The organism is Deltaproteobacteria bacterium HGW-Deltaproteobacteria-4 (genome assembly GCA_002841765.1).
Taxonomy (GTDB): Bacteria; Desulfobacterota; Desulfuromonadia; order Desulfuromonadales; family UBA2197; genus UBA2197.
Genome location: PHAV01000015.1, coordinates 1 through 57,671, shown reverse-complemented (window position 1 = coordinate 57,671; position 57,671 = coordinate 1). Strand labels below are relative to the sequence as shown.

General features: G+C 55.9%; 52 protein-coding genes, 1 tRNA gene and 1 riboswitch. Of the genes, 20 read left to right on the top strand and 33 right to left on the bottom strand.

The window, feature by feature from the left end; translation table 11 throughout:
* Positions 1-246 precede the first annotated feature (246 nt).
* The 5 genes from CVU69_10735 to mce all read left to right on the top strand — a co-directional run bounded on the left by CVU69_10735 (position 247) and on the right by mce (position 7,910).
* Positions 247-1,971, top strand: coding sequence for an acetyl-CoA carboxylase carboxyltransferase subunit (locus tag CVU69_10735; GenBank protein PKN11809.1), 1,725 nt, complete (start codon positions 247-249; stop codon positions 1,969-1,971).
* A gap of 32 nt (positions 1,972-2,003) precedes the next feature.
* Positions 2,004-4,907 (top strand): biotin carboxylase, encoded by a 2,904-nt coding sequence (locus tag CVU69_10730; GenBank protein PKN11808.1) that lies wholly within the window; start codon positions 2,004-2,006, stop codon positions 4,905-4,907.
* 176 nt (positions 4,908-5,083) lie between these two features.
* Positions 5,084-5,644, top strand: a complete 561-nt coding sequence (locus CVU69_10725; GenBank protein PKN11829.1) for a Cro/Cl family transcriptional regulator — start codon at positions 5,084-5,086, stop codon at positions 5,642-5,644.
* A 201-nt stretch (positions 5,645-5,845) separates the two neighbouring features.
* Complete coding sequence (locus CVU69_10720; protein ID PKN11807.1) at positions 5,846-7,501, top strand: methylmalonyl-CoA mutase; 1,656 nt, start codon at positions 5,846-5,848, stop codon at positions 7,499-7,501.
* 1 nt (position 7,502) lies between these two features.
* Positions 7,503-7,910 (top strand): methylmalonyl-CoA epimerase, encoded by a 408-nt coding sequence (mce, locus tag CVU69_10715; protein ID PKN11806.1) that lies wholly within the window; start codon positions 7,503-7,505, stop codon positions 7,908-7,910.
* 150 nt (positions 7,911-8,060) lie between these two features.
* Here the strand turns inward: mce and CVU69_10710 are convergent, their stop codons facing one another.
* From CVU69_10710 to CVU69_10680, 7 genes are all read right to left on the bottom strand, one after another.
* Positions 8,061-10,124 carry a glycine--tRNA ligase subunit beta gene (locus CVU69_10710; GenBank protein PKN11805.1) on the bottom strand — a complete coding sequence of 688 codons (2,064 nt, stop codon included), beginning with the start codon at positions 10,122-10,124 and terminating at the stop codon, positions 8,061-8,063.
* Between the two features lie 3 nt (positions 10,125-10,127).
* Entirely contained in the window at positions 10,128-11,003 is an 876-nt protein-coding gene (gene glyQ, locus CVU69_10705; protein ID PKN11804.1) for a glycine--tRNA ligase subunit alpha, read from the bottom strand.
* A 154-nt stretch (positions 11,004-11,157) separates the two neighbouring features.
* Entirely contained in the window at positions 11,158-13,965 is a 2,808-nt protein-coding gene (locus tag CVU69_10700; GenBank protein PKN11803.1) for a hypothetical protein, read from the bottom strand.
* Between the two features lie 82 nt (positions 13,966-14,047).
* Positions 14,048-15,490 carry a diguanylate phosphodiesterase gene (locus CVU69_10695; protein PKN11802.1) on the bottom strand — a complete coding sequence of 481 codons (1,443 nt, stop codon included), beginning with the start codon at positions 15,488-15,490 and terminating at the stop codon, positions 14,048-14,050.
* Complete coding sequence (locus CVU69_10690) at positions 15,491-17,203, bottom strand: hypothetical protein (protein PKN11801.1); 1,713 nt, start codon at positions 17,201-17,203, stop codon at positions 15,491-15,493.
* A gap of 132 nt (positions 17,204-17,335) precedes the next feature.
* Positions 17,336-18,949, bottom strand: a complete 1,614-nt coding sequence (locus CVU69_10685; protein ID PKN11800.1) for a hypothetical protein — start codon at positions 18,947-18,949, stop codon at positions 17,336-17,338.
* 48 nt (positions 18,950-18,997) lie between these two features.
* Positions 18,998-19,189: a hypothetical protein gene (locus tag CVU69_10680; protein ID PKN11799.1), complete on the bottom strand. Its 192-nt coding sequence runs from the start codon at positions 19,187-19,189 to the stop codon at positions 18,998-19,000.
* Positions 19,190-19,951: 762 nt separating this feature from the next.
* On the opposite strand from CVU69_10680, the gene CVU69_10675 reads away from it, so the two are divergent.
* Positions 19,952-21,166: an ammonium transporter gene (locus tag CVU69_10675; GenBank protein ID PKN11828.1), complete on the top strand. Its 1,215-nt coding sequence runs from the start codon at positions 19,952-19,954 to the stop codon at positions 21,164-21,166.
* A gap of 82 nt (positions 21,167-21,248) precedes the next feature.
* Here the strand turns inward: CVU69_10675 and CVU69_10670 are convergent, their stop codons facing one another.
* The 3 genes from CVU69_10670 to CVU69_10660 form a co-directional block, all read right to left on the bottom strand.
* Positions 21,249-21,653, bottom strand: a complete 405-nt coding sequence (locus CVU69_10670; GenBank protein ID PKN11798.1) for a hypothetical protein — start codon at positions 21,651-21,653, stop codon at positions 21,249-21,251.
* A gap of 164 nt (positions 21,654-21,817) precedes the next feature.
* The gene (locus CVU69_10665; GenBank protein PKN11797.1) at positions 21,818-22,990 is read right to left on the bottom strand and encodes a hypothetical protein; all 1,173 of its coding nucleotides are present in this window, start codon (positions 22,988-22,990) and stop codon (positions 21,818-21,820) included.
* 10 nt (positions 22,991-23,000) lie between these two features.
* Complete coding sequence (locus CVU69_10660) at positions 23,001-24,059, bottom strand: hypothetical protein (protein ID PKN11796.1); 1,059 nt, start codon at positions 24,057-24,059, stop codon at positions 23,001-23,003.
* A gap of 478 nt (positions 24,060-24,537) precedes the next feature.
* Here CVU69_10660 and CVU69_10655 point away from each other — a divergent pair, with 478 nt between their 5' ends.
* Complete coding sequence (locus CVU69_10655) at positions 24,538-25,086, top strand: glycosyl transferase (protein PKN11827.1); 549 nt, start codon at positions 24,538-24,540, stop codon at positions 25,084-25,086.
* An 82-nt stretch (positions 25,087-25,168) separates the two neighbouring features.
* Positions 25,169-26,068, top strand: coding sequence for a spermidine synthase (locus CVU69_10650; GenBank protein PKN11795.1), 900 nt, complete (start codon positions 25,169-25,171; stop codon positions 26,066-26,068).
* A 128-nt stretch (positions 26,069-26,196) separates the two neighbouring features.
* Here the strand turns inward: CVU69_10650 and CVU69_10645 are convergent, their stop codons facing one another.
* The 5 genes from CVU69_10645 to CVU69_10625 form a co-directional block, all read right to left on the bottom strand.
* On the bottom strand, positions 26,197-26,373 hold the full coding sequence (locus CVU69_10645; GenBank protein PKN11794.1) for a hypothetical protein: 177 nt from the start codon (positions 26,371-26,373) through the stop codon (positions 26,197-26,199).
* A gap of 53 nt (positions 26,374-26,426) precedes the next feature.
* Entirely contained in the window at positions 26,427-26,630 is a 204-nt protein-coding gene (locus tag CVU69_10640) for a tautomerase (protein ID PKN11793.1), read from the bottom strand.
* 32 nt (positions 26,631-26,662) lie between these two features.
* The gene (gene rsgA, locus CVU69_10635) at positions 26,663-27,730 is read right to left on the bottom strand and encodes a ribosome small subunit-dependent GTPase A (GenBank protein ID PKN11792.1); all 1,068 of its coding nucleotides are present in this window, start codon (positions 27,728-27,730) and stop codon (positions 26,663-26,665) included.
* 207 nt (positions 27,731-27,937) lie between these two features.
* On the bottom strand, positions 27,938-28,384 hold the full coding sequence (locus tag CVU69_10630; protein PKN11791.1) for an SRPBCC domain-containing protein: 447 nt from the start codon (positions 28,382-28,384) through the stop codon (positions 27,938-27,940).
* A 282-nt stretch (positions 28,385-28,666) separates the two neighbouring features.
* On the bottom strand, positions 28,667-29,053 hold the full coding sequence (locus CVU69_10625; protein ID PKN11790.1) for a hypothetical protein: 387 nt from the start codon (positions 29,051-29,053) through the stop codon (positions 28,667-28,669).
* 210 nt (positions 29,054-29,263) lie between these two features.
* Between CVU69_10625 and CVU69_10620 the strand changes: the two genes are divergently transcribed.
* Positions 29,264-29,488, top strand: a complete 225-nt coding sequence (locus CVU69_10620) for a hypothetical protein (protein ID PKN11789.1) — start codon at positions 29,264-29,266, stop codon at positions 29,486-29,488.
* Here CVU69_10620 and CVU69_10615 read toward each other — a convergent pair.
* Complete coding sequence (locus tag CVU69_10615; GenBank protein PKN11788.1) at positions 29,485-30,471, bottom strand: transposase; 987 nt, start codon at positions 30,469-30,471, stop codon at positions 29,485-29,487. The genes CVU69_10620 and CVU69_10615 overlap by 4 nt on opposite strands.
* A gap of 212 nt (positions 30,472-30,683) precedes the next feature.
* Here CVU69_10615 and CVU69_10610 point away from each other — a divergent pair, with 212 nt between their 5' ends.
* Together CVU69_10610 and CVU69_10605 are read left to right on the top strand one after the other, a co-directional pair.
* Complete coding sequence (locus CVU69_10610) at positions 30,684-30,872, top strand: hypothetical protein (GenBank protein ID PKN11787.1); 189 nt, start codon at positions 30,684-30,686, stop codon at positions 30,870-30,872.
* Positions 30,860-31,171, top strand: a complete 312-nt coding sequence (locus CVU69_10605) for a type II toxin-antitoxin system RelE/ParE family toxin (GenBank protein ID PKN11786.1) — start codon at positions 30,860-30,862, stop codon at positions 31,169-31,171. The genes CVU69_10610 and CVU69_10605 overlap by 13 nt, the downstream gene beginning before the upstream one ends.
* Positions 31,172-31,201: 30 nt before the next feature.
* Here CVU69_10605 and CVU69_10600 read toward each other — a convergent pair whose 3' ends face one another.
* The 6 genes from CVU69_10600 to CVU69_10575 form a co-directional block, all read right to left on the bottom strand.
* Positions 31,202-31,672, bottom strand: coding sequence for a hypothetical protein (locus CVU69_10600; protein ID PKN11785.1), 471 nt, complete (start codon positions 31,670-31,672; stop codon positions 31,202-31,204).
* 32 nt (positions 31,673-31,704) lie between these two features.
* Positions 31,705-32,172 carry an MFS transporter gene (locus tag CVU69_10595; protein ID PKN11784.1) on the bottom strand — a complete coding sequence of 156 codons (468 nt, stop codon included), beginning with the start codon at positions 32,170-32,172 and terminating at the stop codon, positions 31,705-31,707.
* 56 nt (positions 32,173-32,228) lie between these two features.
* Positions 32,229-32,639 carry a VapC toxin family PIN domain ribonuclease gene (locus tag CVU69_10590; GenBank protein ID PKN11783.1) on the bottom strand — a complete coding sequence of 137 codons (411 nt, stop codon included), beginning with the start codon at positions 32,637-32,639 and terminating at the stop codon, positions 32,229-32,231.
* Positions 32,630-32,911 (bottom strand): hypothetical protein, encoded by a 282-nt coding sequence (locus CVU69_10585; protein ID PKN11782.1) that lies wholly within the window; start codon positions 32,909-32,911, stop codon positions 32,630-32,632. Before CVU69_10585 ends, CVU69_10590 begins: the two co-directional genes overlap by 10 nt.
* Positions 32,912-32,983: 72 nt before the next feature.
* The gene (gene recO, locus CVU69_10580; GenBank protein PKN11781.1) at positions 32,984-33,796 is read right to left on the bottom strand and encodes a DNA repair protein RecO; all 813 of its coding nucleotides are present in this window, start codon (positions 33,794-33,796) and stop codon (positions 32,984-32,986) included.
* Positions 33,721-34,638 carry a TIGR01212 family radical SAM protein gene (locus CVU69_10575; GenBank protein PKN11780.1) on the bottom strand — a complete coding sequence of 306 codons (918 nt, stop codon included), beginning with the start codon at positions 34,636-34,638 and terminating at the stop codon, positions 33,721-33,723. The genes recO and CVU69_10575 overlap by 76 nt, the downstream gene beginning before the upstream one ends.
* 148 nt (positions 34,639-34,786) lie before the next feature.
* Here CVU69_10575 and CVU69_10570 point away from each other — a divergent pair, with 148 nt between their 5' ends.
* The 6 genes from CVU69_10570 (at position 34,787) to CVU69_10545 (ending at position 44,168) form a co-directional block, all read left to right on the top strand.
* Positions 34,787-36,367, top strand: a complete 1,581-nt coding sequence (locus CVU69_10570) for a hypothetical protein (GenBank protein ID PKN11779.1) — start codon at positions 34,787-34,789, stop codon at positions 36,365-36,367.
* Positions 36,360-36,722 carry a two-component system response regulator gene (locus CVU69_10565; GenBank protein ID PKN11778.1) on the top strand — a complete coding sequence of 121 codons (363 nt, stop codon included), beginning with the start codon at positions 36,360-36,362 and terminating at the stop codon, positions 36,720-36,722. Before CVU69_10570 ends, CVU69_10565 begins: the two co-directional genes overlap by 8 nt.
* Before the next feature lie 49 nt (positions 36,723-36,771).
* The gene (locus CVU69_10560) at positions 36,772-39,276 is read left to right on the top strand and encodes a phosphoglucomutase (GenBank protein PKN11777.1); all 2,505 of its coding nucleotides are present in this window, start codon (positions 36,772-36,774) and stop codon (positions 39,274-39,276) included.
* 78 nt (positions 39,277-39,354) lie between these two features.
* Positions 39,355-42,522, top strand: coding sequence for an alpha-amylase (locus CVU69_10555; GenBank protein PKN11776.1), 3,168 nt, complete (start codon positions 39,355-39,357; stop codon positions 42,520-42,522).
* A gap of 10 nt (positions 42,523-42,532) precedes the next feature.
* Entirely contained in the window at positions 42,533-43,987 is a 1,455-nt protein-coding gene (locus CVU69_10550; GenBank protein PKN11775.1) for a glycogen synthase GlgA, read from the top strand.
* Positions 43,971-44,168: a hypothetical protein gene (locus CVU69_10545; GenBank protein ID PKN11774.1), complete on the top strand. Its 198-nt coding sequence runs from the start codon at positions 43,971-43,973 to the stop codon at positions 44,166-44,168. The genes CVU69_10550 and CVU69_10545 overlap by 17 nt, the downstream gene beginning before the upstream one ends.
* A gap of 196 nt (positions 44,169-44,364) precedes the next feature.
* Here CVU69_10545 and CVU69_10540 read toward each other — a convergent pair whose 3' ends face one another.
* Positions 44,365-46,506 (bottom strand): alpha-2-macroglobulin, encoded by a 2,142-nt coding sequence (locus CVU69_10540; GenBank protein PKN11773.1) that lies wholly within the window; start codon positions 46,504-46,506, stop codon positions 44,365-44,367.
* A gap of 69 nt (positions 46,507-46,575) precedes the next feature.
* Positions 46,576-46,651, bottom strand: a riboswitch (cyclic di-GMP riboswitch).
* A gap of 214 nt (positions 46,652-46,865) precedes the next feature.
* On the opposite strand from CVU69_10540, the gene fumC reads away from it, so the two are divergent.
* Entirely contained in the window at positions 46,866-48,251 is a 1,386-nt protein-coding gene (fumC, locus tag CVU69_10535; protein PKN11772.1) for a class II fumarate hydratase, read from the top strand.
* 21 nt (positions 48,252-48,272) lie between these two features.
* Here the strand turns inward: fumC and CVU69_10530 are convergent, their stop codons facing one another.
* A complete protein-coding gene (locus tag CVU69_10530) occupies positions 48,273-48,533 on the bottom strand; it encodes a hypothetical protein (protein PKN11771.1) in 261 nt (86 codons plus the stop codon).
* A 249-nt stretch (positions 48,534-48,782) separates the two neighbouring features.
* Between CVU69_10530 and CVU69_10525 the strand changes: the two genes are divergently transcribed.
* A complete protein-coding gene (locus tag CVU69_10525) occupies positions 48,783-50,195 on the top strand; it encodes a GntR family transcriptional regulator (protein PKN11826.1) in 1,413 nt (470 codons plus the stop codon).
* Between the two features lie 192 nt (positions 50,196-50,387).
* Here CVU69_10525 and CVU69_10520 read toward each other — a convergent pair whose 3' ends face one another.
* The 4 genes from CVU69_10520 to CVU69_10505 form a co-directional block, all read right to left on the bottom strand.
* Positions 50,388-51,698 (bottom strand): hypothetical protein, encoded by a 1,311-nt coding sequence (locus CVU69_10520; protein PKN11825.1) that lies wholly within the window; start codon positions 51,696-51,698, stop codon positions 50,388-50,390.
* Positions 51,699-51,709: 11 nt separating this feature from the next.
* Positions 51,710-52,336, bottom strand: a complete 627-nt coding sequence (locus CVU69_10515) for an HAD family hydrolase (protein PKN11770.1) — start codon at positions 52,334-52,336, stop codon at positions 51,710-51,712.
* The gene (locus CVU69_10510; protein ID PKN11769.1) at positions 52,336-53,031 is read right to left on the bottom strand and encodes a YggS family pyridoxal phosphate-dependent enzyme; all 696 of its coding nucleotides are present in this window, start codon (positions 53,029-53,031) and stop codon (positions 52,336-52,338) included. The genes CVU69_10515 and CVU69_10510 overlap by 1 nt, the downstream gene beginning before the upstream one ends.
* A 131-nt stretch (positions 53,032-53,162) precedes the next feature.
* Positions 53,163-53,768 (bottom strand): septum formation inhibitor Maf, encoded by a 606-nt coding sequence (locus CVU69_10505; GenBank protein PKN11768.1) that lies wholly within the window; start codon positions 53,766-53,768, stop codon positions 53,163-53,165.
* Positions 53,769-53,946: 178 nt separating this feature from the next.
* On the opposite strand from CVU69_10505, the gene CVU69_10500 reads away from it, so the two are divergent.
* A tRNA-Ser gene (locus CVU69_10500) sits at positions 53,947-54,040 on the top strand.
* A 469-nt stretch (positions 54,041-54,509) separates the two neighbouring features.
* Here CVU69_10500 and CVU69_10495 read toward each other — a convergent pair.
* From CVU69_10495 to CVU69_10475, 5 genes are all read right to left on the bottom strand, one after another.
* On the bottom strand, positions 54,510-54,881 hold the full coding sequence (locus tag CVU69_10495) for a hypothetical protein (protein PKN11767.1): 372 nt from the start codon (positions 54,879-54,881) through the stop codon (positions 54,510-54,512).
* Positions 54,882-54,893: 12 nt separating this feature from the next.
* Positions 54,894-55,952 (bottom strand): hypothetical protein, encoded by a 1,059-nt coding sequence (locus tag CVU69_10490; GenBank protein ID PKN11766.1) that lies wholly within the window; start codon positions 55,950-55,952, stop codon positions 54,894-54,896.
* A 65-nt stretch (positions 55,953-56,017) separates the two neighbouring features.
* Positions 56,018-56,323, bottom strand: a complete 306-nt coding sequence (locus CVU69_10485) for a hypothetical protein (protein PKN11765.1) — start codon at positions 56,321-56,323, stop codon at positions 56,018-56,020.
* A 102-nt stretch (positions 56,324-56,425) separates the two neighbouring features.
* Entirely contained in the window at positions 56,426-56,779 is a 354-nt protein-coding gene (locus CVU69_10480) for a hypothetical protein (GenBank protein PKN11764.1), read from the bottom strand.
* Between the two features lie 522 nt (positions 56,780-57,301).
* Entirely contained in the window at positions 57,302-57,607 is a 306-nt protein-coding gene (locus tag CVU69_10475; GenBank protein ID PKN11763.1) for a hypothetical protein, read from the bottom strand.
* Between the last annotated feature and the right edge of the window lie 64 nt (positions 57,608-57,671).

Genomic DNA, 57,671 nt, shown 5'->3' with positions numbered 1-57,671 from the left:
ACGAGAGGAGGGAAGAGAGGAAACAGGTTTTGATTTTTCATCAAATGCTTTTTGAAATATTTTTACTTGAAATAAACCTATTTTACTGAGGTGAAATAATTTACCGTGAATAAAATCTTGTTGTTGACATTTCCCACCATTTTCGGTATATCCGCTTCGTAAAACTACTTTATATTTTTCACTGTCGGTACCCCCCCCGTTGTTGGGTCTAACCCCTATTCTTGTCCAGCCAAAGGAATGAACCCCATGTCGAAACAAGCGATTAAACCGTCCCTGAAGAACCCGTTTGATCCGCCCGAGAAGGTTGAATTTAATATCCCCGGTGAAATATCCCGGGCAGCCGGCGGCTATGAAGAGGCGATGAAGCAAGGTTACGACCTGATTCAGCGTCCGATCAAATCAGTGAGTATCGAGCAGATTGAAAAGCAGCACTTTAAAAAGCGCATGACCGTTTGGGAGCGGATCAGCGTCCTCACCGAGAAGGAGCCGAATATTCTTTTCCAGAACTGGGGAAAGAATCTCGACGGCGCCTCACTGGTCACCGGCATCCTCAATATTCGCGGTCGCGATGTGGCTCTTTATGGCCATGACTTCACCGTGCGCGCCGGCTCCATCGACGCTACCAACGGTCGCAAGCTTGCCCTTCTCTTCCAGATGGCCGGGGAGAAGGGGATTCCGGTCATCGGTATGAACGATTCCGCCGGCGCCTTTGTCCCGGCCGGGGTCGGCGGTCTTGACGGTTATGCCGAGGCCTTCACTGCCCTGCGCAAGATCAGTGGCGTCGTCCCCTCGATCATGTGCATGTTCGGCTTCAATGCCGGTGGGGGCTCTTATCTGCCGCGTCAGGGGTCATTCGTCATCCAGCCGAATGACACCTTTTTCGGTCTGACCGGGCCGGGCGTGGTCAAGTCGGTCCTCGGCGAAGATGTCACCCCGGAAGAGCTCGGTGGCCCCAACGTCCATGGCCAGTCCGGCGTTGCCGACCTGACCGTTGAGGATGAAGTCGATGCCCTGCGCACTGCCATTCAGCTCCTCTCTTATCTCCCCGACAACAACCGGGTCATGGCCCCCTTCCAGGCAACCAGTGATCCCCTTGATCGTAAAACCTGGGAGATCAACACCCTGCTCAAGAAAGCCTTCAATTCACCGACCGGCTTCAATACCCCCTTTGATGTCTCGATCCTCATTCAGCAGATCTGCGACCATGGCGATTACTTCGAAATGCAGCGCGACCGCGCCCGCAACGTCGTCACCGCCTTTGGTCGCCTTGGCGGCAACGTCGTCGGCTTCGTCGCCAACAACAGCGCCGTTGCTTCCGGTCAGATCGACATCGATGCTGCCTACAAGATTGCCCGTTTCAACCGGTTCTGCAATATCTACAATATTCCGATGATCTTCATGGAGGACACCACCGGCTTCCTTCCCGGCAAAGATCAGGAGACCCGCGGCATCATTCAGGCCGGTCGAGCCATGCTCGACTCCATCGTCGACATCCGCACCCCGCGTATCCTGCTGATTCTCCGTAACGCTTACGGCGGCGCATATGCTTCCTACAACAACTACCCGACCGGCGCCGATCTCGTCCTCGCCCTGCCGACCACCCGCCTCGCGGTCATGGGTCCGGCCGGCAAGGAGTTCGTCTACAAGGATGAAGTCCGCAAGATGCGCAGCTCCGGTGCCGAACGTCTCAAGCAGGGGATTGCCGAGCGCGTTGCTGCCGGCATGGACGCCGGCGCAGCCCGCAACGAAGCTGAGAAAGAGACGGCGGAGTGGCTTAAGGTCCGTGATATCGAACTCAATCAGCGCTATGAAAAAGAGTTGATGAATCCCAAGGAGGCTCTCAGTCTCGGCTCGATCTCTTCCCTCGTCATGCCCACCGATCTGCGTAAGGTGCTGGGAGAAAATCTCAACTTCTTCCTCCGCCACTATCAGCCCTCGGCGATGCAAGCGGTTCAGCGCGAGTTCCATTGATCTTAAAACTATCAGACTGGAGATAGAGACCTATGTTTCACGCTTCTGAAAATTATACCAATAATCCTCTGATCCATCGCGATCGCCGACTCGGGAAGTCGACCTCCGAGTGGGTTCGTTCCTTTGCATGTGAAGATCTCAAGCCGCTCATCGTCTGCCGCGGCCCAATCCGCAAAGAGGCGATGGATGTCTACACCGAGATGGGGATCAGCCACTTCGGCATCCTCCTCTCCGAAAAGGATTCCATCGTTTATCCAAATGCTCTGGCCCCGGAACTGCGCCAGCTTACCGATTCGAGCCGCGTCCACCGTGTTCCCGATTATTCCGGAGCGAGCAAGGAAGAGCGTGTCGAGCGTATCAACCAGATCATCAGCATCGCCCATGATAACAACTACGATTCGATCTTTGCCGGCTACGGCTTCATGGCCGAAGATGAGGAGTTCGTGGCGGCGATCGAAGCGGCCGGACTGAAGTTTATCGGCCCCTGCGCCCGAACCCAGGCCCGCGCCGGCAAGAAGGACGAAGCGAAACGCACCGCTCTCTCCGTCAATGTCAGCGTCACCCCGGGCATCAACAATGTCACGGCCCGGACTCTGATCAAGAAGTATCCGACCCGCGAAAATCTGGTCGATCTCGTCAAGGCCAACGGTCTCACCTGCGACAAAGCCCTCCTCGCCGACAGCAATCTCCCGCTGGAAACTCTGGCGGATCATATCCTTATGGCCTCCTACGCCAAAGGGATTGATCTCTACAGCATCGATGAACTCTGTGCTCAGGTACAGCAAGAGGTGGCCGAGCTGTTCCGTAAACATCCGCGCAGCCGCTTCCGCATCAAGGCAATCGGCGGTGGTGGTGGTAAGGGTCAGCGTATCCTTGGCGGCTCGCTCCTCGCGGCCAAGAATGCCGACGAAAAGATGATCCTCAAGGCGGCGGCGGAAGCGCCGACGCTGGTGCGCGAAGTCCTCAACGAAGTCAAGGCGAACGGGGTCGGCGACAACAAGAACGTCCTCGTCGAGCTCAATATCGAACAGACTCGCCACAACGAAATTCAGCTGCTCGGCAACGGCGAATGGTGTGTCTCCCTCGGCGGACGCGACTGCTCGCTGCAGATGCATGAACAGAAACTCCTTGAAGTCTCGGTGACGCAGGAAGGTCTGCTGGCCGCGATTGCCAAGGCCAAGGCTGCCGGCAAGAAAGCGGAAGTCGCAGCGCTGGAGAGTGATCTCAACGTCCTCAAGAAGATGGAGGAGGAATCGGCCCGTTTCGGTCTGGCGGTTGGCCTCGATTCGGCTTCGACTTTTGAATGTATCGTTGACCGCGACCGTCACTACTTCATGGAAGTCAATACCCGTATCCAGGTTGAACATCGCGTCACCGAGCTTTGCTACAGCCTGAAATTTACCAATCCAAAAGACAAAAATGACTTCTTTGTCGTCGAGTCCCTGGTTGAGGCGATGGCACTGTTGGCCCGCCACAAAGAGCGCCTCCCCAAGCCGGAGCGTTTTGTCCGCTATAATGCTTCGGTCGAAGCCCGTCTCAATGCGACCGACGATTCTTTGTCGCCGCACGCCGGCGGGATGATCCGTTACTGGTCGAAGCCGATCAACGGCGAGGTCCGTGATGACCAGGGGATCTGTCTGGTCAACCCGGATACCGGCATCTTCGTGAAATATAAAGTCGCCGGCGCTTACGATTCGAACATCGCCCTGTTGCTGACCAAGGGAGAAGATCGTCTGGAGAGTTATCAGGCTCTCTCGGATGTCCTTTGCAGCACGACGCTGCGTGGCAGCGCCCTGGCGACCAATCTTAACTTCCACTACGGTCTGGTCAGCTGGTTCCTCGGCCGTAACGTCATGGCCAAGCCGACGACGCGTTTTGTCGTCCCTTACCTGACTCTGGTCGGTACCCTCAAAGAGGAAGCGAATAAACTCGATCCGATCTACGCCTTCCTGCAGATGAAGAAGCATTACGACAAGCTGATTGCAGAGCGTTTTGCCGATCAACCTGAGGTTGCCGCCAAAGAGCGCAAGAATATGTCGGCTCTTCTCGATCGTAAGGGGACGCTGATCACCCGCCCGATCGAGCGCCTTCTCGCTGACCCGCATCTCCTTTCCGGTTGGCTGAGTGTTAACACCAAGAACTTCCGCTTTGAAAACGGCAAAGTCATCTGGTTACGTAATCCACTCGGGGTGCTAAGCGAGACTTATGAGTTCCTGCACATGGCGCAGCGCCCTCATAAACCGGCGGCCGAGATCATCTGGGGGCATGATAATGACCTCCTCCAGCAATCGATCCGTTTTTACCGGACGCTGCGCGAGAATCTTGGGCTCGGCCGCGATGAATACTTTAAACTCAGCGAGTTGCTGGCCAGTGATACGCCGCACGGCGAATTCGATGCAACGACCTGGGAGCAGATCCGTTCGGCCCACTTCGGCTACGAAGCCGGTATGGAACTCCTCGGCATGCTCTTTATGATCGGCGAGAAGACCAAGTTCTGGGAGATGCGCGTCGAAGAAGATCTCGAAGTGACTATCCCTGACTACCTCTTCGATCTTGATCTTCAGGCGCGGATGAAGAAGATTCTTGTTCCGCCGCCGGCGACCAAGGCCGACGAAATTGTTGCGGTCTGTGGCGGCATGTACTATGGACAGGAAGCGCCGGGAATGCCCCCCTTTGTCACCGAAGGGATGCACTTCGAGCAGGGCGATCCCCTTTATATTATCGAAGTCATGAAGATGTTCAATAAGGTCTATGCCCCCTTCTCCGGGACTATCGACAAGATTGTCATGCAGGGGAGCGATGGCACGATAGTCAGTAAGGGGCAGCCGCTCTTCAAGATTACCCCGGACGAGAAGTTCGTTGAAATCGATCAGAAAGAGGTCGATCGCGAACGGCGCAGCCGCACCGGTGAATATTTGACGGCGATTCTCGACTGATTCTGCAAAGATGAGTGGCAAAAAATCCCCCGTCCCGGAACGGACGGGGGATTTTTTGCCAAAGAGCAAGGAAACAAGGACAGAACGTTAGCCGCAATAAATTTATTGACACCCCTTTTTATTTAATTTAAACCAAGGCAACAACGAATTTCTGACGGACAGAGGGCGTAATGGCTATGCAGTTCAATATCGGTGCGAAGATCAAGAAGTTACGCAAGGCCCGGAAACTGACGTTGCAGGATGTCGCCCGCGAAACCGGCTTCTCTCCCGCCTTGATCTCGCAGATCGAGAACAACAATGTTTCCCCCCCCATTGCCACCCTCTCGAAGATTGCCCGTTTCTTCGATGTGAAGATCGGTACCTTTTTTGACGATGAAGAAGAAGATCGCAAGTTCGAAGTGGTGCGCAAAGCGGAACGGCGGGTCGTCAGTCGGGTCATCTCCAAATCGGGGAGTGGACACGGCTATACCTATGAAGCTCTTTCTTTTCGCAAGCGCAACAAAAAGATGGAACCGTTCATGCTCACCGTCAATGAGCGTCCGGAAGAAGAGACCCTGTATAATCATGACGGCGAAGAATTCCTTCTGATTCTGCAGGGGAAAGCGGAAATCCTTCTCGAAAATGAGCGCTTGATCCTTGAAGAGGGGGATGCGATCTATTTTGATTCCTCCCTGCGCCACCGCATGCTCTGCGTCGAAGGTGAAGAATTAAAAGTCCTGGCCGTCGTCACCCGTTAAATCCCCCTAAGCCGGACAAGCCGGACCAAACAGAAAAAAAGACAGTTTCACACGGGTCAAATCTGATAACTTCGGATAAAAGCGGATGAGACCCTTTAACCGTTTGATCAGATTTTTATCAGATTCTATCCGAAGTTATCCGTGTGAAACGATTTTGGTTTGTTCAAGTTTGCTCACAAAAGAATTCAAGGAGTTTCGCATATGAAGATCCAGGAAGAGAAAAAGCGTTGGGAAGCCTCTACCCTCAAGAAGGTCATTGACAAACGGGCCGAGCGCAAAAAGACTTTTCTGACCAGTTCCAATCTCGAAATGGAGCGGGTCTTTACTCCGGATTTCGACGTCCCCGGCTATATGGAGAAACTCGGCCTGCCCGGTGAGTACCCTTACACTCGCGGCGTGCAGCCGACCATGTATCGCGGCCAGTTCTGGACGATGCGTCAATATGCCGGTTTCGGCACCGCCAAAGAGTCGAACGAGCGCTACCGCTATCTCCTTGGCGCCGGTCAGACCGGCCTCTCCGTCGCTTTCGATCTGCCGACGCAGATGGGTTACGATTCCGACAGCGACATGGCCAACGGTGAAGTCGGCAAGGTCGGGGTTGCCATCGATACCCTCGCTGACATGGAGATCCTTTTCGATCAGATCCCCCTCGACAAAGTCTCGACCTCGATGACGATCAACGCGACCGCGGCGGTCCTCCTCTGCATGTACATTGCTGTCGCCGAGAAGAACGGGATCTCTTCCGACAAGGTCATGGGGACGATTCAGAACGACATCCTCAAGGAGTATATGGCGCGCGGCACCTACATCTATCCGCCGCAGGAGTCGATGCGGGTCATCACCGACATCTTCGCCTACTGCAAGGATCATGTGCCGCAGTGGAATACCATCTCCATCTCCGGCTACCACATCCGCGAAGCCGGTTCCTCGGCAGTGCAGGAAGTCGCCTTCACCCTTGCTGACGGCATCGCCTACGTCGAAGCGGCGATCAAGGCCGGCCTCAAGGTCGATGAGTTCGCTCCGCGCCTCGCCTTCTTCTTCAATGCCCACAACAACCTTTTCGAAGAGGTCGCCAAGTTTCGTGCCGCCCGCCGCATCTGGGCCAAGGTGATGAAGGAGCGTTTTAACGCCACCGATCCCCGCTCGATGATGCTGCGCTTCCACACCCAGACCGCCGGCTGTACCCTCACCGCGCAGCAGCCCGACAATAACATCATGCGCGTGACGATTCAGGCTCTCTCCGCCGTCCTCGGCGGTACCCAGTCGCTGCACACCAACAGCCGCGACGAAGCCCTCGCTTTGCCGACCGAAGCGTCGGTGCGAATCGCTCTCCGTACCCAGCAGGTCATCGCTTATGAATCCGGGGTCGCCGACTCGATCGATCCCCTCGCCGGTTCTTATCTGGTCGAGAGCCTTACCGATCAGATCGAAGCGCAGGCTCTCGCCTACATCGCCAAGATCGACGAACTCGGCGGCGCTGCCGAAGCGATCAGTCGTGGTTTTCAGCAGAAAGAGATTCAGGATTCCGCTTTTTCCTATCAGAAATCGATTGAGACCAACGACCTGGTCATCGTCGGCGTTAATCAATTCATCGTTCAGGAAGGCCCGCCGACCGGTCTGCTCAAGGTTAAACCCGAGGTGGAGATTGCCCAGAAGAAGTCCCTCGCTGCTATCAAGGCGGGCCGCGATAATGCCGCTGTTGCCGCGAAGCTCGCCGCCCTCAAAGTTGCCGCGACCGGGACCGAGAATCTCCTCCCCTTCATCCTCGACGCGGTCAAGGTCTATGCCTCCCTCGGCGAAATCTCTGATGTCCTGCGTGGTGTCTTTGGTGAGCATCAAGAGACGGTAGTTCTGTAAGATGACAAAAAAAATCAATCATATCGGCGTGGCGGTTAGGAGCATTGACGCTTCCACCCCCTTTTACCGTGATGTCCTCGGAATGACTTTTGAAGGAACGGAAGTCGTCGCCGAGCAGAAGGTGAAAGTTGCCTTCTTCGCCGTCGGCGAAAGCCGGGTCGAACTTTTAGAGCCGACCGCCGACGATTCTCCGGTGGCGAAGTTCCTCGAAAAGAACGGCGAAGGGACGCACCACATCGCCTACGAAGTCGATGACCTTGTCGCCACTCTCGCCAAGCTCAAAGCCGCCGGCGTCCGCCTTATCGACGAAGTCCCGCGCTGTGGAGCGCACGGTACCCGTATCGCCTTCCTTCACCCCAAAGCGAGCGGCGGGGTTTTGACCGAGCTTTGTCAGGGCGGGGGGCATTAACAGAAAAATAGATTGGTAGGGGCACCCCTCGTGGGTGCCCTTGTTTATCACCGGAAACAATCAGGGCACCCACAAGGGGCGCCCCCACCATAAAAAGAAAGGGCCGTCTCCACAGGAGACGGCCCTTTCTTTCGCTAATACAATTTAAAATCAGGCAATCTTGCCAAAGTCCGCAATCCCGGAGAAGAGCCGGCCGGCGCTGGTGAGAAGGGCAAGGCGGTTGGTGCGCACCTGTGGATTCTCGGCCATGACCATGACGCCGTCGAAGAAGGCGTCGACAGTCGGACGCAGGGCGGCAATCGCCCGCAGCGCCGTGTTGTAATCACGCTTCTCCAGACAGAGTTCGAGGCCGGCTTCCACCTTTTGCAGCTCATTGAAGAGGGCGCTCTCGCATTCGGTTTCGAAGAGGGCCGGTTCGATGGGTGCCTCAACGCCCCCCTTGATAATGTTGCCGATGCGTTTGAAGGCAGCGGCCAATGGTTCGAAGTCGGCCTGGTCCTTGAGAGCGGCGAGGGCTTTGACCCGCTCGCAGGCGTCGGTCGGATCGTCGAACGAGGCGGAAAGGACTGCTTCGACGAGATCGGTCGCATAGCCCTGACTGGTGAGGATATTAAGGAGGCGGCCGCGGAAGAATTCGATCACCTCAGCCTGCACCTCGGCGCGGGGCCGGGTCAGTTTGGCGTTGAGGAGATCGAGGCTCTGTCCGATCAGCTCCGGGAGCGAAAGGGTCAGGTTGCGGCTGATGACGATATTAAGGATGCCGATGGCACAGCGGCGCAGGGCATAAGGGTCAGCCGAACCGGTGGGGATGAGACCGACGCCGAAGCAGCCGCAGATGGTGTCGAGCTTGTCAGCAAGGGAAACAAAGGCGCCGATCGCCGAAGCCGGCAGCTCGCCGCCGGCCGAGGTCGGCAGGTAGTGCTCGGCAATCGCGTTGGCCACTTCTACACTCTCCCCCTGCTTCAGGGCATAGTCGCGCCCCATGATCCCCTGCACCTCGGGGAATTCACCGACCATCCCCGAGACCAGATCCGCCTTGCAGAGGGTGGCGGCGCGCTCGGTGGCAGGTTGCAGTTCCGGGACGAAGCGGCTGGCGAGGAGGCCGGCAAGGGCGCGGAAGCGCTCCATCTTCTCGTAGGAGGTGCCGAGCTTCTGTTGATAGACGACGCTCTTTAGCGCTTCGACCCGCTCGGAGAGGGGGACCTTCTGATCCTCTTCATAGAAGAAGCGCGCATCGGAGAGGCGGGCGCGCAGGACGCGCTCATTCCCCTTGACGACGACACCCGGATCGTCACTCAAGGTATTGTTGATGGTGATGAAGCAGGGGAGGAGCTTGCCGTCCGCATCGACCAGAGAGAAGTAGCGCTGGTGGCTGCGCATCGAGGTAATCAGCACCTCTTTCGGCACCTGGAGGAAATCGGGGTTGAAGGTGCCGAGGACAGCGCTCGGGTATTCGCAAAGGAAGGAAACTTCTTCAAGGAGCCCCGCATCGGCAAGAACTTCACCACCCGCGCTCTTCGCCAGGGCAGCGATGTCGCGGCTGATAATCTCGCGCCGCCGGGCCGGGGAGGGGATGACACAGTGGGCTTCGCATTGGGCCAGATAATCGGCAAAATCCCGCACCACAAAGGGGGTGTTGGCCATGAAACGATGGCCGCAGGAGGTGTTGCAGCTGTGGATATCGCCGAAGCTGAAGGGGACGATTTCGCCGCCGTAGAGGGCAACGATCCAATGGATCGGCCGGGCAAAGCGGACGTCGAGATCTTTCCAGCGCATCGACTTCTTGAAGGGGATGGAACTGATCAGGCGGGGGAGGATTTCAGCCAGGAGCTGCGCTGTCGGCCGGCCGCTCTCTTCCTTTTCGACGCAGAGATATTCGCCCTTTTCAGTTGCGACGATCTTGAGGTCGCTGACCGCCACTCCCTGACCGCGGGCAAAACCTTCCGCGGCCTTGCTCGGGGTACCGTCAGCGCCAAAAGCAACGGCTTTGGCCGGACCCATCGCCCGGACAAAGAGGTTCGGCTGCTCCTCAGCCAGGTCGCGTACTACCAGGACGAGGCGGCGCGGCGCGGCCATCGTTTCAATGGCGGAGAATTCGATGCGGGCGCTCTCCAACTCTTTGCGGATGAGCGCTTCCATGTCGGCCATGGCCTTGGGGAGGAATCCGGCGGGAATCTCTTCGCTGCCGATCTCTAAGAGTAGTTCTTTTGCCATGGCTTAACGGCCTCCTTTAAGCAGGGGGAATCCGAGTTCTTCACGCAGCTTGAGGTATCCCTCGGCGCAGAGTTTCGCCACATTGCGCACCCGGCCGATATAGGAGGCACGCTCGGTGACGGAGATGGCACCGCGGGCATCGAGGAGATTGAAGGTGTGCGAGCATTTCATCACATAGTCATAAGCGGGGAGGGTTAGTCCCTTAGCGACGAGGCGAATGCACTCTTTCTCGTACATGGTGAAGAGCTGCAACAGCATCGCCACATCGGCTTCTTCGAAGTTGTGAGTCGAGAATTCGACTTCACTGCGATGGTGGATGTCGCCGTACTTGATCCCCTTGGTCCACTCCAGGTCGTAAACGTTATCGACCCCCTGCAGATACATGGCGATGCGCTCGCAGCCGTAGGTGATCTCCGCCGGGATCGGCTTGAGGTCGATGCCGCCGGCCTGCTGGAAGTAGGTGAACTGGGTGATCTCCATGCCGTCGAGCCAGACCTCCCAGCCGAGGCCCCAGGCGCCGAGAGTCGGTGATTCCCAGTCATCCTCGACAAAACGGATGTCGTGTTTCTTCGGATCGATACCAAAGGACTTAAGGGAGTCGAGGTAAAGATCGAGGATGTTGGAGGGGGACGGCTTCATGATCACCTGAAACTGGTAGTAGTGCTGCAACCGGTTCGGGTTCTCGCCGTAGCGGCCGTCGGTGGGGCGGCGCGAAGGTTCAACATAAGCGACATTCCAGGGCTCGGGGCCGAGAACGCGCAGGAAGGTGGCGGGATTGAAGGTGCCGGCCCCCTTTTCGGTGTCGTAGGGCTGCTGAATGATGCACCCCTGATTGGCCCAATACCCTTGCAGAGAGAGGATAAGATTTTGAAAGGTCACGATGCCTCCGGAAGGAGCTAAGATTTTGATAACACGAAAAAGTGGCGAATTTTAACGCGCTCTCAGTGAGAGAGTCAAGAAAAAGGGAGGGCAAACAACGGCATCTCTTTTCTGTTGATTCCTTGCGGGCGAGGAATTTTAGACGAAAGAAGGGTCAGAGGCTGTCTGCTTCTCCGTCAGCCACTGCCGAGTAATGCCGGAAAGTATTCCGGCCGCTCTCTTTGGCCCGGTACATGGCGATATCTGCCTGGTGCAGAAGCATCGGGATATCTCTGGCATCCCGCGGGTAAAAGGCGACACCGATCGATCCGGAAATCATCCCCATGCCCCCCGGCAGGTTGAAGGGCTGTCTGAGAGTTTCCAGGAGGCGCTTAGCGACAATCCCGACATGGAGAGGTTCTGCCACGCAGGGCATAATCACGGTAAATTCGTCCCCGCCCATCCTCGCCAAGGTATCGCTCTTACGAAGAGCATCCTCCATCCTCTTTGCCGCCTGCTGGAGGAGAGAGTCGCCGGCATCGTGAGCGAGGGTATCGTTGATCTCTTTGAAACGGTCAAGGTCAATAAACAGCAGAGCGACGGCATAATCCTCCCGCGCCGCCCGCTCAATCGCCTGCTGCAGGCGGTCGTTAAAGAGGAGCCGATTCGGGAGTCCGGTTAATCCGTCATAATTCGCCTGCTTCCAGACCTGTTCCTGTAACTCCTTGCGCGCCGTAATATCTCGTAAGATCGATTGTACCGACCACTCTTCATGATAAAAGACCGGGGTTGAACAGACCTCAACATCGACGACTTCACCGTTTAAGCGAAGGATCTTTTCATCGAAGCACGTTTTTTCTCCCTGATTGAATTCAACCTCACTGATGCGCTGTTGGACGATTGCGTGATAATCGGGATGGACGAGATCCATAATCCTGACTCCTGTGAGTTGCCCCGTGCTTACTGCCCCGAAGAGGGCGGCGGCGGCATTATTGCCAAAAATGACCTCTCCCCCTTTGTGGACGAGGATCGCATCCGGCGAGAGTTCAGTTAATGAGCGGAAGTTCTCCTCACTCCGCCGTAACGCTTCTTCCGTTTGCTTGAGCCCGGTGTGGTCCTGCAGTGTTTCGATGGCGGCAATGATATTCCCCTGCCGGTCGCGGATCGGCGCTGCATCAAAACTCAGATAGCGCCGCTTGCCACCGACATTGGCGTACCATCCTTCTGCCTGCAGTCCTTCGGCAATGAGCTGCGAACTGGAGAAGGTCTGATAAAGATCGATCGTCTTTTCAATGTCACCATCAATAATGATGTCGGCAAGGGTGGGGCGTTCCTCGGAATAAAACGCTCGCCATTGCTGGTTGGTGGCGAGCATGTCAAAAGCGGTGAGACCGGTCAGTTCTTCACAGGCGAGATTCCAGGTAATCACTTGATGCTTACTGTCGACGACAAAGGTGGGGACGGCAGAGTTTTGCAGCAGGTTCTCGCCAAAGAGTTGTTGTTCGTTTAATGCCTTCTCCAGCACTTTTCGATGGGTAATGTCAGTAAAAGTCCCGACCAGACCGGCTGCCGCCCCTTGGTCGTCGTGAAAAACAGCCCGGTAGATAAGGATCTCGTGTTGGCTGCCATCGCTGTAGAGCATCGATGTCTCCGTAAAGTCATCGGGCAGACTCGAATCGTTGAGGAGTTCGAACTCGTCGAGATCGAGTTCTATTGCTTCAGGGGAGTCAGCGATCTCGCTGGTCGTCTTCCCTAACAATTCTGCGCGGGAGACGCCGCGAATCTCCTCGTAGGCGCGATTGCAGCCGAGATAACGTCGTTGCAGATCCTTATAGTAGACGGGATTAGGAATAGCGTCGCTGATCGTTTGCAAAAAGTGGAGACGCTCAGAGGAGAGGTCTTTCTGCACTTCGACTTCAGTCATGAGTCGATTGAAAGCAATCCCCAAAAGGCCGATTTCGTCGTCGGTGGTGATCGGAAGGGGCGTTCGTGAGGCACCCTTTTCTGACAGATTCTGGACATGGCGGGTGAAGTCGAGCAACGGTCGGCTCAGGTGCTTCATGAAGAACCATACTGCCACGGTGGTGCTAAGAAGGAGGAGAAGAAGGCCGCTGGAGATGTATCTCTTCGCTTTGGCAACAGAAGCAAAGGCTTCGCTGACCGGATAGTTGGCCGCGAGGATCCAGTCGGTTGTGGCAAGACGTTTGAAGGAGGAGAGCATGGCAATGCCACGAGAGTTGACGGTCTCTTCGGACCCTTCAAAACCGGCAATGGCTCGATCAAAGAGGGGATTGACCCCGACCGCGACATCCTTCTGCAAAATCCGGCTGGCATCCGGATGCATGATCATCATCCGGTCAATGTTGTAGAGGTAAAGATAACCGCTCGCACCGATTTTGAATTTTCCCAGTCTGCCGAGGAAATTGTCGTTTGTCAGATCGACGCTTCCGGCGATGACGGCAGAGAGCTTCCCCGCGGCGTCGAAGATCGGAGCAGTGAAGGTGATCGCGGGATGGTGGTGTTCCTGGCTGGAGAAGTAGGGATCCGAAATCTGCGGCTTGCGGGTTGCAATCGTCTTCTGGAGGTAGTCGCGAAAGGCAAAGTTCTTGCCGCGTCGCCCCTCTTTAAAGGGGTACTCCGCGAGGAGTTCTCCGCCCGGGGAAAAACAGAAGATCCCGTTGTCGAAAAAGAGCCGAGTCCCCTCGCCGAGACGCTGGTCAAGATAGCTCTGAACAGCATCCGGATCGGCGAGAATAGCGTCGGGGAAGTTGGTTGCCGTGCGGGTGATGATCTCGTTGCCGGCTCGGATCTGTTCATCGATGTCGGCGGCAATCTCTGTGACGGAGCTGAACTGTTGTTGGCTGATTATCGCCTTGAACTCGGCACTGAAAAAGTGGAGAACCCCCATGGCTGCGGCTGTGAGGGTGACTGTTAACAGCAGGCAGACAGTCAGGGCTAACTTGTTCTTTAAGCTGAAAAGCATTTATTGTCTCCACGGTTGGTCAAAGAGCGTGTGTGTAATTCCCTCCCTTTTCACTTCGTTTAGCGTTGGGGCGTGAGGTTCATTACACCAGGAATCCGACGGGGTCCATTCCCAAAGTGGTCGCGTCGATGACCCCCAGGATAGCCCGGCCCGAGGCCGCGAGCTCGGCCGTGTCGACAATCTCCCCGTCGATTTCTTCGCCGCCGGCGGAGGCAATCAATTTTATCCACGGGGTGCCGAGCATTGCTGCTGCGGGCTTGTTTTTCACGACCAGCGCTATTTCTTTGGTGTTGAGAAGCAGAATGGTGCCGACGGGATAGATGCCGACTGTGGTAACAAAGAGCTTGAGCAGAACCGGATCATAACTCTTGCCGGATTTGGAAAGCATATAACGGATGACCTTGTCGGGCGCCTTGGCTTCCCGGTGATAAACCCGGGATGAGGTCAGGGCGTCATAGTCGTCGGCCATACTGATGATCTTGCTGAAAAGGCTCATCTTTTGGTAAGGAAGCCGGGGATATCCCGAGAAGTCGTGCTGCCGATGATGTTCAAACGCCACGGCCACCATCCTGGCGTTCAGATTGTCGAGCTGTTTGAGCTCCAACAGCAGTTTGACGCCAAGCAGCGGGTGTTTATGCATCGCCTGCCACTCTTGCTCGTCCAGATCGGTCTCTTTGTCCAATAATTCCTGCGGGAGAGCGGTTTTCCCGATATCGTGGCAGAAAGCGCTCAGGCCGAGCTCGCAGCAGCGGTTTTTTGTCAATCCCGCCTTGAGTCCTGTCAGCATCGAAAGGATGCAGACATTGACCGGGTGGTTGCTTGTGTATTTCCGATGGCATTTGAGGGTGGTAAAACCGAGCAGGTCGGCAGGATCGGAAATGAGCTGGTCAACCATCCCCTGCACCACCCTTTTGGCCTTGGCCAACTGGAGGGATTTACCCTTCACGGCGTTGCTCATGATGTCATCGACGGCACTGATGGCTTGGGAATAGATGCGTCTGGCCCGGGATTTGCTGTCCATCCTGGCCGCATCGTCCATGTAGGCGTAATCGGTTGTTTCCGTCAGGACCTCAAGTTCGATTCGGGTTATCGCGGCCGCAAGCAGGAGAGCCTGCAATTCGCTAAAGGCCTGGAGTGACGGCGGCGCCTGCATCCTGAGGAGAATCTGAACAAAACCGCTTAGGTCCGTCGCCGAGACTTCCGGGGAAAAGTTGATTCCGCCGATGAAGCATCTTTTCATTTCGCTCATGGTGAAACTGAAGGCTTCAAATCCGGCGGTTTCGGGCTTGAGGCGCAAGTCCCCCAGAAAAAGGTATCCTCCCCTGAGCCGAAGTGAGGCCTCGGCATTCATTCGGTGCATGGTCCGGATCACGGCAAGCAACTGTTCGACCGCCGGGGCGACGGCCGCATGTCCCTCAGCGTAATTCTGGGCGGTCTTGATTAACACGAAAAAACGCGTGACCAGGCTTCTCCCTGACTGCAGCAGCGCCTTGTCAAGCTGATCCTGGCTGGTCATGGTATTCATTCAGCGCTCCTGCTGCCGGGAGTCGGGGGCATTTTTCTGGCGACTCACCGTCATGATGGCATTTTTGATGATGTCTTGGGATTCCGAGCTTTTTGAACGGAGCGCTTCTTCGAGGAGTTTGCGGGTCTCCTCTCCCGGAATTTTCTCCAGTCCGGCCACCGCACAGGTGATGGCTTCCTTCTCTTTTGCCCTCTGGAAGAGATACTTCCTGGTCAGCATACTCTTGAAGAGGGGCAGCATCTTCCCCCCCCCCAGCTCGCCAAGCACCGCGAAAACCGCTTTTTTTTCAGAGATGCTCATGCCTTCGAATTCGTCGGTATCGATGAATGCGGTGAGAGGTTTCAAGGCGAACTGAAGCTTGGCTCTCCCCAGCAGCTGTAGCGCCATAATCCTTATGCCCGCAGCTTCATCCCGGAGGAACTTGAGAATAAATGGTTTGGCCCGGGGTTCGGAAACCGCTACCAGGTATTTCAATACCTCTTTCCTGACCCTTTGGTCGCGATGGGTGATGAGCATCACGACTTGATCAAGCAGCACCGAATCTTTGATCTGGGTCAGGATCAACACGACGTTCCTGACCAGATACCACCGGGAATCACTGAGAAAAGGGAGTAAGATTTGCGGTGTTTCAACGGCAATTTCCGATGTCGTTTCGATCAGCACCTTTCTCATCTTCATCGTCTCGACCATGCCGAGAAGCTCGCAAAGGGTTGCCGGTGAAGTTTTCCCAATCATGATCGACAGGGTCTTGAGCTCGTCGGCAGAGAGCGCATCGGTCGTGTCAATAATCTTGCACAGCCCTTTGAGGGCGTCGTCTGTCCAGAATCTGCCCAGGGCGGCAAGAACCTGACGACTCCTCTCGTCAACCGGTTCCCTGGCTGTTGCCCGCCGGTAAAGGAAAGTAAACAACCTGAGGGAAAATTCACTCTCGCCGGAATGGAAAAGGTTTCTGGTGAGTTTCAGGTAGATTTCCAGAAATGCCGAAAAGAGTTCCGGCTCCGTAATTCCGGAAAGGATGGTTGCCAGTATTCTGGCCGTCCCATCGATGGGATTGAACGGCTCTTCCGCCGTCAGGAGTGCCTGGAGACAGGCCGTCTCTTCTGCGTTGAGGGTGTAAAAATGCTCGGGGATGATCTGCAGTCGGGTGGCGCAGGAGAGGGGATCGGCAAGGCAGGACGGCGGTATTTTCCTCAGGGCGGAGGTTCCGGTCATCTGATCGTCAATCTGCTTGTCAATCTCCCGGAAATCATCTTCCAGGATGTAAGAGCAATGAAGCAGACCCTTGTCCCACATGCGAGTGACAATATCGTCGTCAACGCCGCCGGCTTGGCTCATGCTGACGATGTCGAGAAACTCTTGCAGCTCCCACTCCTCGACCCCCGCATTGAAGACAATAGCTCTGATGCCGTCCGAATACATGCGGAAGGCCATGCTCTCGCTGGTGTCAGAGTTTTTATAAACGGAATGCCCCTTGTACCTGAATTCGAATCTGTCCACATCAAGCTTGTATTCATTGTAGAGATTGAGCATGGAGGACATTTTTACCGTCAACTCCTGAAAAAACTTCCCGAGAAGGGGGTTGCTGGCTTGGTACATCTTGACCCCCTTCGCGGTTTTTACCATGGCCAGCATGATGTCAGTGGCAAGTGCCACTTCTGTTTTGCTTGCCTCTTCAGAGGGAGAGGTCTCAGCGGACATGATCTCTTCATTCATTTTTGGCGATCCTCATCTATTAAGCATGCAGGAAGATTCATTGAGTTCGTCACACTCCCGGCGGAGTTCTTTAATTTACTGAACCAACTCGGCTTTTGCTTTTTCGTGATCCTTCATGGGCAAGCTTCGTTTCTAATTTATCTGCTTCGGTTGTTCCTTGTCAAAACCGGGAAGGATCGCTTTGAAAAATGCGTTTTTGAAGAGTCCGCCAATGATTTCCCCTTTGCTGGTTTCCGGATTTTTAAGCGAACCGGCAACATTAACCTTGGTGGCAACCTCCTGGCGCGATCTGTTTTCAAGCAGACCGGCGACCCCGCCGACCATCATCTCATACAGCTGATGACCGACACCGCGATCCTTGTCTCTGAGCTTGTCATAAACCTTTATATCCTGAAAGAACGGTTTGATATAGCCGGAAATAGCATCATCTTTAACGTGCAGTTCAGAGGCCAGGGAGAAGCTTCCGCCGGAAACATCGAAGTTACCATAAGCGCGCAGCAAATCGTTCATCGCCGTCAATTCGGTCGCTTCGATTTTAAGATGGAGATCGTAATCCGCGGCCTCTTTTACCGGCCTGAAATTAAAGGAGGCCGTCGTCTTGCCGCTCCCCATGAATTTACCCTTCAGTTCAGCCTGCGCAGGTCCCTGGGAAAACTGGTTGGAAAAGTTGCTCAACTGGAAATCGGTCTCGGCAATGAAGAGACGGTACGGTTTGCTCGCCGATTTATTCACCATGCCGAGAGTACACTCGGTCAAGCTGACTTGATCGGCTCGCAGCAAAAGGCCGGGCTGGTTGCTGAGCTCGCTGGCGGCCTTGCCAGCAACCGCCGCCTGTTTCTTTTCAACTGCGGTGGTACTTTTTGAATGGATGTAATTTATATTCATCCCTTTGATCGTCAGCTTTTCCAGATGGGCAGTTTTAACTGTTGGTGCGAACTCAGCGTTGCCAATGGCTCCGAGGATTCCGCCATGAATGGCGATGTTCGCGCCGGCAGCAAGCGGCTGAAGACGGTCTGTCGGCACGTTTCCCAGGGTTATACGTCCCTTCAGCCCCGGGTACGGTTTTGCGAGGAAATTTGCGTTTCCATCGACCGTGCCATGTCCGCTGGCAAAGATTGCCGTATCCAGATGGAACGCCGAGGGGTAGACCTGATCCGGCGAATTTATGTTACGGATATTGGTGGCCTGGAGGTTCAGATGACTAAGAACAAGGGGTCTGTTCGGGTCCTCATCAATATAGGTAATCGTGGCATCATTGATTTTTAAACTGTTTATTTTGAGCGGATAGATATCCTCTGCCGCCTGTTGCCAGCCGCGCTCCTTGATAGAAACCTTACTGGCCGCTTCGCTGCGCAGTTGCAGCAGATTGACATTAATTTCTGGACGGTCCAGCCTGAATTCGGCGACAAGCTTTCCCGAAAAGATCTCCCGCCAGTGAATGCTGGCCCGAAGAACGGGAAAGTAGACGACCGGCGGATCAGGATGGGCCTCTTGCAGAACGGTGACCCCTTTCAGGGGCAGGGAAAGATTCAGCAGTTGGAGATGCAATTTTGGCAGCCGGACGGTATACCCCTTCAGGTCACGGTTGATGTTCTTTTCCATGTTGCGACGCAGAGGTTCATCCAGAAAAAAAGAGACAATAAACAGACCCAGGGCAAGGACGGTCGGAATACCGACAACCCAGTGCAGTCCCCTGGAATTCTGCAGTTTTTTCACCCAGGATGTTTCAAGCATCTGTTCCGGCATCTGCCAACTCCAGACTTAAGGATTGCCGTACGTCGTTGTCCAAGCCATTCACTTCCCGACGCGAATCGAAGAGATGTTGCCGATGAGTCCGAAGACACTCAATAGCCAGATAATCACACAGATAACCACGACCACATTGAGAATCCTTTTGATGGTGGACTGCATCGGTATGAAGTTGTTAATCACCCACAGAACCAATCCGACGATGACGAGAATAATTACTAATTGAATAAGCGGCATATTCTTCTCCTTTTTTAGTAGTTTCCGATAGAACGGGATTTGCGCGACGTAATAGACGCGGGAACCATTCCTTGTGCGCGGGATTGCGCAAAGAGATTCCGATGTATCAACCAGTTCGGAGTCGCCCCATCAGCAACATCCAAAGGATCGCAACCATCAATCGCAACTTGTGTGCCGGATAAGCCGTGACGGCGTAGTGAGTGCAATTCTTTGATATTAAAGGATTTTGGTGATGTAGAAACTGTGCCAAGCTGGTGAGGCGACCTTAAGTAATCCGTCATGCTCGACATAACCGTCAAATGTTGCAGTTTTGTCAGGGGGGGTTAAGCAGGTAGACCGTTTACCAAAATGAACCAACGGTTAAGCCTTGTCTGTCGGCTGCGCCGTTAACTCTCTGCCTCTGGCAGAAAATCGACGCTGGACTGGCTAGGCCCCTGGAAATAAGCGGAGCGCTGCCTTATTTAATCCTTACCTTCCCTTAGAGTAGCAAATCAACTCTGTTGATGCCCGCTCAGTACACACCTTGACAGTTCTCCCTCGCATCGCCAGAGAAAAACTTTCCCGGAATCCACCATTCCATCGACCAACTGCCTGATTTCACAGCATGAATGCTGACAATATAAGCAGTCCGTCTTTTTGGCTTGCTCCGTGCACAAAATGCAGGCGCTGCAAAAGGATTGTGCGGGGCCGATCCCGGCTGATCCTACGTTATTCCGGATTGTTATGGTCGTGCTACTTTTATTTGCTCTTTGGGAGGAAAAGATGAATCAGTGCCTGAGAAATACCCTGCTCCTTATCACCCTGACCTTCACCCTCGGCGGTGCCGCCCTGGCTGCTGGACTGCCGGGGACCACCCTTGCATCCCTTAGCGATGTGCAGAAGTACGAGCGCTCCATCCATATCATGGCGATGCTCCTCGTCGGTTTCGGCTTTTTGATGGTCTTTGTCAAGAAGTACGGCCGATCGGCTCTCACCGCCACCTACCTCCTCGTCAGCATTGCTCTCCCCCTCTACTTCCTCAAGGAGAGCTACCACGGCGGCGACAGCAGCACCGTGATCATCGACAAGCTCATCCTTGCCGAATTTGCCGCCGCCAGTCTCCTTATCTGTGCCGGCGCCGTCCTCGGCCGTCTGAAGATGCACCAGTATCTCCTCCTCGGCATCCTCTTCATCCCCTTTTATGCCCTGAATGAGTGGATCGTCTTGCAGGGAGGCCTCGGCTTGATCAGCGGCAAGGTTGTCGATACCGGCGGCTCCATCGTCATCCACGCCTTTGGCGCCATCTTCGGCCTCGCCGTAGCGGCGACGATGACGACGAAAAAGGAGTACGCCACCCCGATCGAGTGTGACGATACCAGCGACCGCTACTCCCTCCTCGGCAGCATGGTCCTCTGGGTCTTCTGGCCGAGCTTCTGCGCGGCCCTCGTTCCCCCGGCCGCTGTGCCGATGACCGCAGTCAACGTCATCCTCGCCCTCTGCGGCTCGACCCTCGCCACCTACTTCGCCTCGGTGAAGCTGCGCGGCAAGATCTCGGCGGCCGACATTGCCAACGCCACCCTCGCCGGCGGCGTCGCCATCGGTTCGACCTGTGATCTCACCACTCCCGGCACGGCCTTTGCCATCGGTCTCCTTGCCGGTGTCGTCTCCACCTTCGGCTTTGCCATCATCCAGGCCCGCCTGACCGATGCGGCCAAGACCGTCGATACTTGCGGCGTCCTTTATCTCCACGGTCTCCCCGGCCTCCTCGGTGGACTGAGCGCCCTTGTCGTCGTGACCGGCATAGATTTCGGCGCCCAGTTGACGGCGATCGCCGTCACCGTCGTCCTCGCCGCTCTGAGCGGTCTCCTCTCCGGCAAGGTCCTCGCCGTCCTCGGAAGGAGGGCCGTCCCCTATGTCGATAGCGAAGAGTTCGAGGGGGAAGAGGGCGAAGAAGAGGGTGTTCCGGTGTGCAGTGCCACCGCCGAGTCTGTTGCCTGAGCGGTTGATCTCCAATCAGATTCGATCAATAAACTAAAAAATGGGCACCTCCAAAAAAGGGGTGCCCATTTTTCGTTCCGGCTCAAAGATCGCCGCTCAAATCCTGCAGCAGATAGATCTTCGGATTGAGCCCGGCGACCGTTGTTACCAGTTCAGTGAGCGCCTCGGCATCGAGTCCTTCTTCCTGATCGCGTCCCTGAAACCAGGCATAACCCTTGGGGAGGGGGGAGTAGTGGCCGTCGCGCAGCAGCGAAACATCGACGAGGTCGTTGACCCGGCCCGTTTCTTCCCAGGCTTCGCGGTAGTTGAACTGACGGGCGACCACGTGCATGGTCAGGCCGTTGGGGAAGAGCCCCTTGACCTCGAAGGAGAAGTCGCGGGGCGCGCCGTAGTGTTCGCTGCGGCCGGAACGGGAGGAGGCTCTGGCGCCGGCGCTGGTGAGGAGTTCGCGGACGCTGGATTCAGTCATCGGGGTGACTTCGTGCATTGCGGTGCTCCTTGTCCAATTCCTGTTAAAAGCATTTTGCACACGGATAAAATCTGATTTAGACGGATTCTACGGATTCAAACAGTGAAAGCTTTCACAATAAACTTATAGGCCTGATTTATCTGCATTTATCCGTTCCATCCGTTAAATCCGTGTGATGCCCTTTAGCTCTCCAAACGCAACTCGATCCCCCAGGGGGCGGGTATGCGGCCGTCAGGGGTGAGGACCCAGAGGGTGGGGAATTCGGCACTTGCCGGTGCTTCGCCGTAGCCGTCGGTGAGGTAGATGATCGCCGCCGGGCGCGGCGTCATCGTTCGGGCATAATCAAAGACCGGGCGCAGATCGGTGAAGCCGCCGCCGCTGTAAACCTCGGTAACCTGCTGGCGGCCGGAGAAGGTGTCGATCTTCTGGATGCGGCTGCCGCTGTACAGGACGGTGATGCGGCTGTCGCGCCCTTTGGAGATCTGCAGAAGTTCGCGGGCAAAGGCTTCGCGCAACGGGCGCTGATTGGTCGAGTCGCTGACATCGATGGCAACAAGGAGGTGGAGACGGCGCTGGCAGCGGATGCCGGGGGTTACATGGGCAAAACGGCGATGCTCACGCTTCCAGGTGGTGGTGCGGCCGGTACGGCCGGCGGTGGCGACAAACTGACGCAGGATCTGCGGCCAGGGGAGGGGGGGTGGTGCCAGCCAGCTCTCGACCAGCGCCTGCAGTTCACCCGGCAGCTCTCCCTGACTTTGGCGCCAGGCCTGCTCGACCAGGCGTCGCACCACCTCTTCGCCGAGGCGCAAAGGCGTGCTTTCGGCCTCGCTCCAGAGCTGATGGTCGTCGATCGCAGCGCTGTGGTCGCGAGTCGGCACGCTTTCCTCCCCGCCCTGCTCGCTGTGCGTGCCCTGATCCTCGGTAGCATTGCCGTGCCCTGAACCTTCGAGATTGCCGGTATCGAAGGGGAGGTGGAGTTCGCGGTAGTACTCCTCTGCCGCCCAGCCTTCGGGAAGGCGATAACGTCCCGGCAGGATTGCGCCGTGTGGAAGACCGGTGATCGTCGGATTGATGGCAAGGTCGCAACACAGCTCCCAGGTGCCGCTGTGGCGATCCTTGCCGCGCAGGGGGTGGAGGTGGAGAAGATGCTTGAGGAGATGTTCGAGGAGAGCTTCCTGCTCGGCAGGGGTGAAGGTGGCGAATTCATCCGGATCAACAACCAGGGTGGGGATGCCGTTGTTGATGGTGATGCCGAGACCGCTCGCTGCCACGCGGCGGCGCAGGCCGAGGAGGAGATGCCCGTAAAAGGGGCGGGATTTGAGGAGTCGTACCACGGCATTCTGCACAGCCAGCATCGAAGCCTCGTTACGCTTCGCGGCTGATGGTGCGCATCGCTTCGAGGACGACGCTGTCGTACTTGTCCTGCGCCAGGGCCGTGGCGATCAGCGGTAGGCGCAGCAGCGACTTGATCAGACCGAAGCGCAGATCGCGCGGCAGAATCGCCAGATAAGCAACGAGATGCTCCTCACGTGGTGTGCTCAAGTTCCCCGCCACAGTGAGGGTGGCGATGAGGTCATGAATCGTCGCCGCCTGGCGATCGTCGCGCTGGGCGGCGGCGCGTTCGCCGACCTCAAACCAATGGTCGAGAATGTCGATGGCAGTGAGGGGACGCCCTTCCTGTTCGGCGCACCAGCGGAGAAAGATCACCGCCGCTTCACGGCCGACGATCCCGGCATAGACCTCCATCTCCAGCTCCACCGGGAAGCGGCAGTGCTGGCGGAGGATGCTGACCATCTCCCAGGCGCGTTCGGAGGGCTCGATCTGCAAATCGAGAGGGGCGCCCTGTTGTGCCAGCAGGTGGTGGTTGGCGCCGAGGAAGGCGCGCACTTCCGCATCGAGGTTGCGGCTGGTCGCGTAGCGCGCCCAGCAGGGGTAGTCGGTCTCGACGTAAAGGATGACCATGCGATCGACCAGGGCGCGGTCGAGGGTCGCCACTTGATAGGTGCCGTCCGGCGGGTTGATGGAGACGACGACCTTGTGTTTGGGGTGAAGGCGATGGGTGTGCAGGCCACGCTGTCGTCCCTCGGCCGGCGGCTCGACGAACTGGAAGATCGCCTGCAGGGTGTCTTCCTGCTGGGCGCGATTGAGTTCGTCGCAGTGGATGATCGTTGCCGGCGCTGCATCGTTCGGCCACCACGAGGGGCGCGACCAGTGCATGATCTCCCCTTCGCGGTAGGGGATGCCGACCAGATCACCGACCTCCATCTGGCCGAGACGCAACGAGGTGTAGTGGCGGTCGATGTCACGGCAGACCTGGAGGATGCCGGCACTCTTGCCGACGCCGCGATGACCGACAACGCAGGGGGTGAGGTCGGTCTTGGTGAGGATTTCGCGCAGAACGGTCTTCATCTGTTCGATATTCATGGGAGCTTCCGAAGGTTGGAGTCGTTGGTTGTGGCCGCGCAGTCGAGCTGATTTGGGGCGGGAGGAACTATAACCTATGAAGTCAGCATGTGTCCAGAGCGGGGGGGCGGGAAGCTTTTGTTAGGGGTGAGGCGGTGGCGCATCCCGGTTTTGTATCTATTTGTTTCAATTATTCCGGACACAAGTGATATGAAATAATGATAATGCATTTGACAATAAGAAAATAATTAATGTAAAAGTCGATTGCTTAACACATTTCATTCTGAGTTTGAGGATGGAGAAGGAGTCTGGCGGGTCATTGAAAAATATGGCCGGTGTTGTGAACCCTGCCTATGCCTGCTGCGGAAATATTCCCACCTCGGACCACCTTAAAAGAGAAGAAGAGAATCTATTTTCAATATCCAATAAAATAGAAAAGGGAGAAACGTTGGATCGAATCATTGTTTTTCTGATTACGGGCTGGTCAGGTTTTTTTTTAATGTCCGTTGAAATATTAAGCGGGCGAATTCTTGCTCCATACTTTGGCGGCAGTATCCATGTTTGGGGCGCTATAATCACAATTTTCATGCTGGCTCTGGCAATCGGTTATCTGATAGGTGGGCGTCTATCCGTAAACCAGCCATCAATACAAAAACTTTCATTTATTTTGCTGGCAGCTGCTGTGTTGACGACACCAATTGTTCTGTTGGATCCCTATGCGTTAGATGCAATATTTTCCGTTGTTCAGGACCCGAGATACGGTTCTCTGGCCTCAGCGACAACCCTCTTTTTTTTGCCGACAGTTATCACGGGAATAATCTCTCCCTATGCTGTTCGCCTGCTGGTCAATGAGTGCAGATTCAGCGGCCGCTATGCGGGCCTTTTGTATTTTGTTTCAACATTGGGAAGTGCGACTGGAGCGCTCATGACCGCTTTTTATCTCGTGCTCTATCTTGAGACAAATCAGATAGTATGGATTTTAATTAGCATATCCATGATGCTGGGATTGTTCTCACTGTTGTTTACTCGCTCGTGTGTTCAAAATTGATTTTGAAAAAAAAGTTATTATAATCCGCAGAAAAAAGCCAATTCCACTTGGTAAATGCGAAGCTTGGTTGCTCCGGAAGGTGATGAATGTGATTAGATTTTGTATGATTATTATTACATCCCTCTGGGTGATTTTCTGTGGAACAACAGTCAATGCAACAGCTAAAATTATTCACATTGAGCGATCCATATATCGCAATATCATTGTTTCCGATAGCTTTGGTACGAGGTGTTTGCGGTTCAGCAGGCAGAATAACATTGAGCAATCATGCATATCTCTTAATGACCCTGCTTCTTTCCTGTTCGATTGTAACAAGATGATGATGGGTGCGTTGTATCTCCGCCCGAATCCCCGAAAAATATTGATTGTCGGCCTCGGAGGAGGCACTTTGCCGACAGCACTCATGAGGATATTGCCTGAATCGGAGATACATGTTGTTGAACTGGATCCGGCGATGGTGCGTGTTGCCAAAAAATACTTCAATTTTCAGCCCACTGCAAAGGTTCTGGTTGCGGAAGAAGATGGCCGGGTATTTGTGAAACGTGCAATCAAAAATGGAGCTAAATATGATTTAATCATGTTGGACGCATTTGATGATAAATACGTTCCGGGACACATGCTGACTCAGCAATTCCTGCAAGAAGTAAAAAGTATTCTGATGCCGGATGGAGTCCTTGCCGCAAATACCTTTTCTCATTTTAACGATCGCTACGATAACGAATCGGTAACATACGAGTCAGTCTATGGTGATTTTTACAATTTAAAGAAGCTCTTTCAAAATGTTAGAATTATAATCGCCAAGCAGAGTGACCTTCCTTCCCTTTGGGAAGTAAAAGAAAATTCCAAAATTCTTGAAGAAAAGTTGCGGCCCCTGGGAATCCAGCCATCATGGCTGCTGCCATTTTTTACTACGGATCAAGATTGGGATAAGGAAGCACGTGTCCTGACAGACCAGTTTTTGCCGAAAGGTATTTCGTTCTGAATTAAGGGCACTTCAGCCGATAATGTATAAAGTTCTACGAACCTCTTCAGCCCCCCCCTCAGTGCCCCTGTTGTCGTTCTGTCCCAAAGATCGCCGGTTGAAGTGTCAACAGTTTTTCGGACACAAGATTAAGCAGCTTCCTTCATGGCTTCAAAGACAAACGGAGCGTCATAGCCGTAAGCAGAATGGAGCCGGTGACGATTGTAAAAAACTTCGATGTACTCGAATATTGCAGCCCTGGCGTCCTCGCGAGTCTGAAAATTGCAGTGATGAACCAGTTCAGTTTTGAGGGTGTGGAAAAACACTCGGCGACGGCATTATTCCAGCAGTCGCATCCGTTAAATCCGTGTGCAGGCTCCTATCTCATCGCCTGGCGGCGTACAGTGACGGACTCGCCGCCGATCCCCCAGTTGTCGGTATCGACCTCATCGATCACCACAACCGTTGTCGCCGGATTCTTTCCGAGCACATCGACCAGGAGTTGGGTCGCCCCTTTAATCAGGGCGGCTTTCTGTTCTGTGGTTGCACCTTCGCGGGTGATCTTGATATTGACGTAGGGCATTTTGCCTTCTCCTTTTGCGGGCGTTCGGGGCACTACCTGTCTTTAAGCTCTTTCTTGACTGATTTAATGAAGCGACCGAAGTCCTTGTCCTTTTTTCGCTTCTCGGCATACGACTGTTGGTAATGTTCAGACTCTCGCCTTAACTTGACAAAGTTCTCGTAGTGGTCGGCGCTGATTCTCCCGCGCTCCAATGCAGCCTGCACCGCGCAGCCTCGTTCGTTGCTATGGGTGCAATCCCGGAAGTGGCACTGCGTCGCCAGCGTCAGGATGTCAGCGTAACTGGCTTCGATTCCGCCTTCCGCCCCCAATAGACCGAACTCCCGCATACCGGGGTTGTCGATGACCATCGCGCCATTTTCAAGAAGGATGAGCTCCCTCCTGACAGTGGTATGTCGCCCTTCGCCCGTTCCGCTGACATCCTTGGTCTCAAGGACATCACGACCGACCAGGGCATTGATAAGGGTGCTCTTGCCGACGCCGGATGACCCGACAAAACAATAGGTCTTACCGGGATCAAGGACACTCTTCAGGCTATCGACGCCCTCGTTCGTGACATTACTCAACGTCACAATGGATTCGGAAATACCCGCGCTCCTGATCTTCTCCAGCTGGACCGCCAAAGCATCGGGGGTGACCAGATCAATCTTGGTCAGCAGGATAAGCGGGGTCGCGCCGCCATCCTTGACCATAACCAGATAGCGTTCCAGCCTCTTGAGGTTGAAGTCGAAGTGGCAGGACTGGACGACGACGACAAAGTCGACATTGGCCGCAATCATCTGGTATTCGACGGAATCACCAGCCGCTTTGCGACGAAGATCCGTTTGCCGCTCAAGCACGCCATGCACTATTCCGAACAGATCCTGGGCAGATTTCTCCACGCAAACCCAGTCGCCGACGCAGGGGCGTTGCATCGAGCCCTCTGATTCATGCAGGTACTTTCCGGAGAGTTTCGCGCGGAAGAAACCGTGCTCACCGACTAAAAGAAGCTGGTCGCGATCAACCGCAGCAACACGGGCCATGACGTTATCCGTGCTACAAAGACCGGTTTGCGATGCAAACCATTCGTTCCAGCCCAGAGCATCGAGTGTGAATTTTGTCATGCTGGTTTCTCGAAAGTTATTTGTTGATCATTCAGAGAAGGGCGACTCATCGGGTCGCCCTTGTTGCTTTGATAACGGGGTGCCCGGTTGACCCGCAAGCCTGGCCTTTTCGGGCTGGCGGCGTCCAATCGGCTGGTTGGAAGTTTTATTCGCTTCGATTATTCACTTTTGTCTGGTGTCAACTGGCTGCCCCCGCCTCTGTTGTCTTTATAACCCCACCGGTATGTCGTAAGGATGCGGGCGACCTTTCCCAGTTTCGACAAATTCCTTGAGGCTCAGCAGGAAAAGGGCCCAGTGCATCGAGGTTCGAGGAAAGAATTTGGCATCCTTGCACCATTTTGAGTGGCGAAGGTGAAGTAGCGTTTTCTCGCCTTCGCGAATGATTTTCCATTCAATTTCGGTGTTGACCCATTCCGGATCGCTCCGCTCAGTTGCGCGCCACCGCACTAGTTCATCTACCTTCAGAGTCGTTACAACCATCTCCTTTAAAAATTTCCCGTAAAACCAGAATTCCAATTTCTTGCCTTCGGAGGATTCCCCCCGCGTATCGGTGGTCCACCAATGTGCAAGCTTTCTCACATCGGTCAGCGCATCATAAAGCTCACCTGGGGAAGCATTGATTATGATTTCATGCCATATTTCACGATAGTTCATTGCAGACACCTCCTACTAGGTATGCCGGCATAAAGTTTCAGCCTCTGTATGTGTCCGTGTTGTGGCGGTTTCACCTTATTGATACATTACATTATTCTCGTCTTGTCCAACGGGGCTGAGGCTGACCAGTCTGCTTTTAGGCTGGTCGTGCCGATGGTTGATAATAACTCTTGTTTAATAAAAGGGGAATTGAGCGTTGACATCTCAATTCCCCTCTTTAGACATCGCGTAGTCGCTGTTACTCAATAGGGAAGAGAGCGACGCATACTCTTGGCACCAAGCTTAACTTTTCACCTTCTCAATCATGTGGTTGATGACATGGCTGTGCTCGCGCTGAGGGCTGAACATGATGATTTCCGCGTCTGAATTGACCTTTACATTGTGCCCGGGTGGCCAGTAAAAAAGATCATTCGCATTGACCATCTCCTGTGCGCCATTCGCGTCGGTCGTGGTGAGTTGGCCTCGCAAGACGAATCCCCAGTGTGGGCACTGACACATATTGCCTTCTAGTCCCTGAAATAGCGGGGTGGTGTCGACTCCCGCCGAGAGGCTGAAGAACTCGCCGCTGATCTTGCCTAATCCTGTTGCGTCGCCAAAATCTGTTTGTTGACGGATCACGGCACCAGGAATCTCCATCTTTACGTCCACATCGTCTTTGGCTATTCGCATGCTCGTTTCTCCTTTGTGTTAATGGTTTCTTTTTATTTTATCACTGAATCTGTCTCAATCAACGGGCATGGCTTTGACCTGCCGGTTCTTTGGGCAGGTCGTAAGCCTTGTTGGACATTTATTTTGCTCATGGTTTACACATGTTTTGTGTCGAGGGCTAGACCCATAAGAGCAGATTTATCAATCCGGTTTTCAAGGCATAGTTTTCCCATGAAGGAACTCAATAAACTCATCAGAATTCTGACCCAGAAAGTCTTCGAGAAATTTAAAGTTCAACCAGAGGACAAAAGAAAAGTTACTCTCAAAATGCTCCTTAAATTTTTCTATGTTAGTTTTGTCCATTGCTTTACCGTCTACCCTTGCAACATAAGGAGCTTCAGCCGTCTTAGGTTTAAAATTATGGTCAGTAATCTTATGGGGGACGCAGTTGATTAGTTGACTAACTCTTCGACTTTACCCCATTTATCGGGATTCTCCCGGATCATGACTTCCCCGCGTGATGCGCTGCGGCAAACTCCGGAACGTGTGAGCCCCAATGCTCTGGCGATGATCTCACCGCTGTAACCGATCTTTCGCGCAGCCAGAAAACAGATGATGCTCTTCGTATCGACGACCAGAGGGTTTCTCCCTCGCTGCGACAACCCCTTTGCGTCAACCCCGGCAAAGTCGGCCACGCGTTTTATCAGCTCCGGCAGCGGCAGGAGAGTACCGAGTCTCGCTGCAATCTCCTTTTCCTGTCGCAACTCTTCGACAAAATCGGCTCCGCCGAGAATCCTGTCGTCGTAAGCGGTGACGACCTCGTCACCGGTCAGCTTCAACGCTCGTTTCAGCCCGCCCCCCACAAGTTCATCTCTCTTCCCCAGGGAGATACCGTCAGCAACAAAGGAGCGATATCTTTCCCGAGCCGTCCTTGTCTCCTTCCCGAAATAGGCAAGGACTTCCGCAACATTCTGTTGTGCCATCTCCCGCCGCCCCATCAATACCGCATGCCCGCACCAGGGATAAACGTCCAGGTCCGTCAGGTCTTGCACCAGTCCGGCGCGCAACGGGTTGAGGTGAATGTAGCGAACCAGTTCAAGGAGATAGGGATTTTCCTCGCAGATGATAGATTTATAGCGGTTTTGGAAAAGGTGGCCGGTGCGGTGATGGCGCAGGTTGAATGAGACAGCATGGCCGGTCAAAAGCCGCCGCATGAAATGTCCCAGAGTGTCTTTTGTCGGACGCAAGAGAAGATGAGCATGATTGCTCATCAGCGACCAGGCCAGGCATTCCGTCCCTGTCTGAGTCAACAAGGCGGAAAAGCGCTCCATAAATGACCGCCGGTCAGTGTCATTGAGGAAGATATCCCGACGTTCAACTCCTCTGAAGATGACGTGTTGGAGGACTCCGGGGATGTCAAGGCGTGCGGCTCGTGGCATGATGTCCAATCATACAAGGGGTTATTTCCAAATCAACAAATCAACTGCGTCCCCCATGCCCATCGATTCTTATCAAATTTTCATCCGCTGTCAAAGGAAATCTTGCCGCCCCTTTTTCCCCCGCTTACATTGGTTGGCGTTAGCGTCTGCGTGTTTGACCGCCCTCGATCGCCATGTTAAGGTTACCACAGCAAAAACAGAAGGAGTCCCTCATGCTCATGGCCCGCTCAGCTATCGAATCCTGCCTCACCTCTCTCCCCGAAACCGTTGACTCCGAAGAGGTCATGTATCGCCTCTATCTGCTCGAAAAGATCGAAGCCGGCGAGAAGGATTTGCGCGAGGGCCGCGTCGTCTCCCACGACGAAGCCATGGAAAGACTTGCCCGCCGATGGCAGGGCTGAAGTGGACGCTCAAGGCGGTTGGTGACCTTGAGCTGATTTACGATTATATTGCTGCCGACTCCCCGTGGTACGCCCGCATCCAGGTAGAGAGACTGTACAAGTCGGTCGAACACCTCAGAACCTTCCCCGAAGCCGGCCGTCACTTGCCGGAATTTCCGCAACGCCCACATCGTGAAGTCATCAACGGTGCTTATCGCTGCATCTATCGTTATGAAGAGCAGAGCGATACCGTCTTTGTAATAACGGTCGTGCATGGCAGCCGTCTGTTGACCGCACAACTCCTTGATCCGCCGACTTAGTCGATAATCCCCCTCGCTACACCTTGAACATCAGAAGAGTTCCCGCTTTTGCAGAGGCAGATCGGTCCGATCAGCAAGAAAGTCGCCCGGCACCGGGGACGCATTGGCGAAGAAGCTCTCCCGGCCCTGCCGTTTGGGGCGAAGAACCACGACCTTCCCTTGGCGTTCGATATACGCGGCATCGCTCTTATCCTCTGGATAAAGATGGACCGCCAGCCAGATCGCCCCCTCGGAAACCCGCTGCACACTATGCGGCACCCCCGCCGGCAGGAAGAGGTGATCGCCTGCCTTGAGAGCTATTGTCTCGCCCGCAACCTGAAGGGTGGCTTCCCCCTGGACAAGCACTACCCATTCATCCTGGGGCTGCACATACTCGCACGGCACCATCGCCGCAGAACTCACAATCCGCTCAACGACGAGATTCCTGTGCTTCAGGATCATTTCGAAGCGCTCGCCTTCCAAAGGAGGGAGAGCATCGGCAAAGAGGTTTCCGGTCTGCATGGTTCAGCCCTGCTTTCTCTTGCGATTGGCGTTCAGATGCGCCGCGCCTTGCCGCTGATCTGGTCGATATCGATACGAATAACCTTGGTCTTCTCCCACTTGGCGGCAACATAGGCCAGCCCCTCGGCAAGGAAGGGGGCGGAATATTTCCGCAGCAGCCCTTCGAGGGCCTGCTGCTTCTCTGCGTCCAGGACCTCGACAGCCCGGCCAAAGACGATGACGCTTTCGTAGCGGGTGGAGAAGCTTTCCGGCAGCACCTCGGTCTTCCCGACCACGCAGAAGGAGACCCGGCTGTCGGCGGCAAGATTTTCGATCTTGTGCCCGGCCTGGGCGCAGTGAAAGTAAATGGCATTGTCGATGACACAATAACTGAGGGGGAGGCCGTACGGCTGACCGTCGGCTCCGCAGGTAGAGAGGATGCCGTATTCGCTCTCTTCCAGGAGTTGCCGGGCTTCACTTTCACTGATGCCGCGTTCCGGGCGGCGCATGGGATGATTCATTGGTAGATTCTCCTGAAGGTCTGTCGTATTGAAACTCCCTTAAGTCCTTCCGAGACTCACTTCTCCTGTCGCACTTCCAGTCGCAATCCTTCAATTTTTTCGAAATCACGCCGGTTCGCAGTAATGACTGTATAATCGAGAGAAATAGCCGTCGCGGCAATGATTAAGTCGTGCGCACCAACCGTAAAGCCGCGCTGTATGAGCGAGGCCCATATTCTCGCGTAGATGCGCGCAACACTGTTATCAAAGGGGTACACAGGGAACAGTTCTATCACCTTTTCAACAAAAGCCTGCCGGCGGATCCTGCGGATTTCGGAGTCAGCGCGTTCGACGCCATGAAGAAGCTCAGCGACAGTGACAACGCTGATGCCGAAGGGTTCGTCTTCGCGACCAGCCACGAGATTCTCGACCATTCCGCGATTTCTTTCCAGGGCGATGATCTCGGAGGAGTCAAGGATTACTCCCATGGTAGTGCCTCGGGCATCGCCGGCTGTGCATTTTCCGCCGCTATGACATCGGCTGCAAAAGCTGTGTCGTTGCTGTCGAGATGGGGGAGAGTTTGTAAGATCTGGCGCAGGTCAGCCAAGGTCGCACCAGCACTGGCCGGCTCTACCGGAACCAGGGCGGCGGCCGGCTTGCCGCCACGAATGACGGTATAGCGATCACCACGGTATTTGATGTTGTTGAGGAGTTCTGAAAAATTTCGGACCGCCTCGGTTGAACTAATGGCTACGCGCATAGCAGCTCCTGTAAAATATGATAATCATATTTTACATTATTATTAATCTCTAGCAACAAAGAAATTAGATTATTACGCCTGCATCTCTTCCAAAAAGGTTAGTGACTTCAGCGGCCTGGTCAAATGCTGGTTTAGCGCATCACGGAGAATCTTTCCTCCTTCGTTCAAGGTCCGTTCACCAAAATGGAAGCCGCTAAAAGCTTCGATCGGGGTGCGGGCGAGGCGGGAGAGGGTGCCGATGGTGCCGAGAGAGACGGGGATCAGCCCCGGCGGGGCGCAGGCCGGGCAGAGGCTGCCACCCATTTCAGCACTGAATGAGAAGGTGTAGGGGAGGGGGCCGAAGCAGGCGGCGCAGTGGAGGAGGTGGGGAGCGTAACCGGAGTGGAAGAGGAGACGGACTTCGAGGAGCAGGCGCGCTTCCGGCGTGGCGCCGGCGCTGGAAAGGTGGTCGAGATAGGCGGCGAGGAGGGCAAAGATCTCGGGGTGGCCGTGGCCGCCGCCGAGGGCTTCGACCAGTTCGCAGCCGTAAGCGGCGAGGGCGAGGCGTTGCAGATCGCTGCGCAGGCCGACGCGCAGGTCGATCAGTTCGGCGTCGCGCAGGCTGAGAAATTCTCCCCCCTTGGGGGCGCTGTAATGGAGACGGACCTGGGCGAAGGATTCAAGGGCCGGGCCGAAGCGTTTGCGACTGGCGCGGGCGTTGCGGGCGAAACCTTTGCAGATTCCGTCCTCCGGGGTGAGGAAGGTGACGATGCGGTCACTCTCGCCGTAGTCGCGATGGTGAAGGATGATGGCGTCGCTGGCGTGCAGGTTCATCGGCGGCAGCGCTCCCCCTGCCGCGTGCCGCGGCGTGCCATCTCGGCATCGATGGCGTTGAGGACTTCCCATTTTTTCAGCGACCACAGCGGGGCGAGGAGGCGGTCGCGGGGGCCGTCGCCGGTGAGACGCTGGATCACCGTTGCCGGGTGGAGATGTTCGAGAACATCGCAGGCGAGAGTGACGTAACTCTCCTGATCAAGGACGGAGATCTCGCCGCGCTGGTAGGCAGCGCCGAGTTCGGTGCCGCTGAGGATATGGAGGAGGTGGAGCTTGACCCCGTCGAGGCAAAGGCGCGCCATTTCCTTGGTGGTGGCGAGGATGTCAGCGTGACTTTCGCCGGGGAGGCCAAGGATAAGGTGGGCGCAGACGCGCAGACCACGCTGCCGTGCCCGCGCCAGGGCGTCAAGGAAGCAGCCATAATCGTGGCCGCGCCGCAGTCGTTGCAAGGTGGCGTCGTGGCTGGATTGCACGCCGATCTCCAGCCAGAGATCGGTGCGCCGGGCGTAATCGCCGAGAAGGTCGAGGACGTCATTTGGGAGGCAATCCGGGCGGGTGCCGATGGCGAGACCAACAACGCCATCGACGCTGAGGGCTTCGTCGTAGAGACGGCGCAACTCTTCGACCGGTGCGTAGGTGTTGGAGAAGGGTTGAAAATAGGCGATGAACTGCTCGGCCTTGTACTTGCGCTGCATGATCTCTTTGCCCGCCTGCAGTTGGGCGGCGACACTGAGGCGGTGGTCGAGTCCGACCGATCCTGAACCGGTGGGGTCGCAAAAGATGCAGCCGCCCTGTTCCCGTCCGCCGTCGCGATGTGGGCAGCCGAAACCGGCATCGACGGAGATCTTGTGCACCCGCCGGCCGAATTGCTCTTTGAGTCGATTCGAATAGAGATGATAACGCTTCGCTTCCATGGCGGAACTATGCCACGGAAAGGGACGAGAGGGCAAATCCGCCAAAAGATTAAGTTCTCTTTTTCTTGGCAATTAAAAAGATCGTGTTATACTTTTGCGCAACGCTCATCGCTCTGCTCTTTCCCCTTTGATTTCGGATTATTAATCAGTGAATAATTTTTCGACAGCCCTTTTTTGCAGCGATCCGCTGCACTGTCCCCACCCGCCGATCGGGGGGGATGATGCGTTGGTCTTTGATCGCTGTTTCGACTGTCCTGACTTCTGGCGGAACGTGCGCGATCTCGCCCAGGGGACGGAGGAGGGGACGGTCCCGTCCCTCGCCACCGCCCTGTTATATGCCCAGCATCGTCTTGAAGAACTCAACTATCGCCTTGAGGTTAATGATCGGGAGTTTGAATTCCTGCGAGATGTCGGGATTTTTCTTCAGGGCTCCGTGGGCCGCGATGAAGTTATCGTTATGGCCTTGACGGCGATTACCGCCGGCAAAGGGTATGGATTGAATCGAGCCGTCCTTCTCCTTGTCGACGAGGCTCGCGAGCAATTGAACGGTTACCTCGCCGTCGGGCCGCGCACCGCAGCTGAGGGGTGGCAGATCTGGAACGAGATTGCTGAGCGGGACGAATCGCTCGAAGAGATGGCGCGGCGTTTTCTGGCCGAAAAGTTGACAGCTGAACAGGCGCGTTTTCGCGATCTCCTTGATGGCCTCTCCATCCCCTTGAACCGTCATGATCACCTCTTTGTCTCAACATTGGAAAGTCGTCAGTCGGTGCATATCTCCCAGCCCTGGAATGAGCCGGGGCTTGATCCGCGGCAGGTCGAACTTCTTGGTACCAGTGAACTGGTCCTCGTCCCCCTGCTGAGCGGCGACCGGCGCATCGGCATCCTCCTTGCCGACAATATCGTCACCCGGGCGCCGATCAGTGAGAATGACCTGCACCGTCTCGAAACCTTTGCTCTGCCGGTCTCTTACGCCATTGAGCGGGCTGCTCTCTACGAACGACTCCGTCAGGAGCTGAGCAAACTGACCGAAGCGCACCAGCGACTCAGCGCCCAGCAGGAAGTCATTGTCCGCATGGAGAAACTGGCGCTGATCGGCGAGATGTCGGCCGATATCGCCCACCGCATTCGTAATCCCTTGACGATTATCGGTGGTTATGCCCGCCGTCTCCTCAAGGGGGAGCTCAGCACCGAACAGCGGCAGGGGATCGAAGTCATTCTCCGTCAGAGCGAGCTCATCGGCGAAACGACCAGCCATCTTTTGGCGGAAACCGACAGTCAACACCCGCCGCACGATCGCTGGAATCTCGGCAAGACGATTACCGCGGCGCTGCTCCTTCATGCGGCGAAGATGAAAGTCCGGGGGATTACCTGCTCATTCGAGCCGCCCGAGAACGAAGTTATTGCGCTCTTTGATCTCAAAAAGGTCAGTTACTGTTTGAAGATTATTATTGATCGCTGCATCGGCGCGTTGCCGGAGGGAGGAGCTCTTAAGATTGAGCTGAGCCGGGGGGAAGCGGAGATCTCCGTGAGTTTCTCGTTTGGCGGGAAGACAATTTTAGATGATGAAGAAGGGGAGGCCGGTAAAAGTCAGCCCCGCGATATAGAGCTTGCCCTGGTGATGCGGATGTTGAAGCAGCAAGGGGGACAAATTGTACGAGAGGAGCGTCCGGATGGCGGCGCAACCTATACAGTTATCCTCCCCGACAACAAGGAGAACAATCATGGCTAAACTGTTGCTGGTTGACGATGAACGGGACATCCGCCACCTCTTTGCCGCCGAACTCGAAGACGAAGGCTATCAGGTGGAGACGGCGGCTTCGGTGGCCGAGGCCGAGGAAGCGTTGGCACAATCGAGCTTCGATCTGATGATTCTTGATGTGCAGATGCCGGGCGAGAGTGGTTTGCAGCTGTTGCAGCGACTGGCCAGCGAACGCTCGCCTCTGCCGGTGATCCTTTGCACCGCCTACAGCAGTTACAAGGACGATTTTTCGTCGTGGATCGCCGATGGCTATGTGGTCAAGAGTTCCGATTTCTCTGAATTGAAGTCGGAAGTGGCCCGGGTCCTGGCGAAGAACAAACAGTAAAAACAATTATGAAGGATGAATTCATAATTTTTTCTTCTACGGAGGCGTTATGAAAGCAGTGATAATGGCAGGAGGATTCGGAACCCGTATTCAGCCTTTGACCATCGATCTTCCCAAGCCGATGATCCCGCTGGTCAACCGGCCGATCATGCTCCATATCGTCGACCTTTTAAAAAAACACGGCATCACCGAGCTGATCTTCCTCCTTTACCATCAGCCGATGACCATCAAGCGTTTCTTCGGTGATGGCAGCGAATTCGGCGTGCGGATTACCTATGTCACCCCTCTGGAAGACTTCGGCACCGCCGGGGCGGTCAAGGCGGCAGCCAAATATCTCGACGATACTTTTCTGATTATCAGCGGTGACCTCCTCACCGATTTTGACCTGTCGCGGGCCATCGCTTTCCATCGGGAAAAGCAGGCGCTGGCAACGATCACCCTGACGTCGGTGAAAGATCCCTTGCAGTTCGGGGTCGTCATCACCAACAAGGAAGGGCGGATCAACAAATTTCTCGAAAAGCCGGGGTGGGGCGAAGTCTTCTCCGACACCATCAACACCGGTATTTATGTTCTGGAGCCGGCCGTCCTCGATCTGATCGACGACCATGCCAACCTCGACTGGTCAAAGGATATCTTCCCGCGCATGCTCGAAGAACAATCACCCCTCTTTGGCTGCACTCTCAGCGGTTATTGGGCGGATATCGGCAATACTGAGGCGTACCTCGAAGCCAGTCATGACATCTGTGCCGGGCGTATCAACGTCAAGATTGATGAGCAGGCACCGCCGGGGAGCCAGATCTATCTCGGTCATGAAGCGCAGAGCCGCAACGCCATCCTTGAAGGGATGGTGGTGATCGGCGAGAACAGCCAGATTCATGCCGGTGCTCACCTCAAAAACAGTATTATCGGCCGTAACTGTTCGATCGAAGAAGGGGTTGAGCTTGATGGCGCGGTCCTTTGGGACAACGTCCACCTCAAAAAGGGGAGCCGGGTACAGGGCGCGGTCCTTTGTCACAGTGTCCGACTAGGTGAAGAGGTCATCATCGAAGAGGGAGCGATCATCGGCGCCGAGACGATTGTCGGCGCGCAGGCGCTGATCAAGAAGGATGTCAAGATCTGGCCGCGTAAAGAGGTGGAAGGAGGGGCGATCGTTACCACCAATCTTATCTGGGGGGAGAAGTGGCGCAAGAGTCTCTTCGAGGGGGCGATGGTGCGCGGCCTGACCAATGTCGAACTCACCCCCGAGTTTGCCGCCAAGCTCGGTGCTGCCTACGGTTCCACCCTGCCCAAGGATTCCTTTATTCTTGCCGGTCGCGATCCGATTCACGCTTCGCGCATGCTCAAACGTGCCTTCCTCGGCGGCGTCCTTTCCAGCGGGGTCAATGTGCGCGATGTCAAGATGATCTCCCTGCCGGTGCTGCGCTACAAGCTCACCACCTTCGGTGAGGTCGGCGGTGTCCATTTTCGCCAGGCCATGGATGATCCCGCCATCACCGAGATTATCTTTTACGATGCCGATGGCGTCGAGATCTCGGTGAATTCGGCAAAAGCGATCGAGCGGGTCTTTTTCAAGGAGAACTTCCGTCGCGTCCATTACACCGAACCCGGAGCGATTCACGAACTCCCGCGCATCTACGATTTTTATCATGAAGGTTTCCTGCGGGCCATCGACCGCGACCTCCTCCGCCGCGCTGCCCCCAAGGTCGTCATCGATCTTAATCACTCTCCGGCCGGTGCCGTTCTCCCTGCCCTGTTGAGTGAAATCGGTTGTGAAGTCATCGAACTCAATGCCCACATGGTCGAAGCTTATACCGGCAAGACTGCCGACCAGACCGAGCGGGCGATCGATCAACTGTCGCGCATCGTCGTCACCCTGGAGGCGGTCGCCGGTTTCTGGATGGGACCCTCGGGCGAACGGATCCGTATGGTCGACGAAACCGGTTTTGTTCTCAGTGAGCTTGAGGCCCTGATGACCCTGGTCTCCCTGACCTGCCGTGCCAAAAAACAGGGGATCCTCGTCGTCCCTGTCGCCGCCCCTTCGGCGGTGGAGTTGGCGGCAAAGGGGGAAGGATTGAAGGTCAAGCGAGTGAAAGAGGACGGCCGCGCCCTGGTCGAGGCGGCCAAGGAGAAACAGGTGTGCATGGCCGCCGCCCTCGATGGCCGTATCGCCTTTCCGGTCTTCCAGCCCAACTTTGATGCACTCTTTACGGTCGTCAAGACCCTGGAGATGCTCACCCGTACCGGTCTTAAGCTCGGGCAGCTGCGCAGTGAACTGTCGCAACGCACCTATTGCCGGGCGCAGCTCCCCTGTTCTTTTGATCTGAAGGGGGGGATTATGCGCAAGATGAGTGAGGACTCGGTCGATCTTGATGTCTCCTTTATCGATGGCGTCAAAGTTTACCTCGATGATGCCTGGGTGTTGGTTCTTCCGGATCAGTATCGCTCACTGGTCCATGTCGTCGCGGAAGCGGATGATTCAGAGCGGGCAAAGCGCCTGCTTGATGACTATTGCCGTAAAGTCGAAGCCTGGCAGCAGGAGTTGCGCCGCGACTGATACTTGCACTCCTGGCGCGAATGAAGCAGTATTAAAAACCGCTGGTCGACGACAATAAATCAGGATTGTGATGAATCTATGACGATGCGCCCCTACTTTCCGCTGGCCCTGCAAACCAGCGCCGCTGCCTGCCAGCGGCTACAACTTGCCCCGTCACAATTGGCCCCCCCTCCTGGCAAGGAACGTTTTGCCCTGCGCCAGATCGCGGCGGCGATGCAGTCAAGCTTCTCCGCAGCCGCGCCGGGCGGGGCGCATGTCAACCTCTTTGCCCAACTCAGCCGCGCCTTCCGCCTTATTGCCGTGCGTTCCCTCGCAGCCCTCGCAGCCCCCGTGCCAGACGACGATTTTACCGCCACGGCAACGGCCTTTCTCCGTCTTTACCCGCCTGGCCGCCCCGCTGCAGAGGGGCCTGTCGCGCCGGTTGAAGTTGCTGCCGAACTCTTTATTCTCGCCGCGCAGAGTCAGAACGCTGCCGCCAGGCCGCTCCTCCCCCTCTTTGATCCCGTCGATCTCGATGCTGCGGTACCGTGGCGGCAAACCGTGCAACGGATCGATCGTCAGTTATTGCCGCCGGTGGAGCGAGCCGGGGGACAGAAGACCCTGCTGCAACTCCTCCTTGAACCGCTGTTGGCGGCGCCGGACTCCTTGGCCGGGCAACTGCGCTATGTCGGCGCCAATTGGGCTGATCTCCTCCCCCCGGAATTTCTCGACGAAATCACCCTGGCCTTTGCCCTGGTGGCGGAAGAAGAGGCGGTGCGTGGCGGCGGTCCCGGTCCGAGTGTTGCGCCGAGCTTCAGCCGCCATGACGCCGAAGAGGCCGAACGCTTCTCCGCGGACAGCGACTGGATGCCCCATGTTGTCCTCATCGCCAAAACCGTCTACGTCTGGCTCGATCAACTCTCCCGTCTTTATCAGCGCTCGATCACGCGGCTCGATGAAATTCCCGATGAAGAGCTGGAGATCCTGGCGCGGCGCGGTTTTACCTCCCTGTGGCTGATCGGCCTGTGGGAGCGCTCCACCGCCTCGGCGATCATCAAGCAGCGGATGGGGAATCATGACGCCGTCGCTTCGGCCTATTCCCTTTACGATTATGTCGTGGCCGCTGATCTCGGTGGCGAAGAAGCTCTTGAACGTCTCACCCAGCGCTGCCGGCAGCGCGGTCTCCGCCTCGCCTGCGACGTTGTCCCCAATCATACCGGCATCGATTCCCTGTGGAGCAAAGAACAGCCCGATTGGTTTATTCAGGTTGATTATCCCCCGTATCCGGCCTACTCCTTCAGTGGTCCGAATCTGGCGACGACCGATGGGCTCGAACTCTATATCGACGACGGTTACTGGAATCATACGGACGCGGCGGTGGTCTTCAAGCATGTGCAGAACGGCCGGACCCGTTACATCTACCACGGCAACGACGGCACCCATCTCCCCTGGAACGACACGGCCCAACTTAACTTCCTGCGCGAAGATGTGCGCGAAGCGATGATCTGCACCATCCTTGCTGTCGCTCGCCGTTTCAAGATTATCCGTTTCGATGCGGCGATGACTCTGGCGAAGAAGCATTTCGAGCGCCTCTGGTTCCCCCTTCCCGGTGCCGCCGGGGTGCCGAGCCGGGCCGAGCACACCTTGTCCCGCGAAGAATTCGAACGCCTCTTTCCGGTGGAGTTCTGGCGGCAGGTTGTCGATCGTGTTGCCGCCGAGGTGCCGGATACGCTCCTTCTCGCCGAAGCTTTCTGGCTGATGGAGGGCTACTTTGTCCGTACCCTCGGCATGCATCGCGTCTACAACAGCGCCTTCATGAACATGCTCAAGCGCGAAGAGAACGGCAAGTACCGCGGCGTCATCCGCCAGATCCTCGAATTCGACAGCGGCATCCTGCAGCGTTTTGTCAACTTCATGAATAATCCGGATGAAGAGACGGCCGTGGCCCAGTTCGGCAAAGGGGATAAATACTTTGCCGTTGCCACCCTCCTCGCCACCATGCCCGGCCTGCCGATGTTCGGGCATGGCCAGATTGACGGCTTTGAAGAGAAATACGGCATGGAGTACCGCCGCGCCCGTTTTCAGGAGATACCGGATACCGGGTTTATTTCCTATCATGAACGGACCATCTTCCCGCTGCTGCGCCGTCGCCCCCTCTTCAGCGGTGCCGATGCTTTTTACCTTTACGATTTCCTTTGCAATGGGGCTGTCAACGATAACGTCTTTGTCTACAGCAACCGCAAGGGCGGAGAGCGGGCGCTGGTGATTGTTCATAATTCCCACGGTGAGATCACCGGAGTGATCGGCACCAGTACCGGCAAGCGCATCAAGGAAGGCGAGGGCGAAGGCCTGATCGCTCCGCAACTCTATGACGGCCTTGGTCTGGGCGAGCACGATGCCCCCTTCTGGCGTTTTCGCGACGCGACCAGCGACCTGGAATATCTGCGCCGTCACGAGGATTTCTTCGGCAACAACTTCTCGCTGGCCCTCGGTTCCTACGGTGTCCATGTCTTTGTCGATTGGCAAGCGCTGGCTTGGGACGAGCACCTTGATGTCCTCTGCACCCGCCTCGGGGGGCAGCCGGTAGCGCAACTCGACCGCGAACTCATCGATCTCCGCTTTGCTCCCGAGCAAGCCGCCCTGTGTCGCCTCCTTTCGGAGGAAGGGCGGCGCGCCATCACCGCATGCACCGGTAAAAAGCCGACAGAGGCGGTCGGGGCTGTAGAGAGTGCTCTTGCCGACTTCTTCCTGCTCTTTGGCCAAAAACCCCTTCCCCTGACGACGCCTCAGTGTCAACTTGTCGAAGCAACGGCAAGCTCCTTGTCTCTGCTTGTCTGGGCGCTGCTGCGCCAGGCGAATGCCGGGGACGACCTCCCCGCGATCTTTGCTGCCAAAGGACTCGATCGCGTCGTCGGCGAAATCCTCGGTGATTCCACAGCTTCGGCCCTTTACCGGGCACTGTGGCGCCACCGCGCTGAGTTGGCTGATCTGTCACTGGCAGAACTTCTTCCTCATCTCTGCGCCGAGCCGTCGTTGCGCGCCGCCCTCAACTGGCATGCCTGGGAAGGGAAGAGCTATGTCGATCAGGGCGCGTTGACAACGCTGCTGCAGCGCCTGGAGGAGATCCTTGTCTTCGAACTGACCGGGGGAGTGGCAAAAGAGCGGCGCAAGGTCCGGGTGGCGGTTCTGCGTAGCGAAATCGCGGCGTTGGCGAAGAAGGCGGAGTTGAACGCGTATCAGGTGGAAAAGTTCTGTGACTTTGAGTAAGGTGGCGGCCGTGAAAATCCTGTTTGTTTCTTCCGAAGTGGCCCCCTTTGCCAAGACCGGCGGCCTGGCTGATGTCGCTGGCGCCCTCCCCAAAGCTTTGCGCAAGCTCGGTCACGATGTGCGTATTGTCATGCCGGCTTACCGGGGGGTGCTGTCGCGCTTTCCCTTTGCTGTCACCGGTATCAGCGTTCAGGTGCCGGTCGGCGGCTTTATCGAACAGGCGGACGTTTGGCAGGGGGAGATCGCCGGGGTTCCCGTCTACCTCGTCGATCACCCCGGCTACTTCAATCGTGAAGGTCTCTACGGTTCCACGGCTGGTGATTTCCCCGACAACGACGAACGCTTCGGCTTCTTTTGTCATGCGGCACTGGAACTCTGCAAGTGGCTCGATTTTGTGCCTGACGCCATTCACGGCAACGACTGGCAGTGCGGACTCCTCCCGGTCTTTTTGCACACCGTTTATCGTGCCGATCCCTTCTTCGCCGCCACCGGCACCCTCTTTACCATCCACAATCTCGGTTATCAGGGACACTTTCCGCCGACGCTGCTGAAACTGTTCGGCCTCCCTGCGGAGCTCAACCGTATCGACGCCCTGGAGTTTTACGGTGCCATTGCTCTGCTCAAAGGCGGAGTGGTCTTCTCTGATGTCGTCACCACGGTCTCCGACAGCTACTGTCGCGAGATTCAGACCCCGGAATACGGCCACGGCTTTGATGGTATCCTCCGGGCCCGACACAATCGCCTCTTCGGGGTTCTCAACGGCCTGGATCCCGACGATTGGGATCCGCAACTCCTCCCCGCACACCCCTTTTCCGTGCAGGATCTTGCCGGTAAGGCCGCCTGCAAGCGTGCCCTGCAGCAGGAACTCGGACTCAAGGCGGAGGCGGAGATCCCCTTGATCGTCATGGTCTCCCGCCTCGATCGTCAAAAGGGTTTTGAACTCATCGAGGAGGCCTGGGATGAGTTGATGGCTCTGCCGGTTCAGTTCGCCCTCCTTGGCAGTGGTAATCGTGAGCTGGAAGAGCGTTTTGCGACCCGCGCCCGCAAACATCGGGGGCGTTTTGCTTTGACCACCGGTTTTAATGAGGATCTTTCCCGGCGTTTTTACGCCGGTGGCGATCTTTTCCTGATGCCGAGTCTTTATGAACCGTGCGGTCTCAGTCAACTCATCGCCCTGCGCTACGGCACCCTGCCGGTTGTCCGCAGTACCGGCGGTCTCGCTGATACCATCATCGATCCGCAGCAGAATGTCGCGCACGCCAACGGTTTCAGTTTCGGCCCTTATACCGCCCCGGCACTCCTTGATTGCCTCGCCAGAGCCCTGCAGGTTTTCGCCACAAAAGCGTCGTGGCAGGGGATGATGCGCTACGCCATGAAACAGGAGTTTACCTGGCAAGTGGCCGCCCATCGCTATCTCGAACTTTATCGCCTCGCCCGGGAGGTCCGCCGTGACAGCAGAAGATAAAGAGCCCAAAGACATCCCGCCGGAGGGGAGCAGTCGCTTCAGCGAGCTCGAAGAATTGCAGCGGGAAATTGCCCACCGCATCAAGGATAATCAGCGCTTTCTCGAAGGCTTTCTGGCAGAGGATTATGCCGACGATGCTGATGAAGGTGAGGATGAAAATTCTGATTTTGAAGAGTTGTAGGAGTATGGAATCGTATCGATTGTAAGCTGGCTCTGCCTTGGAGGCCGCAAAATTCTCCTCGCGTCCCCCCACAGCGTGCTGCGGCCGTATATTGCGGCAGGAGGGAAGGAAGTCAGTAGTCAACAGCATCCGGAATTAGAAAAAATGGGCGACCCTTGGGTAAGGGCCGCCCATTTTTTGTCATTAAAAAAGTCGATTATCTGGTGGTTTTTAGTCCTCTCTCACTTGCCCGCGAGAAGCTGTGGCAGAATGAACAGTCGTACTTTTTGTCGGTGACGTGTTTGTCATGGATCCAGGTATAGCCGGAGTAGGATTCGTCTTCATGACACTGGGCACAGACGGCACTCTTTGCCGCCTTCAGGGCATAGCCCATGGCCGGGAGGTTCATCCGGGCGGTATTTTTGTGGCAGTCTGCGCACGCCAGCACGTTTCCGCTTGCAGTCGGCACTTCGTGGGTGATCAGCTGGAATTCGTCTGTTGCCACCCAGGAGTAGGGTTCGCCGGCTGAATAACCCATGTTAACCATCCCCTGATTCACGGCATCGGCGACGTTGCCGGTCTTGAAGTAGATACTGGTATCGACGGAAATCAGCTTTCTGCGCTCGATATTGAAAGGGGCTTCCGAGGTTTTGTATTTGAACGGATAGAGTTTGGTGCCGGCCGGGTCGGTGAGAGCGCCGTTCGGACGGGAAAGTTTATATGCCCCGGTCGCGGGATCGATGACCGGAGTATCAAGAAGGTTGCTCCCCCAGTTGCTGCCGTTCCAGAAGGCATATCGGGGACTCAGGTTGTTGGCCAGTGTGATCGTCGGCTCATAGCGGTTGAGGTTTGCGTTCCACTCAGAGGTTTTCCAGGTGCGGAAAGTTTCCGTGGCCTCGGTTGCGGCGGTGTCGGTGGCGTTCCTGGCGTAAGCGCGGATATGACAGGTCTGACACGATACGCGGCCGGTATGCCGGCTGACAGCGGCGGTCGAATGTCCTTCTATCAGGCTTGCTTTGCCCGGATGGCAGCTGCTGGTGGAACAGTTGATGGCCGCCGCCGATTCTTTCGGACGGAGGTCACTGCCGCGACCCGCCATCTTGTGGCTGCTGGTGGTGTGGCAGGACTGGCAGGGGAAATTGCCGCGACCGGTAGCCATGTGGACGTCAAAAGTGGCGTCGGTCGTTGCCCCGTGTGCCAGCGCCAGATCGCCGCGCTTGAAGTTGTCTCCGCCGCCGCCTTTGGCGTGGCACTGTAGACAGGTGGAGCGGGTCGGCTTGGTGACCGTCTGGACCGCCTGATCCATGGTGATGGTCATGGCCGCGGGATTGGGGGCATAGGTGCCGCCATAAATTGACCGGGTCCGTTTGTAATCTTTTTGATGGCAGATCAGACAATCGATGTTGTCGAGCTGGGAGTTATCGACAGTGGTGCTCGGCGGAATGCCCAAGCCGACGTGGCAGTTGCTGCAGCCAGAGTAGTTGTTCCAGTTGCCGAGGATATTGATGCAGTAAGAGTTCATAGCGGTGCTGTTGTCAAGAGTGGGGGAAAACTTCCCCTGAATGGCTGGTCCAGTGGTCATCCCGGAAGCCCCTTGCCATTGATAATGAACCGAGTGAAAGACGTCGTTTGCCTGCGTAGCATGGCAACTGCGACACATATTGTAGCCGCTCCAGGTCAGATTGGCGTGGGGATTGCCAGCCTGTGCGCTTTTGGTATAGGTCGAGGTTTTGACCGTTTCAGTATTTCCGGTGCTATCCTTGGAGAAATATTTTAACGTTGTCGTGGCAATGAAGGTCAGGGGGGTAGCGTAGACGGCGGAAGCGGTTGTCGGGGTGGTGCCGTTGGTGGTGTAGTAAGTCGTGCCGGTCTCGTTTCGGGTCAGAGTGACTGTAATTGATGAAGCGAAGCTGCTCCCCAGCGGTGAAACAGAGGTAACAGGAGCAGTGGTATCCGTCATGGAAGAAGCAACCGTTGGATAGGTATATCCCTTGGTCTCAACGTAGTTGTAAACAAATTTACCCCGGACTTCCCATTTGCCGGCAGCGGCTGTGGCGGGGAGGGTGTAATTGTAGGTATAGACGCCGTTGCCGACGCTGGTCATGCTTTTCTTGACCACTTCAGTCCCGGAAGGATTTTTGATTCGGACTTCCCGCGTCGTGGGGCGGGTGATCGGACTGCCGTCATTTTTTTTGTAAACGGCAGTGATCTTGATAAGTTCGCCTCTTGTGTAGCTCGTCTTGTTGGTGGAGACTGTCAGGGTGTCGGCAAAGGCGAAGGCCGGAATCAGGATGAGGGCTAACAAGAACAGCAACGGGCGACAGGTCCATCGTTGGAAGGTGCGTCTAATGCCGGTCATAATTTCTCCTTTTTCGTCGGGGGGTGGGGGACAAAAAAAGCCGGGTTGCCAAAACATCAAAAATGATATTTCGGCAACCCGGCTGTCTTAGTAAGACCCTTGGGCTTTCCGCCCCATCCTCACGGATGGTTTAGTATTGTCGTGTGTCAATATTTGTTTCTTATAAAGAAATAGCAAGGATTGAGGAGAAAATTCAAGACATTTATTTTTATAATTATATTATTAAAACATCCTTTTAATTGGGTTTTTTTATTGTTTTTCTATAGCCTGAAAAATGTGGTAGCGCTAAGCTGGGCAGGATAGATGAGTCAATAAGCTTCAAAAGCGGAGAGCGAGGCAAAATGGAGATGTGTGCGAACATGGCAACCCGGCAAGAAAGTGACAGCATGGGGACCGTGGAGGTTCCGGCGGACGCCTACTGGGGCGCCCAGACGCAGCGGGCTCTGCAGCACTTTGCCATCGGTACGGAGCGGATGCCGATCGAGGTGATCCATGCGCTGGTGCTGGTCAAGAAGAGTTGTGCGCAGGTGAGCGTAGCGGGGGGGCAGCTGGCGGCGGAGCGCGCCGCCTTGATTGTGGCCGCTTGTGACGAAATCCTCAGCGGCTCCTTTGACGAACACTTTGTCCTGCCGGTCTGGCAAAGCGGCAGCGGCACCCAGAGCAACATGAACGTCAACGAGGTTATCGCCAACCGCGCCAACGAACTCGCCGGCGGACAGCGCGGCGACAAAGCGCCGATCCATCCCAACGATCAGGTCAATCTGTCCCAGTCGACCAACGATGCCTTCCCCACCGCCATGCATCTCGCCGCCTTGACTGTACTCCACCAGCGCCTCTTGCCGGCCCTGACCGAGATGATCGCGCTTTTTCAATCCAAGGCGCAGGCTTACGCCGATGTCGTCAAGATCGGCCGCACCCATCTCCAGGATGCCACCCCCCTCACCGTCGGCCAGGAGATCTCCGGTTGGATCAGTCTGCTGGAACGGGATGTGGCGCGCCTGCATGCTGCCGCCGCCGGTCTTTGCGATCTTGCTATCGGCGGCACCGCCGTCGGCACCGGCCTGAATGCCCCGCAGGGCTTTGGCGCGGCGGTGGCAGCGCAACTCGCGATTGCCACCGGTCTAGCGCTCCGCTCCCACCCCAACAAGTTTGCCGCCCTTGCCAGTCACGACGAACTCCTCTTCTTTCACGCCGCCCTGGCGACGCTGGCAGCGTCCCTGACCAAGATTGCCAATGATATTCGCTGGCTCGCTTCCGGACCCCGCTGTGGCCTCGGCGAACTCCTCCTCCCCGAGAATGAGCCGGGGTCGTCGATCATGCCGGGCAAGGTCAATCCGAGTCAATGTGAAGCACTGTTGATGATCTGTATGCAGGTGCAGGGGAATCAGGTGGCGATGACGCTGGCGGGGAGTAACGGGAATTTTCAACTGAATGTCTGCAAGCCGGTGCTGATCCGTAATGCCCTGGAGTCGCTGCGCCTCCTCGGCGACGGTTGCCGCAGCTTCACGACCCATCTCCTGTCCGGACTGGAAATCGACCGGGAACGGATTGCCGCCCATCTCGCCAACTCTCTGATGCTGGTGACGGCGCTCAGTCCCCGTCTCGGTTACGACAAAGCGGCAGAGATTGCCCACCTTGCCCTGCATCACCGCCTCACTCTGCGCCAGGCCTGTTTACAGCTCGGTTATCTTGACGGTGAAAGCTTCGATGCTCTGGTCCGTCCGGAAAAGATGATTGGGGGGTAGAGACAATTCACAAATTGCCCACTAAGCGCGCTTCAGCGCCGGGTGCCAGTGCAGCGCCGCTTCCTGGGCGCGGGCCGAGATGTCGATGCGGGCGTCGGCTAACGCCCAAAGAACGATCTGTCCCCTCCGGGTGGCGGTGAACACTTCTCCTTCACGCAGTAAAAAGTCGCGGCTGTCGCCAGTCTGAGTCAGCCAGATGCGGCCGCTGCGGCAGACAATCCGTAAATTCTCCGGCACCGGGTTGATGCTCATCGTCTCATTTTCCGGCAGTAAAATGTCCATCTCTTCTCTCCTTGCAGCTTGATGCCGACTGTAGCGTTATCCTATTCCGTTGCAACCTCCCTCGCCAGATACAGCCATGAATATTTGTATCCAACACAGATTGCCTTTACAGAAACTGTACCCTTCGTTTACTGTGGCGACTGTGTCTGTGCAGAAGGATGAGGATCGATAAGAATAGTGAAGTTCGTCAGTCGTGTTTGAGGAGGTAGAAGCGTGAGTGAGAGTGTGGTCAAGGCGGCAGCGGTTCGCATCCCCCTGTACGAAGAGTTGGCGGGAAAGATTGCTTACCTGATCAGTGAGGGGACCTATCGCCCCGGCGAGCGGGTGCCGTCGATCCGGGCAATGAGTCGGCAGATGCAGATGAGCATCAATACCGTCAAGGAATCCTACGTCCTCCTCGAAAACCGCCGTTTGATCGCGGCGCGACCGCAGTCGGGCTACTATGTTTGCGGCCGCCTCCCCGAGGAGCTGCCGCCACCGACCCTGGCCGCAAAAGAGATCTGCCCGATGGCGGTCGACAACTCCGAAGTGACAGCGATGGTGATGCGTGACATCAGCAATCCCGACCTCACTTACTTCGGCTGCGCCATGCCTAATCCCGAACAGTTGCCGATCGACAAGCTCAACCGTATGCTCTCCAGCGAGGCGCGGCGTTTCCGCACCCAGAGCGTCTCCTATGCGATGCCGCCGGGAAACCCGCGCCTGCGCAAGGAGGTGGCACAGCGCCTGGTGTTGAGCGGCTGTGCCCTGCGCCCCGAGGAGATCGTTATCACCGAAGGGTGCAGCGAAGCCGTCTTTCTGGCGCTGCGCACGGTCTGCCGCCCCGGCGACACCATCGTCGTCGAGTCGCCGGTTTACTACAATTTTTTGCAGCTGATCCAGGAACTCGGTCTCAAGACCCTGGAGATCCCAAGCAGTCCGGTGGATGGCATGTCACTGGAGGTCCTCCGTTACGTCCTGGAGCACAATGACGTCCGCGCCTGCGTGGTGGTAAGTAACTTCAACAATCCCCTCGGCTTCGTCATGCCCGATGCGCGCAAGCGGGAATTGGTCGAACTCCTCGCTGCCCGTGACATCCCCCTGATCGAAGACGATATCTACGGCGATCTCGCCTTTGACGGCAGTCGGCCGACGGTGGCCAAGCAGTGGGACAAAAAAGGCCTCGTCCTGCTCTGCTCCTCTTTTTCCAAGACTATCGCCCCCGGCTACCGCATCGGCTGGATTGCAGCCGGCCGTTTTCAGGAGAAGATTGAGCGGCTGAAGATGTTGACGACCATCGCTTCGCCGTCGCCGACGCAGATGGCTGTGGCGGAGTTCCTCGCCAATGGCGGCTACGATCATCATCTCCGCACCATCCGCAAGATCTACGCGAGCAAGGTGGCGCAGATGGCGGCAGCGGTTGGCTGTCATTTTCCGGCGGGGACGCGGGTCTCGCGACCGAAGGGGGGATTTTCGCTGTGGGTGGAGATGCCCGAGGGGGTCGACGCCATGCGTCTATATCATCAGGCGCTGACAGCGGGAATCTCGATTGCGCCGGGGAATCTCTTCTCGGCAGCGGGGAAGTTTACCAACTGTATCCGGCTCAATGCTGCTTTCTGGAGCCAGGGGGAGGATGGCAAGATTGCGCGGTTAGGAGTGCTCGCCGGTGGGGGTGATTGGTAGTGGCGCACACACAGGTGCGCCACTACGATTTTTCTTCCTCAGCTTTCCGGTTCAACTCGTCATAGAGGGCAATCTGCTCGGCCATACTTCCGTATTTACAGCAACTCTTCTTCGTCTTCAGACAAAGCCGACAGCGATCGTCCGAACACCACTGGCAGCATTGACAGTCCGGGCAGGGGTGTTTCTTTTCGTTCATGACCGCTCCGGGGCAAGGAGTTCCTGGCGGAGGAGGACGCGGCGCCGCCAGATCAGGTAGAAGTTTTCACAGAATTCGCTGGCGACCAGCAGGAAGACGGCGATGGCAATCCCCGGTACCGGGACCGGGAAGAGCAGCATGATCCCCCAGACCAGGAGGAGGAAGGCAACCTTGTAGGCGGTCGAACGCCCGAGCTCAAAGGTGCGGTGCTGCGTGGTGAAGTAGCCGCGCAGGACGTTGGTCGAGCCGTAAAGAAGAGGGTAAAGGGCGCTGCACGCCAGGGGGATGGCGATATAGTCGCGCATCTCAAGATCGAGCCCCATCAGACCGCCGAGGACCGGAGTGCGCAGCGGGAAGGCGATCAGCAGGAGACCGAGGGCGAGAAGGCCGCCGGCCCAGCGGTGAAAGCGGATCATCGTCGCAAAGTCCTCGGGGCGGCGCACCAGGGATTGATAGGTCTGTTGCAGGTTGCGTAGCGGTCCGGCGAGGAGGAAGAGGAAGCCGCGCAGCACCCCGTAAGCAGCGAGGGCGAGGGTCGCATCGGGGAGGCGGCCGAGAAGGGCGCTGATCAGCAGGGGAATCGCTTGCTGAAAACAGGAGGCATACGCGAGGTGAAAGCCGAAGCGGAGGATCTCCCACGCCCCTTTTTCGTCGAGATCAGGGAGCGCCACCGGTTTGGGCATGCGCAGGGCAATGATGCCGACGATGATCGTTTCGATCGTGACGCAGCCGAAGAGCCCGACGGCGCCGAGGGTGATGCCGCTCAGCCAGCGGCTGCCGAGGCCGAGAATGACAAAGAGGGCGACAACCCGAATCAGGGTGGCGCTGGAGAGGAGGGCGGTGCGGCGCTGCTGCATCAGCAATCCCTGGAAGAAGCCACGAAAGCCGGTGATAAAGGGGAGGAAAGCGAGGATGCCGAGGGCCCGCTTGGCTTCCCGGGTGATAATGGCGTCGATGCCGAGAAAGCTTTGCAGGAGGTAGTCGCCGATCGGGGTGAAGGCGATCAGGCACAGCATCAGTGACACATAGCTCGCCACCACCAGGACGAAGATCACCGTGCCGCGATACGATTTGCGTCCGCGCACCATGGCGATGGTCACCGAGTGGTTCTGGTAGGACGGAGAAGCAAGGAAGATGTGGATGACCATCGCCACCGAGAAGGCAGCGAGAGCGACGATCTGTTCGGCAGAGCGGGCAAGAAAGGCGTTGATGATGGAGTGGGAGATACTCATCAGCTGAACATTGAGGAGCATCGGCAGAAAGAAGAGGGCGATCTCGCGCTGGGTGAGAAGGGGTGGTGCGTCGATCCCGGGTTGGGTCACAGCAGGACCTGTAACAGTTCCGTGGCATTATCGACGCGGTGGTTCGGCTTGCAACCGCCGTCGTCGCCAAAACCCCAGGTACAGAAGCAGACATCGAGCCCGGCGGCCTGCCCCGATTTCAGGTCGGTGTGGTGGTCGCCGATCATGATCGCCCCTGCTGCCGTCGCGTCGAGGCGGTGCAGGGCGACTTTGATTGGCGTCGGATCCGGCTTCTTTACCGGACAGCTGTCGCCGCCGATGACCACCGCAAAGTAGCGGTTCAGATCGAGGGCGTGAAGAAGGTCCATGGTCAGCTGGTAGGGCTTATTCGTCACCACTGCCAGAGGGCGATCCGAAAAGCGATCCAGACAGGTCCGGATGCCGGGGTAGAGAGTCGTTTCTTCGGCAAGATGTTCGCTGTAGAGGGTGAGGAAGCGCTGCAGGTGGGAAGGAGAGAAGAGGTCGTCGCCGAGGACGCGGCGCACCAGCAGCGTTGCCCCGTCACCGACGCAGGCGCGCACTGCCGGGATGGTCACGGGTGACAGGTTCAGTTCCCCTCGCAACAGGTTGAGCGCGGTGGTGAGATCGGCGAGGGAGTCGATCAGGGTGCCGTCGAGATCAAAGAGGATCGGCGCGTAGGACATCAGGCTTGTATCCCCCGCGCGCCGAAGATTGCGGTCCCCACCCGCACCAGGGTCGCTCCTTCTTCGATGGCGATTTCAAAGTCATGACTCATCCCCATGGAGAGTTCGCGCATGACGACGCCGTCAATTTGGCATGCATTTATCTGGAGGGCCAGCTCCCGCAGGCGGCGGAAATAGGGGCGCACCTCTTCGGCATCTTCCAGGTAGGGGGGGAGGGCCATCAGACCGCAGATCTGTAAATGCGGCAGGGTGGCGATGCGGCGCACCAGGGCGATGGCGGCGTCCGTGCTTGCTCCCCCCTTTGATTCCTCGTCGCCGAGGTTGACTTCGATGAGGATCTCCAGAATACGATCGAGCTTCCCCCATTGCCGCTCAAGTTCCTCAGCCAGCGAGAGGCGATCGACGGAGTGGATCATCGCCACCTTGCCGGCGAGATATTTGACCTTGTTGCTCTGCAGCGAGCCGATAAAGTGCCACTGCACCGGCGCGGAGACTTCCTCCGCCTTGGCAACAAATTCCTGCACATAATTTTCGCCGAAGATCTCCTGTCCGGCCGCGGCAGCCGCGTCGACACTGACAGCCGGATGGGTCTTGGAGACCGCCACCAGGCGCACAGTGCCGGGATCGCGCTGGCAGCGTTGGCAGGCGGCGTCGATACGGGCGCGGATATTGGCAATGTTGCTGGCTATGGTCATGGGATCTTTCTTTCTATCTGAAACCTTACCACCCCTTGCCCCTCCTTGAATAAGGGTGGGACTCAGGCTTTAAGCTCCCCTTCTTACTTAAGGAGGACCCTCTGGGGCCTAAAGGGTTGGGGGTGGTCGAATTAACGGTCGGTTGTAAAAAGTTTCACCGCACCCATATGTTCGAGAGCGTCGATCACTTCACAAAGCGGTAGGCCGACGACATTGGTATAGCTGCCGTTGATCGCCTGCACCATGAAGGCACCGATCCCCTGGATTGCGTAAGCACCGGCCTTGTCAAAGGGCTCTCCACTGGCAATGTAGCCACTGATTTCCGCTGCTGTCAACTCCTTGAAGCGGACCGCGGTACTCACCACTTCGCTGATCGTCGTCCTCTGCTCGCGATCATGCACGGCAAAGCCGGTCAGGACCTCATGACTGCGCCCGGAGAGGGAGGTGAGCATCGCTGCCGCATCGGCCGCATCCACCGGTTTGCCGAGAATGGAGTCGTCGCGCACCACCACTGTGTCACTGCCGATGAACCAGCGACCGGGGATATCCGCGCGATTGGCGATCTCCAGAGCTTTTTCATGGGACAAACGCAGGACATGCTCACGCGGCGATTCGCCGGGCAGGTGATCTTCATTGATATGACTGGGGATGACGGCACAGTCAACGCCGACGCGTTCCAGAAGTTCTTTGCGCCGCGGCGAAGCCGAAGCAAGGACGATAGCCGGGGGAATGGTCATGAAAATTACTCTTTCGAATAGATAGATGCGGATGCTGTCGATGTGGGAAGATAGGGTGCGAGCCCGCTTCCTGTCAATAAGAATGGCGGCAGCGGCTGCTGCCTGTCCCCAATAAAATGTATTGTCTGCCAATCGGAAGTATGTTATAAACCGCTCCTCAATAATTGAGTGTATGCATGGAGAGGTGGCCGAGTCGGCTGAAGGCGCTCGCCTGCTAAGCGAGTGTACGGGGTAAACCTGTACCGAGGGTTCGAATCCCTCCCTCTCCGCCATACAGAAAATTGTTGACACCATCGCTCGTTTTACGGATCAGAAGGCCGGGGATTCGAATTCCTCGAGGCGCACCATAAAAACAAGGACTTAGCTCTTAATTGGGCTAAGTCCTTTGTCGTTTTACCCCCTGGAGGTTCCGTAGAGGTTCCGGTGAAAGCTCAGTTTCTCGTTTTCGCCCCTGGCCTGGAACCTCGCAGGTAGGACTACCGTTTTCCCCTTTTTACCCCTTCCCTTTGCAGCATCCCCGGAGCTGTCCCGCGCTGTTTTTCCTCCTACAAAAACAAACGGCCCGAAAATTCCATCTCTCAGGTTCCACGGACCCCCGTTTATCGACCGGATATGCCTTTCTTTTACCCCTTTCGCTCAGGCTACGGGGCAAAGAAGGGCCCCGGACAGAGAGAAGAATTTAACCGTTTCTGCTCGCCTTTAGCACCTGCGCCCATAAGTGCTTCAGTTGGAAAGTTATAGTTACCTAAAGAATTTTGAGTGAAACCCTGTAGCGTCTGGAATCACGCTTTGCTCAAGCTTGCCGCCATTCTCGAACACATTGAATCCGCCTTGGATGTTTGGCGCGGTGTACAATATGTGCTTTCCCATTGCATCCGAGACGTCTACTCCACCAAAAATATTGGACCTAGTTACATGGGTGACGTTGCCCATTTCATCTCTAACATCTTCCCCACCAAAAATGTTCGGTGTGGTATGAGAAACCTGGTGGCCATCTTGAATCAGGTCGGTCCCTCCAAAAATGTTTTCATGCGTCTGCGCAATTGGCATTCCATCGGAATCCGAAAGGTCAACGCCCCCAAAGATGTTTGCAATCCCCTTGATGATTTCCATTATCTTTCCTCCTCAGCCAAATATGCGTTTTTCTGCCGCCTTTAAATCAACCTCTGTTTTTTCGCAAAACTTGAAAAAGTGGTCTAAAGAATACCCCTTGCATGACAACTCGGTAAGCACTGCAACCACGGCTTGATCGTGAACCTCCATGAATTTTGTTTCCATATATAATTTTGCTGACTCTCCCGATTTCACTATCTTTTCTCTGACCGCCATTACGCCATCTTCATACTCGCCAAACACTTGGGCGTATTTCTGGGCCCTCGCCTCCCTCGCCTTATCCTTGTCGCTGGAACCCTTAAAGCAAGAGATAAGGGCCGGGATTCCAATTAGCGGATTTGCTGCGGCGAGCGCCCCAGCCCCAAAATGCTTCGCGGCATCAGTCCAGTCAAACTCTCCTTTTATATCTTCGGTAAACATATTTAGGTTTGACTGTAGCCACGATCTTCTTTGCTCAATCTCTCTTAAGTCGGAAAGGTACTGTGTGCAGTTTGATTGCAAAATACTGCAGATTTTTGCTTTCTGGGATGCTCTCATATCAGCAGTAAGCGCATATTGAGAGGACTCTTTTTCAAACGCTTGTCCGGAAAAAACTTCTCCAATTGTCTCATCATACCCGCCAATAATCATCTCAGCGCAGTTTTCTATTTCTTTTTCCAAGGCAGTTTTAAAATTCCCAAAATTAACTGCGTCATAGGAAACAGCACAGAGGTCCAGGAATGCCTCTCTTGGACTTGAGTCTTTCCTTGAGTTGTATAACTCATACGCTTGATCGAGTTTTCCGTACCCTTCATCGAAGGGAGATAGCATGACAGCTTCGGTGTGCTCGGCGTAAAGCTTTGAAGTCCTCTTACATTGCGACCGGTACTCAGAAATTTTTAGCTCATATGGGTTTATTTTGGGTCGTTGTTCTGATTGTGCAGCCTGCTGTTGAGGCTTCCGATCCTTTGTCGCTGACTGTTCATTCGATGGTGAATGATGAGACTGCGCCTTTCTAGAACCCAACAACCAGCCGATAAGAAGAACTACAGTAAAGCCTAAAACCAGTATCGCAATGTCTTTGGTGTCCACGTAATTCTCCTATCTCTGGACCTAGACAAAAAATGTCGAGTAATTCCCTACCCATACAGTTCAATTTATTCCAGGCTTTTAATTTCAACATCAGGGAAATTCTTCCCCCATACTCGTTTGATCTTTTCTCCTTGATCAGAGCAGACTTTTTCCCTCAGTTCATATTTATCTCGTAATTCTTGATCATTGATTTTAATGGCCATAGTTGATCCTTCCATTGCACTAACAAGACCAATCGAATTATCTGTATATGCCTTTTGAATTTCTACTAGACTCATGTCGTTTAACTCTGCGTAGTCATAGGTTAAGCACTCAGCCCATGCGCTCACAGAAAACATCATCAAAACCAAAACCAGTAAAAACTTCTTCATATCTCCTCCTCCTTGTAAATGGTTAAGTTAATCGCCACCGTTGGCATCAAATATGCCCCCTTTGTCATTAATAACAGCAACCTCAGGGATCAGAGATTGCGTTCAGATACAGGTTAAAGGTTGGTTGATTAACGCACCATTCCGCTTACAGCCCTCCAGAGCATCCTCGTCCTTGACATCTTTGCCGTCTGGGGATCGCCTGTAGTCGAGCCAGTTCAACCAACTTGACCACAGCGGATCCTCCGGCTTGAGTTCCTGGACAACGACCCCTCCCCCGCATCGGTAAGACCCATCGACCAGTTCAATCGGACCGTCGATCAAGTGGAAGGGGTGTCTCCCCATAGCTTGATCCCAACCAAGATCCAGGAAACATGCACCACCGTCTTGGTGCATAAACACAAACTCTGAAATGCGGCGACCGCCGATCGGATGAATGACTAAATATGGTTTCACCATGTATGTTAAATCTCCAAGATTAAACAGGAACCTCGCAGGTAGGACTGCCGTTTTCCCCTTTTCACCCCCTCCCTTTGCAGCCTCCTCGGAGCTGTCCCGCGCTGTTTTTCCTCCTACAAAAACAAACGGCCCGAAAATTCCATCCTTCAGGTTCCATGCACCCCCGCTTATCGACCGGAAATGCCCATCTTTCGCCCCTTTCGCTCAGGCTAAGGGGCAAAGAAGGGCAACCGGATAGAGAGAAGATTTTAGCCGTTTTTGCTCGCCTTTAGCTCCTGCTTCTCTCCCAAGACTTCAACAGCAGATTAGCCAAACTGTCAAGAGCCATCCTTCATTCAACGGGGAGCCCGGTTCACCCGCTTCGCCCGGTCGGTTTTCTAGGCGTGGCGGCGTGCAACCAGCGGTTTGGGACATTTTTTTGTCAAGGTGTAGACGCGACACCTATTCCCTACTCCCAATCAGGTAAGCGAGTACATTTAGATCGATTTCCATGCGTTTCCTCCGTTGAATGTCTTGACTTTATCAGGATTGTCCCAGGTAGCTTTTGATTTCTTCGATAAAAGGAGCGCCGTAATGTTGTAATTTGAGACGGCCGACGCCGTTGATGCGCAGCAGTGCTTCCGGTGTAGTCGGGTGATACGTGGCCATCTCCGCCAGGGTGATATCGCTGAAAATGACGTAAGAGGGGACGCAGGCATCATCACCCAGTCTTTTGCACAGAGCCGACAGTGTATCGAAGAGATCCTGATCGTAGTCGAGTGGTTCGCCGGGCTTTGTTGCACAACTAATATCAAGCGAGGGTGTAAAAAACTTTGTGTAAATGGTCATCGTCGGTTACAACCCGTAACCACTGGAGGAACCGATGGCCATACCGAAAGACGTGCTCGACTGC

What these genes read in the sequence shown, in the direction of transcription:
- CVU69_10540 (PKN11773.1), bottom strand. Translation starts at nt 46,506, where the DNA reads ATGACCGGCATTAGACGCACCTTCCAACGATGGACCTGTCGCCCGTTG.
- CVU69_10560 (PKN11777.1), top strand. Translation starts at nt 36,772, where the DNA reads ATGAAAGCAGTGATAATGGCAGGAGGATTCGGAACCCGTATTCAGCCT.
- CVU69_10730 (PKN11808.1), top strand. Translation starts at nt 2,004, where the DNA reads ATGTTTCACGCTTCTGAAAATTATACCAATAATCCTCTGATCCATCGC.
- CVU69_10600 (PKN11785.1), bottom strand. Translation starts at nt 31,672, where the DNA reads ATGCAGACCGGAAACCTCTTTGCCGATGCTCTCCCTCCTTTGGAAGGC.
- CVU69_10680 (PKN11799.1), bottom strand. Translation starts at nt 19,189, where the DNA reads ATGCCGCTTATTCAATTAGTAATTATTCTCGTCATCGTCGGATTGGTT.
- CVU69_10480 (PKN11764.1), bottom strand. Translation starts at nt 56,779, where the DNA reads ATGGTGAAACCATATTTAGTCATTCATCCGATCGGCGGTCGCCGCATT.
- CVU69_10605 (PKN11786.1), top strand. Translation starts at nt 30,860, where the DNA reads ATGGCAGGGCTGAAGTGGACGCTCAAGGCGGTTGGTGACCTTGAGCTG.
- CVU69_10530 (PKN11771.1), bottom strand. Translation starts at nt 48,533, where the DNA reads ATGGACATTTTACTGCCGGAAAATGAGACGATGAGCATCAACCCGGTG.
- CVU69_10650 (PKN11795.1), top strand. Translation starts at nt 25,169, where the DNA reads ATGAATGTGATTAGATTTTGTATGATTATTATTACATCCCTCTGGGTG.
- CVU69_10640 (PKN11793.1), bottom strand. Translation starts at nt 26,630, where the DNA reads ATGCCCTACGTCAATATCAAGATCACCCGCGAAGGTGCAACCACAGAA.
- CVU69_10575 (PKN11780.1), bottom strand. Translation starts at nt 34,638, where the DNA reads ATGGAAGCGAAGCGTTATCATCTCTATTCGAATCGACTCAAAGAGCAA.
- CVU69_10590 (PKN11783.1), bottom strand. Translation starts at nt 32,639, where the DNA reads ATGGGAGTAATCCTTGACTCCTCCGAGATCATCGCCCTGGAAAGAAAT.
- CVU69_10565 (PKN11778.1), top strand. Translation starts at nt 36,360, where the DNA reads ATGGCTAAACTGTTGCTGGTTGACGATGAACGGGACATCCGCCACCTC.
- CVU69_10700 (PKN11803.1), bottom strand. Translation starts at nt 13,965, where the DNA reads ATGCTTTTCAGCTTAAAGAACAAGTTAGCCCTGACTGTCTGCCTGCTG.
- CVU69_10625 (PKN11790.1), bottom strand. Translation starts at nt 29,053, where the DNA reads ATGCGAATAGCCAAAGACGATGTGGACGTAAAGATGGAGATTCCTGGT.
- CVU69_10620 (PKN11789.1), top strand. Translation starts at nt 29,264, where the DNA reads ATGAAGGAACTCAATAAACTCATCAGAATTCTGACCCAGAAAGTCTTC.
- CVU69_10515 (PKN11770.1), bottom strand. Translation starts at nt 52,336, where the DNA reads ATGTCCTACGCGCCGATCCTCTTTGATCTCGACGGCACCCTGATCGAC.
- CVU69_10615 (PKN11788.1), bottom strand. Translation starts at nt 30,471, where the DNA reads ATGCCACGAGCCGCACGCCTTGACATCCCCGGAGTCCTCCAACACGTC.
- CVU69_10735 (PKN11809.1), top strand. Translation starts at nt 247, where the DNA reads ATGTCGAAACAAGCGATTAAACCGTCCCTGAAGAACCCGTTTGATCCG.
- recO (PKN11781.1), bottom strand. Translation starts at nt 33,796, where the DNA reads ATGGGAAGTCCTCAACGCCATCGATGCCGAGATGGCACGCCGCGGCAC.
- CVU69_10695 (PKN11802.1), bottom strand. Translation starts at nt 15,490, where the DNA reads ATGAATACCATGACCAGCCAGGATCAGCTTGACAAGGCGCTGCTGCAG.
- mce (PKN11806.1), top strand. Translation starts at nt 7,503, where the DNA reads ATGACAAAAAAAATCAATCATATCGGCGTGGCGGTTAGGAGCATTGAC.
- CVU69_10630 (PKN11791.1), bottom strand. Translation starts at nt 28,384, where the DNA reads ATGAACTATCGTGAAATATGGCATGAAATCATAATCAATGCTTCCCCA.
- CVU69_10720 (PKN11807.1), top strand. Translation starts at nt 5,846, where the DNA reads ATGAAGATCCAGGAAGAGAAAAAGCGTTGGGAAGCCTCTACCCTCAAG.
- CVU69_10475 (PKN11763.1), bottom strand. Translation starts at nt 57,607, where the DNA reads ATGACCATTTACACAAAGTTTTTTACACCCTCGCTTGATATTAGTTGT.
- fumC (PKN11772.1), top strand. Translation starts at nt 46,866, where the DNA reads ATGGCAACCCGGCAAGAAAGTGACAGCATGGGGACCGTGGAGGTTCCG.
- CVU69_10710 (PKN11805.1), bottom strand. Translation starts at nt 10,124, where the DNA reads ATGGCAAAAGAACTACTCTTAGAGATCGGCAGCGAAGAGATTCCCGCC.
- CVU69_10725 (PKN11829.1), top strand. Translation starts at nt 5,084, where the DNA reads ATGCAGTTCAATATCGGTGCGAAGATCAAGAAGTTACGCAAGGCCCGG.
- CVU69_10555 (PKN11776.1), top strand. Translation starts at nt 39,355, where the DNA reads ATGACGATGCGCCCCTACTTTCCGCTGGCCCTGCAAACCAGCGCCGCT.
- CVU69_10585 (PKN11782.1), bottom strand. Translation starts at nt 32,911, where the DNA reads ATGCGCGTAGCCATTAGTTCAACCGAGGCGGTCCGAAATTTTTCAGAA.
- CVU69_10505 (PKN11768.1), bottom strand. Translation starts at nt 53,768, where the DNA reads ATGACCATTCCCCCGGCTATCGTCCTTGCTTCGGCTTCGCCGCGGCGC.
- CVU69_10665 (PKN11797.1), bottom strand. Translation starts at nt 22,990, where the DNA reads ATGCTGGCTGTGCAGAATGCCGTGGTACGACTCCTCAAATCCCGCCCC.
- CVU69_10685 (PKN11800.1), bottom strand. Translation starts at nt 18,949, where the DNA reads ATGCCGGAACAGATGCTTGAAACATCCTGGGTGAAAAAACTGCAGAAT.
- CVU69_10670 (PKN11798.1), bottom strand. Translation starts at nt 21,653, where the DNA reads ATGCACGAAGTCACCCCGATGACTGAATCCAGCGTCCGCGAACTCCTC.
- rsgA (PKN11792.1), bottom strand. Translation starts at nt 27,730, where the DNA reads ATGACAAAATTCACACTCGATGCTCTGGGCTGGAACGAATGGTTTGCA.
- CVU69_10495 (PKN11767.1), bottom strand. Translation starts at nt 54,881, where the DNA reads ATGGAAATCATCAAGGGGATTGCAAACATCTTTGGGGGCGTTGACCTT.
- CVU69_10610 (PKN11787.1), top strand. Translation starts at nt 30,684, where the DNA reads ATGCTCATGGCCCGCTCAGCTATCGAATCCTGCCTCACCTCTCTCCCC.
- CVU69_10510 (PKN11769.1), bottom strand. Translation starts at nt 53,031, where the DNA reads ATGACCATAGCCAGCAACATTGCCAATATCCGCGCCCGTATCGACGCC.
- CVU69_10690 (PKN11801.1), bottom strand. Translation starts at nt 17,203, where the DNA reads ATGAATGAAGAGATCATGTCCGCTGAGACCTCTCCCTCTGAAGAGGCA.
- CVU69_10595 (PKN11784.1), bottom strand. Translation starts at nt 32,172, where the DNA reads ATGAATCATCCCATGCGCCGCCCGGAACGCGGCATCAGTGAAAGTGAA.
- CVU69_10485 (PKN11765.1), bottom strand. Translation starts at nt 56,323, where the DNA reads ATGAAGAAGTTTTTACTGGTTTTGGTTTTGATGATGTTTTCTGTGAGC.
- CVU69_10655 (PKN11827.1), top strand. Translation starts at nt 24,538, where the DNA reads ATGTCCGTTGAAATATTAAGCGGGCGAATTCTTGCTCCATACTTTGGC.
- CVU69_10660 (PKN11796.1), bottom strand. Translation starts at nt 24,059, where the DNA reads ATGAATATCGAACAGATGAAGACCGTTCTGCGCGAAATCCTCACCAAG.
- CVU69_10675 (PKN11828.1), top strand. Translation starts at nt 19,952, where the DNA reads ATGAATCAGTGCCTGAGAAATACCCTGCTCCTTATCACCCTGACCTTC.